Source organism: Burkholderia sp. AU33423 (assembly GCF_002223135.1).
GTDB lineage: Bacteria > Pseudomonadota > Gammaproteobacteria > Burkholderiales > Burkholderiaceae > Burkholderia > Burkholderia lata_D.
Genome location: NZ_NKFH01000009.1, coordinates 343766 through 401436 on the forward strand (window position 1 = coordinate 343766; position 57671 = coordinate 401436).

Genomic DNA, 57671 nt, shown 5'->3' on the forward strand with positions numbered 1-57671 from the left:
GGGCTTTCCCGATAACACCGAGCCCGCCGATATCGCGCGGCGCTGGATCTACGAGCGTCAAAATGTATCGCAACGCGACGACCTGCTGGCACTGGCCGACGAACTCGAGAGCAAGCTCGTGCGCCCGCTTTCGGACCCGGGCAATGTGGTGGCGTCGTCCCGTTCGCTGTACAACATCAGCGCGTTCTATCTCTATCGACTGATGCACCGCTTCCACGGCGGTTCCTCGATCGAGGCCATGACCCACGCGATCAAACAGGAAGCGAGCGGGTTGGTCACCGGATCCATGCACCCTGCACAACTGGAATGGCTTTGCGCCTGGCATGAAAAGCAGATCGCCGCGCTTGGTGAACAGCTGGACAACCTGAGCCGCAAGCTTCAGGCGAAATTCGGCCGGCCCGGGCCCGTCCTCCGCTTCTATCTGAAGGGCGGACGAGCGATGTTCACGGCACTCGGCACGCCGCGACTGGGTACGAACGACTGGGATACCGGGGTGCTGATAGACCCCGAGCTTCCTGCCGAGGCGTGGTACACGGCTTTCGCTGCGGTCAACGATACCGTGATCAAGACACTCGACGAACTTCGCTATGGCTATACCGAACTGCTGTACGGCAACAAGGCGGCGCTCGCCGCGCCTGCGACGGCAACGCTGGCGGCAGTCGTGCCGCGCGACGAAGACGAAGAGCCCAACGAATACACCCTCGCCGGAGCACAGGCGGAAGCGCTGGCCGAGGCCGCCCAGGATACGCGTGCGCCACAGTCCCAACTGACGCTAATGTCCATGGCCGGGCTGCAGGCAGCCGCCAGCGGGACCGCGCGACCGACCGGCATCAACGGGGAGCTGATCGATATCGGGATCTCCACGCGAAGCTCGGTCGAGTTGCGCGAGCACTGGGCTCACGTTACCGTCACAAAGACGAAGGGGGTGTCCGGAGCGTTGGTACCCGTGCCGCAACTGGGCTTCTTCGTCGACGACTTCTCGACGATCTTGCGCGACGCCGTGGAAACACCCGAAACGGTGGACAGAAAGCTCGCAAAACGGCTGGATCGGCTCGGTCTTGTACTGCAAAGCGGTGGCGACGCAATCACCGGCGTTGTCGCCGAGAAACTGGCGCGACTCAAGCAGCAGGTCCCGAAAACCATCGGCGCGTTAAAGCCTGTCGACAGCACCGCCGAGGGCCGTCTTCAGATCTGGACGCTTGACGCCCTTCTGGAATCGCTCGACGTTGACGCCCCGGGTCACCGGTCGTGGGGCGAAGCGCTCGACACATATGTCGCATCGCTCGTGACGAGCGGCCAGCTTTACGATGAACGATCCGATGTCTTGAAATCAATCTGGGCGCGGATCTCGGATGAGTTTGAATCGGCTTCGGATAAAGGAGCCAATGCCCGAAAGTTGCTGGGCGTCTTTACCGGTACTCGCGCGCTCGTGTCGACGATCGCGAAGGATCTCAAGCGTCTCGAAATCGCGTTCGGCTTGCCGGATCTCGGCAAGCCGCTCCCAACCGGGGCGTGGGAACTGGTCTCGAACATCGTGACAGCGCTGGCGCCCACGCCCCGCCACGTCACGGGCGCCAATGCAACCGTCGCGATCGTCGGTGCCTTTGCGGCGCGACTGCATCTGCTGCACGCAGGCCTGTCATCCGAACTTGCAGACGGCACATGGCCGGTTGAACAGATCGAGCTCGAGTTGTGGCTCACACCATCCAGCTTGCCGCAAAGTGTGCAGATTCTGAACCAACTGGCCACACGGTTGGGTTCGCTCGCGGGTCGCATCGAGACGAAAACCGTCGGTGAAGCCGAAAGCGCGGTATTGCTGGTGATACCGAAGCCCGGTGTCGTGAGTCCGGCAACGGTGATCGAAGACTCGCAGCCCGTGCTGGCTACGGTGAGCGTGGTCGATGCCAGCCTGCGCTCGGGGCAGGTCAACGACTCGATCAATGGCTGGCCGGTCACGCCCGCGAGAGTTCTCGCATTGCGGTTCCTTGAGGCTGCCGCTGCCGCCGAGGACTACGGCATCCGCCAATTGCGACGCAACTCGATGAAGCTGATCGTCAATGAGATCCTGGGACGGCAGCTTGAATAGAATGCGTGCTGCTACGCGTGCAAACTTGCCGCTGTCGGGGGCCCGTTTCCGTGGACGGTTACGCCGTTTAATTCCGGTTCGGTCGATTTTTCAGGCCGGGCGATTGCGCGATTTGTCCACGATCAATCGGCGGGTCACCCGTCACGACTACGATGCCGGCCGGCAGCCGGCAACCCGCTGGTGACTATTCATGGGCGGTCAATCTGTTGCCACACCTAAATGTCCAGCCCTCTGTTGCCAGCCACGGCAGGCACAGCAGTTCCGTGGTCGTCGGCAGATGTCGCAAAGAGTTGGCACTCGGCCTCACCAAGTAGTCGGATACCCGCGAGAAAGACGCAAGAGTCCGCACTCCGGGGCTGGACTGGTCGGCGACCCAATCACGGGCAGGATCGGATGAGGCCAACCGGCGGATTCTCTCCGCGCTAAAGCGTAAGCGTGTCATCGCGTCTCCCGCCAGCCGAAGCATAGGCAATCACCCATAAACCGGACGGATTCGAATGTTGCAAATATATGCAATTCGATTCGCATTGTTTTAATTTAAATTCGCCTCTTTCGCATACCTTGTCATTCGTCATTTCATTTTCTATAAATCACTGGTACCAAATCGATCGGCAATAAAACGGTGACGCCCAACACAATCACGCCTGCATGACGCGTCGCCCGTTGACTTGAGTTCCTGGCGTCGACACAGCGCAGGAAGCGGGGATCCCCGCGGCAACACGGGCGGGATACCCGCCGGGTTGCGACATTCATATTCCTCTCACAATCAAAAGAGGAAACACGATGACCTTCAAAATTCTCAGTTGCGATGGTGGCGGTATCCGGGGATTGATCACTGCCCTGCTCATCCAGGATCTTGACCAGCGCAGTCGGATCATCGCGAGCGCCGACGGCTTTGCCGGCACATCCACGGGCGGCCTGATCGCGCTAGGGCTCGCGCGCGGCGTATCCATTTCCGAGATCGTCGATATCTATAGGACGAAGGGTTCGGTCATCTTTCGGGAAAACGGGGCATGGCTGGCCCAAAAGCAAGCACCCGAACAGGACACGATCCTGGCTGGACCCGGCGTGTACCAATGCCAGTATGTCAACACCGGGCTACAGGAGATCGCCAAATCGCTGGTCGGCAACGGCAAGCTGGCCGATCTGTCTCACTTCGTCGCAATCAACTCGGCACGCCTGTGGGATCCGCCGACCAAGAGCTGGGCTCCGTGCACCCTCTCCAACGGAAACGGCAACACCTATCGCAATGTCAGCCTGTCCGATGCCGCACTTGCCACGTCGGCCGCACCGACGTATTTCCCGCCGTACGAAATCGCCGGGCTCGGCTATTTCGCCGATGGCGGCGTGTTTGCGAACAATCCTTCCGTGTCCGCCATTGCCGAGGCGCTGGCCAGCCGTCGCGCAGGCAATCTGGACGATCTGCGCCTGCTGTCGCTTGGCACCGGAACCATCCCCGCAGGCATTCCCCGGGACGCTGTCGGCAACCCGTTGGCCTGGGGCGTTTCGAAATGGCTGTGGCCGTTCGAAAGCGGGGGCGTACCGGCAGCAGCCCTGCTCGGGCTGACGATGGATACGACAGCGACGATCGCCGCACAACAGTGCGGGCAGATACTGAACTCCCACTACCAGCGCGGAAATTTCGAGCTCAGTCAATTCGTCGGCCTGGACGAATGGCAAAAGGCGCCGGAACTGGAGAAGGAAGCCCAGGCGTACATGAGAACCGCCGAGTGGCAACGTGTGTGCCAGTGGGTGGAGCAATTCTGGCGCTGATGGCGCATCGATAGCCAAGCTTCGCCGCGATGCTTCCGGCGGTTTGCAGGTATGCGGGCGGATACTGCGCGATCGGCGTAGATCGGCACTCGTTTAATCCCGGGGCGGGTTCTACGTTCCGTGCGGCCCCGACATGGTCAATCACGCGATGGGGAAAACAGGGGTTCGTGTTGCTGGCGATCGGGATGGGCGATGATCAACGAAGCGCTGGTTGTCGTGATCGCATCGCTTGAAGCTGGATCTGAGGATCCGTATTGTGGGTATACAAAAATGTCCGTTCCTCCGTTGCCAGCCACGACAGGCACAGCAGCTCCGTAATCGTCCGCAGACGTCGCAGAAAGCTGGCACGCCACCTCACCAAGTAGCCGCATACCCGCGAAAAAGGCCACAAGAGTCCGCACTCGTATCCGGATCTCGCGCACGCCGCCGCGACCGAGCGCGTGCGCGGTCATCTTCAGCGTCCGCGTCTTGAGAATGTGATCGTCGTGCGCTGCGTGCCGACGCGATCAGTCGACCGCCGGAATCCATGCGGCAGTCGCCGCGTCGCTCGCGCGGAACGCCGGAAACTTCGCGCCGAGTTCGGCCACGGTATGGATGTCGTTCTTCACGAGATCGTCACGCGTGATCAGCGTCGGCTTCACTGCGATGCGCGCGCCCGGGTCCTGCCCTGCGACCAGCAGCGCCGCGGCCCGCACCGACACCGCGCCGACGACCGCCGGATTGGTCGCGGCCGTCGCGACCCACGCGCTGTTCGGCGCGCGGATGGCCTCGATGTCGGCCGTCGACACGTCCGCGCTGTAGATGCGGATTTTCGACGAGAGCCGGGCCTCGTCCGCCGCGAGCTTTGCGCCGCGCGCGAACTCGTCGTACGGCGCGAACACGACCCGAATGTCGGGATTCGCGCGATATACGGCCGCCGCCTGGTTCGCGACCGATTGCGCGATCGGATTGTCGACGGTGCCCCAGCGCGCCTTTTCCCGCACCTTCGGATGCGCACGCTTGAAATCGCGCCACGCGGCATCGCGCCGGTCGAGCGGCGCGAATCCGGCCACGTACACGTACCCTGCCGCGAACGCGTCGCCGTTGTCCTTCAACGCCTGATTCAGCAGCAGGTTCGCCAGGTCGCGATCGTTCTGCTCGATCTGCGGCACCTTCGGATTGGCGAGATCGACGTCGAACGCGACGACCTTGATGCCTTTGTCGAGCGCGCGCTGAACGACGTCCTTCAGCGATTCCGGCAAGCCGTGATTGACGATGATCGCTGACACGCCGCTGCTGATCGCCTGCTGCAACTGCTCGCGCTGCTCGGCAGCGTCCTGCCGCCCTTCGTAGATGCGCAGATCGACGCCGAGCGCACGCGCCTGCTTCTGCGCGCCGGCTTCGTAGGCCTGGAAGAAATCGCCGGTCGACAGGTAGTTGACGAGCGCGATCTTCACGCCGCCCTTGTCGAACGGCGCGGGCGCCCCCTTGAGCGGACCGGCGTGGGCCGTGGGCACACCGAGCACGAGCGCGGTGCCCAGCACGAGTGCACCGAGTTTCAGTTCAAAGCGCGACTTTCGGCGAAGCAACGAGCGCATGGCGTGTCTGTCTCCGTACAAGGACGATTTCGGCTCAATCTATCAGCGCGCCAAGCGAATTCAAACCGACCGATTCGGCAATGGATATTACTTTGGATAACAAACGGTCCTGCCTGAAGATCATTCGAACCGCGGGTGCCCGAGCCGAGTCTCGGGGGCCTCACGCATCACGCCCGGGCATCCGTACGGCGACCGATGCCGAACGTAAATGCAAGGGCCAGCACGAGCAGTACGCCCTTGATGAAATCCTGCATGTAGTAGGGTGCGTTCAGCATCGTGAGCCCGTTGAGCAGCACGCCGACGAACACCGCCCCGACGACCGTGCCGAATACGTTGGGCCGCTTCGCGCCCCACACCGCGTAACCGATCAGCGCGGCCGCCACCGCATCGAGCAGCAGCGAGTGGCCCGCGCTCACGTCGCCGCGGCCGACCCGCGCGGCGATCAGCACGCCGCCCAGCGACGCGATCGCGCCCGACACGACATACGCGGCGACGCGGTAGCGCGCGGCCGGCGCGCCGGCCAGCCGCGCGGCCGTTTCGTTGCCGCCGATCGCATAGATCACGCGGCCCCAGCGCGTCGCTTCCATCGTGATGCAGGCTAGCACCGTCACGGCCGCGAGCACCAGCACCGGCAACGGTACGACGTCGAACACGCGCAGCCGGCCGAGCGCGAGAAACGCGTCGGGGAATACGCCCGTCGCGTCCGTGCCGTCGGGCAGCACGGAGCCGGTCGCGAGCGAACGGCCGCCGGTCGGGATCAACTGCAGGCCGGCCAGCAGGAACAGCGTGCCGAGCGTCGCGAGCTGGTCGGGCACGCGCAGCCGCGTAATCAGCAAACCGTTGAACAAGCCGGCCGCCACGCCAAGCGCGACGCAGGCGAGCACGGCCGCCCACGCGCTGCCGTGCCAGACGACCAGCACGTAGCTCGCGGCCATCTGCGCGGTCGCGGCCACGCTGCCGACCGACAGGTCGAAGCCCCCGGCCGCGAGCGTGACCGTCACGCCGATGCCGAGCAACGCGACGATCGACACCGCCTGCAGGATGCTGAACAGATTGTCGACGTTCAGGAACGCGGGCTCCCTGAGCGCGAACACGACCACGAGGACGCCCAGCACGAGCAGGATGCCGGTTCGTTCGAGCACATCGCGGATGCGCGCCGGCCCCGGGCGCGACGGCCGTTCGACGGATGCGGCATGGCGTACAGCGGAAGAAGTCACGGGTTTCATGAGCAGGCACGCACGATGGAAGAAGTGGGAGGCAGGCAATCGAGCGTCGCGCGATCGAATCGCACGATACGATCGGCGATCTCGGCCGCTTCCTCGAGATCGCTGACGAACACGATCGTCGTGCGCTCATGCGCATGACGCCGCAGCGTATCGACGATATCGGCGCGCACACCCGCATCGATGCCCTGGAACGGCTCGTCGAGCAGCAACAGCCGCGCCGGCTCGGCGTGCCAGCGCGCGAGCACGACCTTCTGCTGGTTGCCGCCGGACAGGTGGGCGACGCGATCGTCCGGCCCGTCGCAGCGAATGCCGAACCGCGCGATCGCCGCCGCGGCCGCCGTGCGTTCGCGCGTTCGGCGCACCGCGCCGCCCGCGAACCAGCGCGACAGGAACGGAAAGCCGATCGTGCCCGCGATCGAGGCGAACGGCACGCTGTCGGGAAACAACGACGTGCGCCAGCGGTCCTCGCCGGCCAGGAATACGCCAGCACGAATCGCGTCGGCGGGCGTTCGTGGCCACCACGGCCGGCCGTCGAGCGTCATCTCGCCGGCCGCCGCTCGCACCGCGCCGAAGATCGTCCGCGCGAAGCGCGACTTGCCGCCGCCGACCGGGCCTGCGATCGCGACGATCTCGCCGCGCCGCACATCGAGGTCGAACGGCGTACTGGCCGGCGTCAGCCGCATCTGCCGCACGCTGAAGCCTGGGCCTGCCCCGGCTCCGGCCAGCCCGGCACGCTCCGGCGCCGGTGCGCGCGTACGCGGCAACGGCCGGCCGATCATCGTTTCCACAGCCGCGTCGAAATCGATCGGCGCGGCCAGATCGGCGACGATCCGCCCGTCGCGGACGATCGCCGCGCGGTCGGCGATGCGGCGCAAATCGCCGAGCCGATGCGACACCAGCAGGATGGCGACGCCGTCGCGGCGCAACGCGTCCACCAGCACGAACAACCGCTCGGCCTCCGCCGCCGACAGGCTGGCGGTCGGCTCGTCGAGAATCAGCAACGATGGCTGCCCGGCCAGCGCACGCGCCAGGGTCACGCGCTGCTGGTCGGCCAGCGACAGCGATGCGAGCGGCGCCGTCAGGTCGACGTCGAGCCCGACCCGTGCGGCGAGCGATCGCGCCGCGGCGCGCCGCGCGGCCGGCGGCACGCGCCACGGTGAGGCCGGATCGCACAGCCGGTCCAGCAGCAGGTTGTCGGCGATCGACAGCGTCGGCACGACGGCGTCGGCCACGGACTGGTGCACGGTCGCGACGCCGAGCCGCTTGGCCGCGTGCGGCGACGCCGGTCGATAGGGTTCGCCGCGTAGCGTCAGCGCGCCGCTGTCCGCTTGCAGCGCCCCGCTCAGGATCTTGACGAAGGTCGACTTGCCCGCGCCGTTCGCGCCCATCAACGCGACGACTTCGCCGGCGCCGATCGACAGGTCGAGCGCCGACAGCGCGACGGTCGCATCGAAACGCTTCGCGATGCCGCTGGCGCTCAGGACAGGCGGTAACGCCGATCGATGGGGCCGATCGTCGCGCGTCACGTCCATCGTCTCGTTCGTAGCGCTATTCATACCGAAGATTCCGGTCGGCGCGATGCGGTTGCAGGAGAAACAGGTCGTCGTGGGTCATGTCACGCCACTCCGCTGAGGGTCGTCCGGGATTGATCGGCGCGTCAGCCCGCTTCCGGCACGGGAAACCGGAACGATGCGCCATAGGCGCTATCCGGCAGGCGATCGCCGCCGCCGAGTCGCGAGCGGAAGGTACCGACCGGGGACGTCATCCGGTACAGGCCACGCTTTTTCAGTTCCGGCACGATCAGTTCGGCGAAATCGTCCAGCGTACCCGGGCTGATGAGCGGATTGAGCATGTAGCCGCTCGTCGTCGATTGCCGCGCATGCTCCGCGAGCTGGTCGGCGACTTCGTCAGGCGAGCCGACGAGAATCAGGTCGGTGCCGCGCGTGACATTCGCGAACTTGCGCCGCACGTCGCCGGCGGTGAGCGGCTTGCCGCTGCCGTCCGGCCGCACCACGTAGGACGTGAGCCCTTCCGTTTGCGTCGTCAAAGGCTCGTCGTCTGCATAGCGATCGATGTCGATTCCGGTATCGCCCGCATAGCTGACGAGTTGAGCCTGCAGGTGATAGTGCTGCTGCAGCGCGTGGTACTTCTCCTTCGCGTCGGCCGACGAACGCGCCGTCACGATCCGCAGCACCGTAAGCGCCTTCACATCCTCCGCTGCCCGGCCGTTTTCGACCGCCAGCCGCCGGATTTCATCGAGGCCGGCGCGTATCTCGTGCGGATTCGACTTCGCGACGAACACCACTTCCGCGTGCTTTGCCGCGAATTCGCGCCCACGCCCCGACCAGCCGGCCTGGATCAGCACCGGCGAGCGCTGCGGCGACGGCGCGCAGACGTGCGGGCCATGCACGCGATAATGCGTGCCCTCGTGCGCGATCGACCGCACACGGTCGCCGCGCGCGTAGCGCGGCTCGCGCTTGTCGGCCACAACGGCATCGTCCGCCCAGCTCCCTTCCCACAGCTTGTACACGACGTCGAGAAACTCCTCCGCACGGGCGTAGCGTTCGTCGTGGCCGATCATCCGGTCGAGCCCGAAGTTGCGCGCCGCGCTCGTCAGGTAGGAGGTCACGATGTTCCAGCCGATCCGGCCGTTGCTCAGGTGGTCGAGCGTGCTGAAGCGCCGCGCGAGCGCGAATGGATGTTCATACGTCGTGCTCGCGGTCACGCCGAATGCGAGCCGCTCGGTCTGCGCGACGAGCGCCGGGATCAGCATCATCGGATCGTTCGCGGGCGCCTCGACCGCCCACTGGACCGCCGCATCGGCCGACCCGCCATAGACGTCGTACAGGCCAAGCACGTCCGCGAAGAACAGCATGTCGAGATCGGCCTGCTCGGCCGTGCGCGCGAGGTTCGACCAGAACGCGAGCGTATTCGCGCGCAGCCGTTCATCGGCGGGATGAGTCCAGAGGCTCGGCGCGCCGCCGCAGCCGACGCTGGCTTGTTCATAAAGGGAAAACAGCAAGGGGCGAGGACCGGACATCGTCGTGTTCAGTGCAAAAGCAGGAATCAGTTGGGTGCCGCCCATGCGCCGGACGATGCGCCGCGGCGCCGTGCGGGCATGCGATCGTCGGGCTCGCGCGTCAGGTAGCGGTTGAGGTGTTTCTCGAGACGGGCGGCGGGAATCGTCAGCAGCGCGACCAGCACGGCATAGACGATCGCCGCGCCGGCCAGCGGCTCATAAACTCGCAAGGTTTCGAAACGCAGCGTATTGGCCGTCCCCATCACGTCGAACACCGTGACGGTCGAAGCGAGGACGGTCGATTTCAGCAGCAGGATCGCTTCGCCGGTGAGCGCCGGCAGCGCGAGTCGCCACGCACGCGGACCGACGATACGGCGCAGTACACCCGCCCGCGTCATTCCGTATGCATGGCCGGCCTCGATTTCGCCGGCCGGCACCCCGGCAATCGCGCCGCGCAGGATCGTCGCGACGTACGCGCTCTCGTTCACGCTCAGCGCGACGACGGCGTACCAGAACGCGTCCCGCAACAACGGCGACGCCCAGCTGTCGCGCATCCATTCGCGCGGGACGATCTGGCCGAAGCCGTAATACAGGAGATAAAGCTGCACCAGCAGCGGTGTACCGCGAACCAGCATGATCCAGCCGCGCGCGGGCCAGCGGTAGGGTGCGTGACGCGAACCCGCCGCAAGCGCGAGCGGAATGCCGATCACCACGCTGGCAATACCCGACAACAGCAGCAACGCCAGGGTCGTGGGCACCGCGGCGAGCAGCTTCGGCATCACCGTGTCGAGCAGGAAAGGCAGCGAGAAAATCATGTCGTCGCGCGCCTCGTGCCGCGGTTCGCATGCCGCTCCAGCGCCGCGAAGAGGCCGGTCGACGTGATGCTCAGCAGCAGGAACAGTGCGGCCGTGACCAGATAGAAGAATACGTAGTGCCGCGTCGCGCCGGCCGCGAGCTGGCTCGCCTTCAGCAGATCCGTGAACGAGCCGAGCACGCTGATGAACGACGCGTCCTTGGTTGCGTTCAGCCACACGTTGCCGACGCCCGGCAGCGCGAGCCGCGCGGCGGCCGGGAACCGGATGCGCGCGAACGTCTGCCATGGCGTCATCCCGTACGCGTGCGCGGCTTCGACCTGGCCGACCGGCACGTTGGCGAGCGCCGCGCGGAAGATGTCGGTGAGATACGCACCCTGGATGAAACCGAGCGACAGTGCGGCGACGACGAACGGATCGAACGCGAAGTCGCCCGATACGATGCCGCTGCCGCGAAGCGCGTTCTCGATGGCCGGTGCGACCGCGTAGAACGCGAGCAGCAGGCACAACAGCTCGGGCAGCGCGCGCACGAGCGTCGTGTAGAGGCGCGCCAGCCACACGAGCGCCGCGTATCGCGACAGCTTGCCGAGCGCGCCGGCGATGCCGAGCAGCACGCCGGTGCAGAACGACGCCGCCGCGACGCCGAACGTCAGCGCGAACGCGCCCGCGAACACGCGGCCATAACCGCCGTCGCCGAATGCGAGCAACGCGAGCAGCGAATCGTCCGCGGCCATGCGCTCAGCGCCCCTTCTCGATCGTGCCTTTCAGGTTCGGATAGCGGGCGGTGATCGCATCCCACGTGCCGTCCTGCTGCAGTTGCGCGATCGCGGTCGACAACCGACCGCGCAATGCATCGCCTTGACGCACGCCCGCGCCGATGCCGAGACCCAGCACGGGGTTGTCCGCACAGGTGGCCTTGACCTCGAAATCCTTCCCGTCACGCGATGACAGGAAGGCCGTAAACAAGCCCTTCGCTTCCTGCACGTAGTCGACACGGCCCGACACCAGATCCGCGAGCGCATTGTCGAACTTGTCGAACGCCTTGATCTGCACGTTCTGCTTGAAGCGGGCATCGAGGAACGCCGAGAAGTTCGTGCCGGCCTCGACGCCGATCACGCTGCCCTTGAAGGTCGTGGGCACCGCGCAGTCGACCCGGCGCCGGTCGCTTTTCGCGCCGACGAACACCGTCGGCGATTCGTAATAGGCGCGGCTGAAATCGATCGCTTTCTGCCGTTCGCCGGTGATCGTCATCGACGACCAGATCACGTCGATCTTGCGGTTCTGCAGCGCGGGGATCAGCCCGTCCCATGCGATGTCGGTGAGTTCGCAGCGTACACTGAGCTTGCTGCATGCCGCGTCGAGCAGGTCGACCTCCCAGCCCTTCCACTTGCCGGTTGCATCCTTCGAGAAGAACGGCGGGTACGACTCGGCGTCGATGCCGACGCGCAGCGTCGGTTGCGCCGCGTGGGCGGCTGGCAAAAGGCCGATTACGAACAGCGCGGCCGCGGCGCGGCGGACCGTTGAAGGCATCAAACGATTCATTTGGCAGACTTCTCGGATAACGTCGACATCGCCGGTGTCGCACCGGCATCGGGATGCGTGACTTTAGTGCCTGCCGAAGCGTGTACCAAATGGTTATTTTTTCGATGGATATCTGATCGCGCGATATGGCGGAATGGCGCACCGTCGAACGCGCCCCACGGTGCATCGTTCCACTGTCCGGCCGCTCACGCCTGCGCTGTTTCGCGCTGCACCGCCGGCAGCTCCAGATTCGCGCGGAAATCGCCGCCCACGTAGTCGGTATCGAGCAGATCGCGACGGCGCAGCTCGGGCAGCAACCCGTTGAGCAGCAGGTCTTCCTGGTCCGGCTGGCCGAGCCCGTGCAACGACAGCACGTCGACAAGCCCCGAGCGATAGCGCGTTTCGATCGCGTCGGCGAGCTGTTCCGGCGTGCCGGCGACGGACCAGTGGCCAGTCTCCTGCGCACGGATGATCAGCTCGCGCAGTGTCAGCCGCTATCGCGCGCAGATAACGAATCCCGTGTGCGTCGCGCAACCCTCGGCATCCCGTCCGAAACGCGGGTCACTGACGAGAAAGGCCAGTCAGGGCGACCCGACCGGCCTTTGCCTTTCTCATTGCGCCGCGCCGACGCGGGCGCGGGCGCGGGCGCGGGCGCGAACCGATTCAACCGTGGAACACGAGCAGCACCAACGGCATCGTGACGGCCGCAAGCGCGGTCTGCACGGTGATGATCCCGGCGGACAATCGATGATCGCCGCCAAGCAGCTTCGCCATGATGTAAGCGGACGGTGTGCACGGCAGCGAATTGAACAACACGATCGTCGTGAGTGCCGGGCCCCGGATGCCGAGGCTGAAGCCGATCCAGAAGGTCAGCAGGGGCACGAGCAGCAATTTGATCACCGACGACTGGAACACGGGGCCGCGCGCCGCCTTCGCGGCCTTCACGTCGAGACCTGCTCCCACGGCGAGCAGCCCGAGCGGGAGCGATGCGGCGCCGAGAATCGACAGCACGCTCGACAGCACGCCCGGCAACGGCAGGCCGCCGAGATTGAACGCGGCGCCGAGCACGACCGACATGATCACCGGGTTTCTCAGCAATGCGCCGCCGATCTGCCGCGCCGATGGCGCACCGCCGCTGCCGTGACGCATCAGGATGATGATCGACGCGACGTTCAGCAACGGGATCGCGACTGCGATGCTGATCGACGTGAGCGTGAGACCCACGCTTCCGTACAACGCGGCGGCGGCGGCAACACCCACATACGTATTGGGTCGCAGCGCCCCCTGGATCACCGACGAAAACACAGCCCCCGGCTGCCGGCTCCACGCTCGCCATGCATAGAGCAGCGCCGCGCTCGCGACCACCGCGCCGAGGATGGCGACCGCGATCGGCCGCACCGGAAACTGCGTCAGATTGGCTTTCGCGACCTGACTGAACATCAGCGCGGGAAACATGTAGTAGTAGTTCAACGTTTCGCACGGCAGCCAGAATTCGTCCGGCAGCAGGCGGCGCTGCCGCAGCACGAATCCTGCCAGGATCAGCACGAAGATCGGAATGAGTGCGGTCAGGACATTCTGCATGGGCCGCTCCGTCACGCGAAGACCAGCGTCTTCGCGAGCACGACCGCGCCGTAGACGCCGATGAATGCGGTCATCGCGCGCTCGTACAGGGGTGCGCCGGCGTGCGCGAACAGCACGTTGCCGACCGCGAAATAGATCGCGACCGCCACGGGTGCCATCGCGACGCCCTGGACACTGAGCGCCGCCGGTCGCAGCAGCGCCAGCGTCCCGAGCTGGATCGCACCGAACAGCAGGTAATAGCGCGAGATCGCCGCGCGCACTGCGTGCTTGTCGTCGTACCGGCTGGCCGCATAGACGGCGAGCAACGCACCGCCCATGTTGGTGAGGCCGTGCACGACGCCCATCGCCCCGACATACAGCCGGCTGCGCGCGTGAACGAATTTGCGCAGCCTGGTCTGCAGGCGCGACGAATAGCGCATCGCGGCGGCGCTCAGCATTGCAACACCGATCAGCAGGTCGGCGCGCGCCTTCAGGTTCAAGCGCACCAGTATCGCAAGCGATACAAGCACCGCGATCGCGCAGATCACCATCGTGACCCGTTCGGCGGCCGGCACCGCACGTCGCCGCGCGGACCCGGCCTGAACCGCCGATATCGATACGGAAGCGGGCAGCAGCAGTCCGAGCACCGACGTGAAATCGTATCCCATCAGCAGCAGTGTCGGCGTGCCGAACACGAGGATGCCCATGCCGAATACGGACTGCACGATCGCAAGCAGCGCGACGATGCCGACCAACAGGTGCGGATCGTGCATGTCAGGCCTCCACGCCGCTGTCCACGGACCACGCAAGTTGCGCGGCAAGCTGACCGACGCGGACGGTTTGCAGCGAACTCAACGACGCTTGTGCATCGTCGCTGGCGGCCAGCACGACGAGCACGACGTCGTCGACCTGAAGCCTGCCGCCCTCCCACAGTGACTTCAGCGCGGCGGTGCCGGCGCCGTCCGCCGCCAGATCGAGGTCCGGCAGGAATACCGCCGTCGTGCCCGGCAGCAGGTTCCAGCTGCGCGCGAGCGCCGCATCCCTGCCGACCGCAATGACAGGCTGCCGCACCTGGGCCATCGACACGAGCCGAGCCGCGTAGCCCGTGCGCGACAACACGACGACCTTCGAGATCGGCAGCGTGCGCGTCAGCGCAAGCGTCGCGGCTCGCAGATCGTTCGGCGCGTCGGCCAACCCGCCCGCCGCCGGGAGCGACGCATGCCGATGGGCTTCCGCAAGCGTGACGATGCTGCGCAGCCTCGCCACCGCTTCCACCGGAAACTTGCCGACGGCGGTCTCGCCGGACAGCATGACGGCCGATGCGCCGTCGATCACCGCATTCGTGACGTCTCCAATCTCGGCCTTGGTCGGCAGCGGGCTCTCGATCATGCTGTGCAACAACTCGGTCGCAACGATGACTGGCCTGCCGTGCTGCCGCGCCGCCGCAATGATCCGTTTCTGGTACAGCGAGACATGATCGATGCTGGTCTCCACCGACAGATCGCCACGATCGATCATGATGACGTCCGTCGCGCCGGCGATTTCGTCGAGGTGATCGAGGCCGCCCTGATTCTCGACCTTCGCGACGATGCGTGGCGACGGCGCGTCGATCAACGCTCGAATCGCCGCCACGTGTGCCGCCGATTCGACGAAGCTGATCCCGACGAAGTCGACGCCCGCGTGCTTCGCGAACGCGACCATTTCCCGATCGCGGGGCGTGACGAGTTGCTGCCCCAGATCGACCTCCGGCACGTTGATGCCCTTGCGGCTCTTCAACGTTCCTGCCGTCTCCGCGACGACGTGGACGTCCTGTCCACGCACCGCCTCGACCACGAACGACAGCGTGCCGTCGTCCGCATAGATGCGCACCCCGGCGCGCAACTGCAGATGAAACCGATCGTAGTTGACCGGCACCTTGCTGCTGCCGTCATGTGACAGATCGGTCGTCAGCACGAGCCGGCCGCCGACCTCGAACGACGGTTCCGTGCGCAGTTGCACGGTACGAATCTTTCGCCCGGGAATATCGAGCAGGATCGGGAGGTCCGGCAAGGTCCGCCGGATCAGCTCGATGGTCGCCCGATGCCAGTCGAGTGAGCCGTGCGAACCGTTCAGGCGCGCGACGGTCATCCCCGCACGGTGCAGCGCGAGCAGCGTTTCAGTGGTATTCGACGCCGGCCCGATCGTCGCAATGATGGTGGTCTTTGACATTTTTCTGATCCGATGAATTCGGTGCACAGAAATATGACAGAACCGTGAAATTCTCAGAAAGAATTAAAAATGCGAAACCTAGATCCGAAAGTGATTTAGAAAACGCGCACCTTGTCCGATCGACTGACCGCGCATGGCCATTGCCACGGCCCGCGGCCAAACGCACGTTTAACCGACAAATCGCGCTTCGACACCGCTTCGCACCACCAGGTCGAAGCGCTCCGGACGAATATGAAACACGGTCGATTCACACGTGCGACCGTCGGCCAGACGCGACGTGCGCCGCAATACGAGCAGCGGCGCCTGCTTTGCGGTCTTGAGCCGGACGGCGATATCGTCGGGCGCGGCCACGGCCGTCACCGACATGTCGGCGTCGGCAATGCGCCAGCCGAGTACTTGCTCCAGCAGCTCGTAAGTCGGCAGGCTGTCGGCCCGCGCATAAGCGACGTCGCTCGCTTCGGGCAGCAGGCAGGTCTGCGCGAGCGCAATCGGTTCCTCGTCGACCCAGTGCAAACGTTCGAGATAGATGCAGCGCGTCACGTCGGTTGAGAACGCATGTCGCAAGCCGGGCGGCACGTCGCACGTCTCCATGCGCAGCAGTTCCATCCGTGCCTGCGCACCCTGTCCCGCGATCGAATCGTGCAGTCCACGCAGCACATCCAGTCGATGCCGCAGCCGCTGCTTTGCGGCGAACGTGCCCTTGCCCTGCTTGCGCTCGACGATTCGCGCGTCGGTCAGCCGGTCGAGCGCGAGCCGGACGGTCACGCGACTCACCTGAAAACGCTCGCTCAATTGTGCCTCCGAGGGCAGCTTGCCGGTCGGCTCGTACGCGCCTTGCTCGATCTCGTCGCGCAGCGTTGTCGCGATCTGCTCGTAAAGCGACGTCGCGTCATCACGCAGCAGCGTCATCGCATCTTCCTCTCCGTGCTCGGCTCGCGCTATGCGCGAATCCTGATTTCGATATGAAAAGCAATTGGATCGCCCAACTTGTATTAATACGTATTATGACATCTCGATAGACGATCGGGCCTGCTGTCTCAGGGCCCGACGCACGGGGAGCATACCAGTGACTGAAAACGCAATCGGCGCGCCGCCGCTCGACAGCACGCACGCCAGCCGGCCGCCACCGGCCGGATCGCCGGCGACACACGCCGATCCGCACGCGACAGGCCGATCGCGTCGCGCGCACTGGCGTGCCGCGATCGGCTTCGCGGCAGCGTGGCTCGCGTTCTTCGCGATCGCATGGTGGCTGCCTGCCCCCGCGCATCTGTCCGCGGAAGGCAAGGCGACACTCGCGGTGGTGTCGTGGGTTGCGATCGTGTGGATCACCGACGCGGTTCCGGTTGGCGTGAGCGGCATCCTGCTGCCGATGCTGCTCGTGCTGTCGCACGCGAGCCCGTCGTTGCCGAAGGCGGCCAGCGGCTTCGCCGCGCCCGTCGTGTTCCTGTGCCTCGCCGCGTTCCTGTTCTCCGCGATCATGCAGGCGTGTGGACTCGACCGCCGCATCGCCCTGTTGCTCCTCGACCGCCTGAAGGTGCGAACCGCCAACGGCGTGATCTGGGCCATGTTCGCGGTGAATTGCGTGATGGCGCTCGTCGTGCCGGCCGCGAATGCACGGGCCGCTACGCTGCTGCCCGTCACGAACGGGATCGTCCGGCTGTTCGGCGAGTCGCCGCGCGAGCGTGCCGCACGCAAGGCGATCGTGATCCAGACGCTCGTCTACGGCGCGATGATCAGCGGCATGTGCATCCTGACGGCCCACCTGCCGAACATGGTCGTGTCCGGGCTGCTCGAGAAACAGCTCGGCATCCGGATCTCGTATCTGACCTGGCTCAAGCTCCAGTGGCCGTACCTCGGGATGTTCGCGATCACGCAAGCCTGGGTGCAATTCCATTTCCGCTCGCGCGCCGTCGCGATTCCGGGTGGCCCGGGCGCAATCGCGGCCATGCGCCGTGCGCAGCCGAGCGCGACGCGCAACGACTGGGCCGTGCTCATGCTGTTGGCCGCCGTCGCCGTATTGTGGGCGACCGAGCCGCTGCATCACCTGCCGTCGGAAATCGTCGCGCTGATCGCGCTGGCGCTGCTGTTCGCGCCCGGCGTGCTGCGCTTCGGCTGGGCTGAAGTCGAACAGCGCACGATCTGGGGCACGCTGTTCCTGCTGGCCGGCGCGCTGTCGCTGTCGTCGGCGATCAGCGCGTCGGGGCTCGCGAGCTGGGCCGCCGATCACATCTATGTCGCCGCGCGCGGTCACGGCTGGTGGTTGGCGATCGCGATCGTGATGCTCGGTACGCACGTGATCCGCATCGGCATGCTGTCCAACGTCGCGGCCGTCACGATGATCGCGCCGATCGCGCTCGCACTCGCGCCGCGTCTCGGGCTGCATCCAGTCGCCTTCACGATGCTCGTCAGCGACACCGACAGCTTCGCCTATCTGCTGCCCACGCAGATCACCGCGGGCGTCATCGCGTACAGCAGCGGCGCGTTCTCGACGGCCGACTACGCGAAGGTCGGCGCGGTGTCCGTGCTGATCGCGATCGTCTACGGCCTCTGCGTGATTGCACCGTGGTACGCGTACATGGGCATCCCCGTCTGGGACCCGGGCGCGCCCTGGCCGTTCGCGCATTGAAGCGCTCGATTTCCCTCGCCATTTCTTCCGGATTGACCATGAACGAATCCAACGACGCCCTCGATACCGTCGATGCCCGCGCCGCCGCGCTGCGCGACCGCCTGGGCCCGCACGTCGCACCCGAAGGCCTGTATGAGCGCCACAAACGCCTGCCGTTCGCCGGACGCGTGCGCTGCAACGTTGCCCAGCTCGAAGCCGGCGCATGGAGCGAGATCGTGCTCGATTACGAAGTCGGCTCGTCGGGCATCGCCGACGGTGGCTGGCTGAAGGCCACCTTCAAGTTCTATTCGGATTGGGCGCTGTTCCAGACCAGCGATCCGAGCGCCGCGAACTACATCAGTGCCGAATACCATGCCGCACCGCCCGTGCCGGGCCAGAGCCCGGCCACCGTGCAGGCGCTGAACGTGCGCTTCGACCAGAAGGGACACGAGCGGCCGTTCCAGAAGGCCGTGATCGTCGACATCGTCGACGGTTACGTGAATGCCGGCGACCGGATCGTGATCCGGCTCGGCGATCGTCGTCGCGGCCCCGGCACGCGTGTGCAGACCTTCGCCGAGGACAACTTCCGGTTCCGGCTCTACGTCGATCCGCTCGGTACGTCGCGCTTCGTCGCCGTGCCCGGAGACATCTCGATCGACATCCGTGCCGGCGCACCTTCCGACGTACTCCTGAATGGCCCGCGCTTCGTGCGGCCCGGCACGCGCGCGCCATTCCGGCTATCGCTGCAGGACCGCTGGGGCAACGCGTGCCGAGACGCAGGCAGCACCGCACGCGTCGTCGCATACGACGTACGCGGCGAAGCCGTCTACCGACGCGAGCACGCGCTGCCCGATGCCGGGCTCGCGACCTGCGCGGTCGACGACCTGCCGGTCGATGCCGGCACGCTGCGCATCGTGGCCGACATCCCCGCCCACCCGGACGTGCGCGCGGCCGAAGCGTGGCTCACGAGCGACGCTTCGCTGCCTGCGCCCCGTGCGTTGTATGCCGACCTGCACGTCCACGCCCACGATACGGTCGGCACCAACAGCCCGGCGTACAACGCGCGCTACGCACGCGACATCGGCGGCATCGACGTGCTCGGCTATACGGCGAACGATTTCCAGATCACCGACGAGAACTGGCAACTCGGAGTGGAGGCGGTCGAGCAGTTCAACGATCCGGGCCGCTTCGTCGTCTATCCGGTGCAGGAATGGTGCGGCAGTTCGACCGCGGGCGGCGACCACAATGTCGTATTTCTCGGCGACGCGCGGCCGGATTTCCCGTACAACGCGCGCGGCGAGCACAATCGCACGCTGGTCTGGAACGAGGACATGAAGGGCAATGCGGTCGAGCTCGGCCGCTGGCCCGTCGAGGAACTGTGGGATGCGTATGCGGACGATGCCGCGCATCATCTGGTGATGCCGCACGTGGGTGGCCGCCGCTATATCCCCGACTGGCACCATCCCGAGCTCGAACGGCTCGTCGAGATCGCGTCGTCGTGGGGACACTTCGGCTGGCTTTACCAGGACGTGATCGCGCGCGGCTATCGGCTCGGCGTGGCGGCCAGCGGCGACGAGCATCGCGGGCGGCCCGGCGGTGGCGCGCCCGGCGTACAGGTGTTCGGCGTGCGTGGCGGCCTGACCGGCGTGCTGGCCGAATCCCTCGACCGCCGCAGCATCGGCGAGGCGCTTCGCGCCCGTCATACCTGGGCGACGACGGGAGAGCACACTGCACTGCTCGTTCAATGCGGCGAATACCGGCAAGGCGACGCGTTCCGGCATCGCGGGGCAGCCAGGCTCGATTACCGCCTGCTCGGCAATGCAGGCTGGGAATACGTGGCGGCATACGACCATACCGGCGTGATCTGGGAACGCGATCTTCACGCGGAGCTGGGATACGCGCAGCGGCACATCCGGATTCGCTGGGGAGGTGCACGCATTCGCGATCGCTATCGCTGGGCCTCCTGGCGCGGCACGATCCGCGTGCTGAACGGCACGATCCACAATTTCAGATCAACCGGTTTCGAACACCTCGAGGAGGCGGCCTGGCGTTCCGGGACGACCGACATTGGCTTCGCAAGCGATACGTACGGCGATGCCGACAGCGTCGAGATCGAAGTGGGCGGCCTGGCCGATGCCACGATCGTCGTCGAAGGCACCATTGACGGTTTCGTCAAGGTCGGCGATCCGCTGGCCGGCAATCCGTTTGCGCATGCGCCGACGTTCCGTCATGAGATTCGTGGTGCGGATCTGCTGGCAGCAGGCTCCGCGACGCACCAGCTCGGTGGCACCGAGCTGTTTCTCGCCATCGAACGGCTGACTGAGCAGACCTTGCCGACGGACCTCTCGGGAAGCATCGAGATCGACCCGGCCAACGCCTCGTTCGGCCACCGCCCCGTGTATTTCTTCGGGCGGCAACGCGATGATGCGAAGGTCTGGTCTTCGGCGCAGTTCATCACGTTCGAAGATTGAGCGCGTCCGACTCGACCCACCTTGTCACCGGGATCTTTCGACGGCCTTTCCGACGATCGCCTGGTGACGATCGCGGCAGCGAACCGTCGAATATTCTCATCACTTCGAGCGTTTCCTGATCACCCAAAGCAGCGTTGCCTGCGCGGTTTCCCCGCCATCACCACCGCGCCGAACGCGCTCATGGGCCCTCCAATCCCTAGGGAAAATCCCGAGACATCCTTACAGCGATTTACCTGATGATTCATGGAAGCGTCATGTTTCAACGATTCTGACGTCCGCCAAGCTTTCAATCCGTGTCATTCAGCCGATGCCGCCGCGCGGCAAATGCGCTGACCGAAACCTGAAACGGCAGCCGCTGGCGAATCGTCAGGTGTTCAATACTTTCAACAACCCGGTCGAGAGTAATCGTGAGATTCCGTGGCCCGCTGGTGCGGTGGAGACGAGGCGATGCGCGAAACCTGCGCGCCGCGATCGCGTCCTCCGATGACAGTGACGGCGGGCAAAGCCCTCGCCTGCCTCTGTCGATCTACACCATCCTGTCCCGCCGCTCCGTTCGCCGCCACAACGCCGTCGCCGCGCGTGCGTACGTCGCGATCCATACCGACGACGTGGCATCGCTGCTGCCTTAGCGTCCCGCCTCTTTCCCTGACTCCGTTCGACCCATTCACCGTGTCACCCGACCGGTGACGGGATCGGCTCGCGCTTCGTGTTCCGCGCGAGCCGGCTCGCCGTCAAATGGACTCCTGATCGTTGTGCAGCGCGTTCGCTCACTGCGAGCGTCGGCTGCGCACGCCCGCTTCATCCGATGAACCGTCGCGCAACGACCCGCGCCAAGCAGATCGACCCGCGCACCGAAATGGAAGACTCCATCATGCGAATCCGCACGCTTCGCCGCGCCCTGGCAACCGCCGCCCTCCTGTCGGCCGCCGCGGCCGCCGGCACGACCGCCCACGCGGCCGGCGAACTGAACATCTACAACTGGTCCGACTACATCGCGCCGGACACGATCCCGACCTTCCAGAAGCAGACGGGCCTCCACGTCCGCTACGACAACTACGACAGCGACGACACGCTGCAGGCGAAACTGATGTCGGGGAATTCCGGCTACGACATCGTCGTGCCGACGTCGAACTACATGGCCAAGCAGATCCAGGCGAGCGTCTACCAGCCGCTCGACAAGTCGAAGCTGCCGAACCTCGCGAACCTCGATCCGCTGCTGATGAAGATGGTCGCCGACGCCGATCCGGGCAACCAGTACGGCGTGCCGTGGGCGTACGGCACCGACGGCATCGGCTACAACGTGCAGGCCGTGAAGAAGGCGCTCGGCGACAAGGCGCCGGTCGACAGCTGGGCGCTGGTGTTCGACCCGGCCAACATGGCGAAACTGAAGAGCTGCGGCGTGTCGTTCCTCGACCAGGCCGTCGACGTGTTCGCGGCCACGCTGCAGTACATGGGCAAGGATCCGAACAGCACGAACCCGGCCGACTACCCCGCCGCGTACGAGGTGCTGAAGAAGGTGCGTCCGTACATCACGCAGTTCAACTCGTCGGGCTACATCAACGATCTCGCGAACAACGACCTGTGCGTGGCGTTCGGCTATTCGGGCGACGTCGGCATCGCGCACCGCCGCGCCGCCGAAGCGAAGCGCCCGTACGAGATCGGCTTCGCGAACCCGAAGGAAGGCGGCCTGCTGTGGTTCGACATGATGGTGATCCCGAAGGACGCGCCGAACCGCGACGCCGCGCTGAAGTGGATCAACAACGTGCAGGATCCGAAGGTCAACGCCGGCATCACCAACGCGGTGTTCTATCCGACCGCGAACAAGGCCGCGCGCCAGTACGTGAAGCCCGCGATCGCACGTGATACGTCGGTGTATCCGCCCGACGAAGTGCTGAGCAAGATGACGCTGCTCAAGCCGATGCCGCCGGAGATCCGCCGGCTGCAGAACCGGCTGTGGGCGCAGTTGAAGACGGGCCGCTGAACCGCGCGCCGCGGTCACGAATCGTGCCGCCGGCGGCTTGCTCGCGCCGGCGGCACGTCGTCGCATCGAAATCGGTCACATCGCTTGCCGAGGCGCCGACCCTGCCACGCGAGCATCGCAACGACCGTAGTCGAACCGGCCGCGCGAATTATCGAAGCGCCTGCTCCGCAGAGAATGCGTCGTCCACGAAGCGGATCACATCATCGAGCGACGACGTGCACGTGGCCCCCGCCGCAAGCTCGCGAAACGCGCCTTCCGGCCCGAAGCAGATGAGCGGCTTGCGCCAGCGCCGCGCGAGCGCGATCTCCTCGGCCGTGCCGTGGCCGCCCGGCAGCGCAACGATCAGGTCGCTGCTCAGCACGTTCACGTAATTGCGGTTGATCGTATCCGGGGCGGCGTCCGGCTCCCGGCGCGGCAGCGGCGTGAGGATCGGGATGTCGACGAACGGATGCGGATAGCCGTCGAGCGGCACGAAGCCCGCGAGCGGATCGGCCTGCGTCGGCAGGATGCCGATCGACCGGCCGGCCCGCCCCGGCACGCCGGCGAACGCGCGCGCGACCGCCAGCATCACGCCCTGCCCGCCGCCCGTCAGCAGGTTAAAACCGGCCTGCGCGAGCCAGGTGCCGAGCGGCTCCGAAAACGCGAGCCACGGCTCCTTGCCGGAGCCCATCACGCCGATCGTCTTGTTCTTCTGTTGCATCGTGGTTATGAGTGAAGTCGTTGGTCGGTGGGTGGCGCGCGATCGGCGCGCTCATTCGAGCTCGACGCCCTTGAGCTCGGGAATCAGGAACAGCGTCGCGACCATGTCGAGCACGTAGAGGCCGGCGAGCAGCGCGATGGCCGTCTGGAACGAGTAGTGCGCGGCCAGCGCGCCGACCGCGACCGGGCCGAAACCGCCGACCGCGCGGCCGATATTCCACAGCACGTTCTGCGCGGTGGCGCGTGCGGCCGTCGGATAGCCTTCCGACATCAGCGTCCCGTAGCCGCCGACCATCCCGTTGACGAACATGCCCATCAGCGCACCGGCCCACAGCATCGCGGTCGGGTCCGACAGCCGCGCATACGCGAGGACCGTCGCGACCGCGCCGAGCTGGTACAGCAGGAACGTCGGCTTGCGCCCGATGCGGTCGGCCAGCTGCCCGAACACCCAGACGCCGATCATCATCCCGACGACCGTCGCCGCCGTCCACAGCCCCGACTTCGTCAGCGAGAAGCCCATCTGTTTCGACAGGAAAGTCGGCAGCCAGATCATGATCCCGTAGTAGCCGAAGTTCTGGACCGAACACAGGATCACGATGCCGACGCTCGTGCGCGCGGTGCGGCCGTCCGCGACGAGCAGGCGGAACGCGTTGGCCTTCGGCTGCGCTGCGCGCTGCACGAACGCTTCAGGCTCGTGCAGCCTGTTGCGCATCGCCCATGCGAGCAGCGCGGGCAGCACGCCGACCACGAACATCCCGCGCCAGCCGATGTGCTGCAGCAGGAACGGCGTCAGCAGGGCCGCCAGCAATACGCCGGCCTGCCAGCCGAGCGCGACGTAACACGACACGCGTGCGCGTTTGCTCGCCGGCCACGCTTCCGCCGCGAGCGCCATGCCGATCCCGAACTCGCCGCCGAGCCCGATGCCCGCGATGGTGCGGTACACGAGCAGATCCTCGAAGCCCTGTGCGAACGCGCACAGCCCGGTGAAGACCGCGAACAGCAGGATCGTCCAGGTCAGCACGCGCACCCGCCCGTAACGATCGCTCAATGCACCGAACAGGATGCCGCCCGCGACGGCGCCGATCAGCGTCCACGTGACCAGCGCGCCGCCCTGCCCGGGCGTCAGATGCAGCGCCGCCGTGATCGCCGGCAGCATGAAGCCGAGGATCAGCAGGTCGAAGCCGTCCATCGCATAGCCGATCGCCGATCCGGCCAGCGCTTTCCACGCGTACGCGCCGACCTGCTCCACGCGCGGGGCCGACGGGCCGCCGAGCGCCGAAGATTTCATGTTTGCTGCCATGGTGTCCTGCCACGATTGTCCGGCGACATTCTAAGGCCTGTGCCGGTGCCCGACGGGCCGGCAGACCCGCCGGCGACGAGGGTCCGCGCGCGCGTCGACACCCGCTGCGGGACGGCGAGCGGGAATCTGCGGGCAATGAAGGGGGGAAAAACGGCGATCCGGTGTCGGCGGCGAGACCGGCGATGCCGCGGTCAGGCCGGACACCGAATGAAAAGCAGCATGCTTGCGGAGTGTTGCCGTCCGGCCCGCTCGCGCGAACCGGACGGCGCCGGGTGGCCTGGCGGCCCGGCCGGCTTCAGCCTTGATCGTCTCCGGGCCACCAGGTCTTGGCCTCGCGGTCGACGGCGAGCGTATCGAGATCCTTGCCTTCGAGCCATTTCGGGCGCGGGCCGCGGCCCGACCATGAGCGGCCGGTCGTCGGATCGTAGTACTTGGCAGGCGCCTTGCGTTTTCGCTGGACGATGTAGCCAAGCGCGCTCAGCACTTCCTGCTGCGAAATTCCCAAAAGCTCGACCTGTTCCTTGAATGCCGCGAGCGCGGCCTGCTTCTCCTTCTGCTTCGCATCCGACAGCTTGATATTCAGGTCCCGAAGTTGTGCTTCGAGTTCCTGCAGGGCCTGGGTCATGTATTCATCCTCTTTGGGCATGTTTTCGCAAAAAGCTCCGATGGCGGAACCTACCACGAAGTTCCGCCGATGGGGGCTGTCAAATGGGTGAATCGGTTGCCTGAGCCGGCGTGGCTTGCGCGATACGCACTAAACGACGTCGCGCGTCAATCAATGACAGCCAGGACCGGGCCGGCAACGCGCAGCCCGCCATGTACGAAGGCACGGCGAACGGCTGCGGCAAGTAAGCGCCGCACCTGGCACCGGCGCGGCATGGCGCGAATGATAGCAGTGCTGTGCACCGTTTTTGCAGAAGGTGCCGGCCGGCGTCGATGCGGATACGTCCGATTACTGGCCGACGTCGCAGGTGTCCCACGCGATCCGGTCGAACAGCGCGCGCAGCTTCGCGCCGCGCGCCGCGTTCAGCGCGGCCGCATGCGCGACGCGCCCGGCGAGATGCGCGCGGAAATCCGGATGCGCATCGCGATTCTGCGACGCCGGGCCGCTCCGGATGCAGTTGGTCAGGATGGCCTTCAGGAGATCGAACGCATCGCGCGCCAGGTTCGGATGACGATTGACGACCACGCCGGCCAATTGCTGCCGCGCGCCGCGCCGCATCACGCGCGTCTTGCGCAGTTGCAGCGCAAAGCCTTCCTCGAGCGCGATCGCGGCGACCCGGACCTGCAGCCGTTCGACGTCGCGCGCCAGCGTGCCGCCGCCGGAAAAGGCGAGATCGTCGGCATAGCGCGTGTAGGTTGCACCGAGCGAACGCGCGAGCGCGGCGAGCCGCATGTCGAACCGGAACGCGCTCAGGTTCGCCAGCGCCGGCGACGTCGGGGCGCCCTGCGGCAGATGCCGTTCGCGATAACGCTGGCGGCCGACCCAGTCGAACCGGTCGCGCAGGTCCGGCGCGAGCAGCCGTGCGGACGGCACGCGGTTGGTGCACAGCCCGGTGAGCGTACGCGCGACTTCGGCCGGATACCCGAGCGTGACGAACAGCGCGTGCACGCGTGCGGCGCGTATCGATACGAAGAAATCCGCCAGATCGAAACGGACGACGACATCGCGATCCGCATGGGGGGCCGCGAACGACACGATTCCGTGCCCCTTGCGAAAACCGTGTACCGCACCGTGCGGCGCGATGCGATCGAGCAGCCCGTGCAGGATGCGGCGCTGCGCTTCGCGCAGCCGGCCTTTCGGGATTTCGACGAGGCGGCTGCCGCCGCTGCGCTTGTCGTGCGCCACGTACGTGTAGTGATGCAGCGGGGTGGCGCTGCCGCGCGCGTCGACGCGCCAGTGGTCGGACAGCCAGTCGAGCGCCGGCGGGCTCACGCCGAGCCAGTCGGCAAGATCGCCGGGCGTCGCCCATTGCGGCACGTCGCAGCCGGCGAGCGGCGCCGGCAACGGCCGCTGGACCGGGGGACGCCGCACGACGCGGATCGCGACGGGCCGATCGCTGCCGTACCAGGCGAGCACGAAAGCCGGCGCATCGGAGAGGTCAGCCGCAAGCGTATCGATGTCGATGTCGGCCCAGCGCGCACCGAAGCGTGCGAGCGCGGCATCCGCGACTTCGTGAGTCCACGGTGGCGCGCCGCCGAGCACAGCCGCCATCCGTGACAGGACGCCGGGGCGTTCAGGTTCGCCGGCCAGCATCGCTTCCGCAATCGTGCGGGTGGTGTCGAACAGGGAGCCGGACATGGGAATCGATAGGCGGGACGATGAGCCAACGTGACTGGTGCTGCGAGGAGTCGCGTTGCGCAACGCGCAACCGTCCTCCTTGCGACGCATCGGGGTGTCAATTTCATCCACGGGGTAGCCCCGTAGTCCTGGAACATCGGCTGCCTGTTCCGGGCGTGTGCTTGACCCACCGGCCCGCGATGCGACTTTAATGGCCGCGAACGCGGCGTGTCAAACCGGGTGGCGATCCAGCGCCGCGGCGGCGCGCCGGATCGCGACGCGCAACCTACGCGTGCCGGGAAAACAGCTCGCGGTACGCGATCGGCGCGACGCCGACGCCGGCCATGTTGTTCAGCATCGTGGCCCACGTCGCGTTGTCGACGCTGACCGGAAACGATCGCACACGGTTGGCGAGCAGCCAGAAGGTGCGCGTTATGCCGTTGCTCATCGCGACTTCGTACCCGCTTCCCTCGAGCCAGTAGCCGACCGGCGGCAGTTCCACCGGTTCGAGGCGGCCGGCCCGGAACGCGGCGGCGGCCGACGCGTATTTGCTGTCGAGCGGCATGACGCGGCGCGGCACGCAGTCCTGCGAATTCAGTTGCGGAAACGCCGGGCTCGTGCCGAGCCACAGGCCGTAGAACTTCTGAGCGTCGAGATGCACGACGAAGCGCTCCGTTTCGGCGGGCGTTGCCGCCATGTAGCAGTCGGCCTGGCCGGGAACGACAACGCGCCACGTCGCGCGCTGCGCGCTCAGGTCGACCAGCTCGCTCGGCAGCGGCCGCGGCTGGATGGGAGACGGACGTCCCGCTTCGCGCAGGTCGCGTGCGCGATCGAGTCCGATACGAAGACGTGTCAGCATAGGCCCTCTCTTTCTCTCGTGATTTGTTCGAATGCGTCAGGGGGCGGGCAACTACATCGTCACGTGTTTGCAATACGCGGGCCCGGTGTCCTGATGCTCCCGGTGTGTTCGGGAACTCGCGCAGTGTAGCGCTTTTCCATTTACGTCAAGATGACCGCGCCCGACCGGAAGGCCCGGGACCGGGCGCCGTGTCACGATCGATCGCCCTGCCCGGCGCCGCTCGGCACGATTGCGCGGCCGGCCGTGCCGGCGTGCGTCAGTGCGATCCCGATCACGACCAGCACGAGCGCCGGCACCACGTACCACCGCAAGGGCTCCCCCAGCAGTGCCGACGACAACAGGACGCCGAAGATCGGCACGAGGAACAGGTAGATCGATACCGCGCCCGCCTTGTTGTAGGACATCAGGCTGTTCCACAACAGGAAACTGGCGGCGGATACGAACGCCAGATACGCCAGCACGAGTACCGACCCGAGCGAGAAGTCGAATGGCGCGACGCCTGCTTTCGCGCCGCCGACCGCGATCAGGGCAACGCCGCCGAGCAACATCTGCATTGCGGTGAGCGGCAGGACGGGCAGGATCGCGGGGGCCGCCTGCTTGCTCAGCATGTTGCCCAACGCGGCAAAAAACATCGCCGACAACATCAGTGCCGGGCCGCTTCCGATCGTGAATGCGTAGCCGTTGGCCATCACGTGGTAAAAGACGATGCCGGCAAAACCCAGCACGGCGGCGGCAACCTTGGTCGCGGTCATGCGGTCGTCGGCATGCATCACGTGCGCGAGGCCCAGTTGAAAGAACGTGAGCGTGCCGGCGATGATCGAGCCTTCCATGCCGCTGCTGAGCGCAATCCCCGCGTAGAAGAAAACGTATTGCAGGAAGGTCTGCACGACGCCCACGCGCACGATCGCCACGGCCGTTGTCCGGCTCAACGGTGGCCGAGCGACGCGTGCGGCGGCCATCAGCGCGAACAGCAGCAGTGCCGCCAGGACGAAGCGATAGCCCGCAAATTCGATCTGCTGGAATGTGTCGCCGCGGCGTATGCCCAGCATCCCGTATCCGACCTTCACGACCGGAAACGCGCTGCCCCACAGGCAAGTCGCTGTCAGTGCCGTCACGAAGCGACCGGCGGGTGCGGCAAGGAAACCCGTCACGCCGGACCGTGCCGGCCCGAACGCGTGATCGACCGGTTCATTTCGCAACGTAGCCTCCATCGACCAGATGGTCCGCTCCGGCAATGATGGAGGCGGCCTGCAACGCGAGAAAACACACGGCCGCCGCGGCGGGACTCGGCAGCATGCGTTGCCGGTTCTTGACACGTGTGCACGGTGTTCCGACGGTTTCAATGTGTTCGGAAACCCGCGCAGTGTATCGCCTTCGATGAACGCCCGCGCGCTTCGCCTGCCGCGCCCGCCACACCATCAACCATCGAATCAATATTCGTCGCCGATCATTTAAATATCGAAATAATCAAAAAACAAAAACAACAGCCAGCAGAATTCAATGAAATCAAATTCAAACAAAAATTATCGAATACGATTAACGATAAATTAATACGATTGGCGCCATCAAAATCAAATAAATAGTCTGTGTTGTGCGCCGCAACACCGTGATTCAAAGAGCAACGAGATACGGAGGCGCAGCATGAATTACTTCATTCATGCTTGGTCGCAGGGTTTCCCCTTATCAGGCCACCGTTGATTTCCAGACACTTGTGAATCAGCAATCCGGAAAGACAGTCACGTCTTCCCGGGCGTGACCGACGTCGTCAGATCGCATTAATTCATTCAATACCAAAGGAAAGTCATGAAGAAGATTGCAACCGTGCTGTTTTCAGCACTGATGCTCGCCTCCACGTGCGCGTCCGCCCAGGCGCTTTGCAAAGCCGGCAAGATCGACAAGATCGAAACCGACGCCACCGGCAACCTGCTGGTGACCATTAACGACGGCGCCTACTCGTTCAGTGCCAAGGAAGTTTATTCGATTATTTACCAGGCCTATTCAGAAAACCGGAATCTGTTTATCTACGGAAACAATTGTGCGAATGGCTCGCCGGCAACCCGCTTTGCCATTCGTTAATCGACCTTAAAGCGCTCGACGATTACCCGTACGTCGAGCCCGGCGCCGGATTGACATTCTGAATCCGGCGCCGTCGCGGGCGGCGGGGGGCGACACGAAGCAACGTGACACCCGCATGCCCGCTATCTGTTCCGTCCTGGCATCAATGAGTCAGGCTCGCCGTCCATTGGGGGGCAGCATTTATCGCGTTCGGCCAGCCCAATGACGGACCGCATCGCAGCGGCCCTGGTACGCCATCAGCGATCCAGCAATCGCCCCAGCCGCGCCATCGTGACGTTCACGCCGAGATGGCGCATCGACGGTTGCACGATCACGCAATTGTCGTACGGCGTGACGATCACGTCGTCGCCGTCGCGCGCGATCTCGGTGCCGGCTTTCTCGATCACCTCGAGCCCCGTGAACGGTTGCGAGAACCGGAAATCCATCGAGCGTGCGACGACCGGCTCCGTGATCTCCACGAACTTCTGCCGCACCGGCGCGGCTTGCGTGAGGAAGGCCCCGACGTCGTCGCGTGTGACAACACCCGCATGCAGCAGGAAGCGCGCCGCGCTGTCGAGCGCGACATCGCGTGCGCTCGCGGCAAAGTGCTGGCCCGTCTCGATCAGCAGCGCATTCTTCGCGCTCGCCGGATCGCCGAAGCCGCCGTAGTCGCGCAGCCGTGTGCCGTTCGCATGGCCGTGATCGATGATCACGTGCTCCGGCGTGCCGATCGCGGCCGCCAGCGCGATCGCCTTCTCGAGCGGCCCGGTCATCATCAGCGGCGCGGATGCTTCGTGCATCGAGTGAATGTCGAGCAGCAGGTCGACCGTATCGAGCAGCGGGCGCATCATGCGCGCACGCGCGAGTTCGCGGCTGTCGCGCGTGCCGTCGAGCGCGGCCGGCGTCCACACGCGATTCATGTCCTCGTCGAGATAGCGCGTCGCATCGGCGTTCTCCGCGCTGAAGTGCTCGTATGCGCCGACATTGCCGAAGCCGAGCGACAGGCGGCCCGCAACCGGGCGCAGGCCCGCGGCCAGCAACGTGTCCACCGCGATCGCGCCGCTGACTTCGTTGCCGTGCGTGAGCGCGAGGATCATCACGTGCTTGCCGGGCCGGCCGCTGTCGAACGTGTGCAGATAGTCGATGCCCGTGTTGCCCGCGCGCCAGCGCGAGAGGTCGGGGAACGCCACTTCGATCGGATACGCCGGCAACGCGGCGCGGATGGCTTCAAGCGTGGTCATGTCGGAAAGGCTCAACAGGGTTCGGGAAAGGCGCAGCCGGCGTGTGCCGGTTGCGCCGGAATCGGGTCCGGGGCCAGTACGTCACGCCTCGGTTGCACGCGTCGACGGCGTGGCGGAAGCCGCCGCGCCGCGCATCCGCCGGCCGAGCGAGATCACCGACGTGATCCCGAGCACGGCGGTGGCCATCACGTAGAAACTCGGCGCCAGCTTGTTGTGCGTCGCGTCGATCAGCCAGGTCACGATCAGCGGCGCGAAGCCGCCGAACAGCGTCACCGAGAAGTTGTACGACAGCGCGAGGCCGGTGCCGCGCGTGCTCGTCGGGAAGATGTCGGCGAGCAGCGCCGGCAGCGGCGCGAGGCTCACCGCGATCAGCAGGCCGACCAGCGCCTGCACCGCGAGCAGCGTCTCGACCGTCGGATAACGGTTCAACATCACGAACAGCGGCCACGTCGTGACGCCGACCAGGATCAGCGCGATCAGCATCACGCGAATGCGGCCGAACCGATCCGACAGGTGCCCGACGACGGGCGCAGCGACCATCAGCATCGCGCCCGTGACGACCGCGCCGAGATACGACGAGGTGGCCGGGATATGCAGTTGCTTGACCGCGTACGTCGGCATGTACAGCTTGTGCACGTAGTTGAACGCCGTGGCCGTCGCGACGACGCCCGCGCCGAGCAGCAGGTTCGCGCGATCGCGAGCGAACACGTCGCGCAGCGGCGACTTCGCGCGCCCCTTCTCGCCGAGCCGGCGGAAATCGGCCGGTTCGTCGATGTTGCGGCGGATGTAGAGCCCGACCGGGCCGATCAGCAGCCCGACCGAGAACGCGACGCGCCAGCCCCACGCATGCAGCTGGTCGGTCGTCAGCAGCAGGCTCAACAGCGCGGACACGCCGGCCGCGAGCACCGTCGCGAGCCCCTGCGTCGACATCTGCCAGCTCGCGAAGAAGCCGCGGCGCTTCGCATCGGCCTGCTCGACCATGAACGCGGTCGCCGCGCCGAATTCGCCGCCGGTCGAGAACCCCTGCAGCATCCGCGCGACGATGATCAGCAACGGCGACGCGATGCCGATCTGCGCATACGTCGGCGCGAACGCGATCATCGCGGTGCCGACCATCATCAGCCCGATCGACATCGTCAGCGATGCCTTGCGGCCCGCGCGGTCCGCATAGCTGCCGAGCACGATCGAGCCGAGCGGACGCGTGACGAACGAAATGCCGAACGTGCCCACCGACAGCAGCAGCGAGGTTGCCGCGTCGTGCGTGGGAAAGAACAGCTGGCCGATGACGATCGCGAAATAACCGTAGATCAGCAGATCGTAGAACTCCAGCGCGTTGCCGATGCTCGCGGCGCAGATCTCGCGCCACGGGTTGTGCGGGGCCGGCGTCGCGGCGTGCGTGTTGCGGGTCATTCCTGTGCTCCTCCGGTCATGCTGGCCGTCAGGATTTTGAAGGACGGCGCGCGGCGGTGCCGCGGCCGTTCGGGCCAGTCAAGCGCGGAGTGTAGGCAACGCGGGGCGGGCGTTCGTGCCGTTTCGGCACGCAATCGTGCCGATCGGCGCACGGGCCCCGGCGCCGAGCTTGCGGACGCTATGTCTCGCCGTCTTCGCGTGATGGCGCGGCGCGCCAGATCGCGTCCAGTACCGGGTGCGGATCGTTCCGGCGCCGGTACAGCGCGATGTCGAAGCCGATCTGCCAGTCCGCGCCGCCGACGATCGCGAGCTCGCCGCGCCGCACGTCGTCGGCGACGAGCCGCTGCGGCAGCCACGCGAGGCCGAGCCCGCGACGCGCCATCGCGAGGATCGCTTCATACGAGTCGGCCTGGTACACGGGCCGCAGCGTCGGGCGGTTCGGCATTTCGGCGAGATGGCGCGCGAGCACCGCACGCAGCGTCAGCGTGCGCGCGAACGCGAGCCACGGCACCGGTACCTGCCCGGACGGCAGCCGGTAGCGCACGCTGCCGCGCGCATCGAACGCGCTGACCGGCACCAGCACCTCGCGCGCGACGGACAGCCAGTCGAATCGGTCACGATCGATCAGCAGCCGCGTATGCGGGCTCGAATAGACGATCAGCATGTCGGCATCGCCGGCCGTGAGCTGCAGGATCGCTTCCTCCGCGCTGCCGGTCGATACCGTCGCCGTGAAGAAGCCTGCGCGCGCAACCGTTTCGTCGTACCAGTCGGGGAAGAAAGTGGCCGACAGCGTGCGACCGGTCGCGATCCGGAGATTGTTCTCCAGCACCGGCGCCGCTTCCTGGAGCTGCGTGCGGGCGCCGTGCAGGATGTCGAGCGCGTTCGACGCCGCATCGAGGAACACGGTGCCGGCCGCCGTCAGTTCGAGCGGCTTCGTGCGCGCGATCAGCCGCGTGCCGACCCATTCCTCGAGTGACCGGATGCGGCGGCCGAACGCCGGGTGCGTGACGAAGCGGTTCTCCGCTGCGCGCGTGAAGCTGCGCGTGCGCGCGAGTTCGACGAAGTCTTCGAGCCATTTCAGTTGCATGGCTGGGCTCCTGGGTGGGCGATGAGGTGCAGGCCGGTGCGCGCTCGCGAACGGCATTCATGGCGCGGGCGGCGCAATGGACGCATGTGCGCGGGCCGCCAACGGCGCCCGATCCTACAGCCCCTGCGGCGCATCGCGCAGCACGGCGCGCAGCGCGGTATCGAACGGCGTCGCGTGATCGATGCCGGCGGCGCGCACGCGCGATGCGTCCAGATGGCAGTCATATGGGCGCGGTGTCGCGTCGGTCGGCTGGTCGATCCGCTTGAGCGCGGCTTCGATGCCGAGCGCGGCCGCGATCCGCTGCGCGATGTCGTACTTCGTCATCGGCTCCTCGCCCGACCAGTGACGGAGGCCCGTGATCGACGCACCCGCGAGATGGCGCAACGTCAGGTCGCGGATGACGTCCGCGACATCCGGCGTATACGTCGGGTACCGGATCGCCCATGCGTCCATGCCGACGGCATCGGCGCCTGGCTGCGCAGACGCGACGATCGCCGGCACGAGGCTCGTGACGGCCGATTCGCTCCAGTCGACGATCGGGCCGAACAGCAGCGGCAGGCGCAACACGCACGACAGCGGCGACGCGGCGAGCAGGGCCGCCTCGCCTTCCAGCTTCGTGCGGCCGTAGATGTTCAGCGGGTTCGGTGCCGCGTCCTCGCGGTACGGGGCCGCCTTGCCGTCGAAGACGTAGTCGGTGGAGATGCCGAGCGTCCATGCGCCGTGGCGCGCGGCGAGCGCGCCGATGCGGGCCGGGGCGGTGACGTTGATCGCCCGCGCGCCGGCGGGGTCGCGTTCGCAGACGTCCGGGCGGCGCTCGGCCGCGCAGATGATCACGGCGGCCGGTCGGCAGGTGGCGAAGAGGTGTTCGAGGGCCGGCTCGTCGAGGACGTCGAGCTCGGCGAGGTTTTCCGGGGGCAGCGCCAGGCGTTTTGCGCCTGCGCTTTGCGGGTTCCGGATCGTTGCGACGAGGTTCAGCGACGATTCGCGGGCCAGGGATGCGGCAACCGCGCGGCCGAGCAGGCCGGCGGCGCCGATGAGGAGGATGGTCGGGAGGTCAGTCGACGAGGTCGGGTTTGGCATGGGCGGTCATTCGGGTGACTTGGAAATGCACGAGGTCGCGTTCGACGCTCGGGCCCGGGTCGCGGGGGAGAATAGCCGAGTATGCCAGTCGGTACATCGTGATGGCAGATCGGCAACCCCGCGCCGGACCTGCGTCATGTGCGCCGCGGGCGGCACTCGGCACGGCGCACCCGTCCACCGGGATGACGGGACGTGTCAGGAATTTCGTGTGCTGAGGCCGGTTAAAAATCTCAGCTGATGGCGGAGGTGAATCGCTCGCCGAACAGAATGGCGAACTGATTGACTGCTTGCCGCCAGGTGATAGGCGGCATCTTCCAATCCTTTTCGATGTTGCGCAAGGCAAGAAACAGCAGTTTGCTGGCGGCTTCGTCGCTCGGGAAGTGGCCGCGATTCTTTACGATCTTGCGCAACTGCATGTGCATGCTCTCGATGGCGTTGGTCGTATATACGATTCGACGCACCTCGGGCGGATAGGCGAAGAAGGGTATTACCTGCTCCCATTGGCGCTGCCACATGGCCGCGACGGTGGGGAATTTGCGGCCCCACTCGCTTTGCGCAAAGGCATCCAGCGCCGCTGCCGCCGCCTCGGCCGTGGCGGCCTGGTAGATCGGCTTGATCGCGGCGGCCAATGGCTTGCGGTCCTTCCAGCTCGCCAGATTCAGCGAATTGCGGATCAGATGCACGATGCAGGTCTGGATCTGGGCGGCCGGATAGACCGCCTCGATCGCTTCGGGAAAGCCGCGCAAACCGTCGACCACCGCGATCAGGATGTCGTGCAAACCGCGGTTCTTCAGCTCGTTGAAGACCTTCAGCCAGAACTTGGCGCCTTCGGTTTGCTCGATCCACAAACCCAGTACTTCCTTGCGGCCGTCGGCGCGGATGCCCAGCGCCAGATAGACCGCTTTGTTCTTGACCGTGCCTTCGTCGCGTATCTTCAGTCGCAGCGCGTCAAAGTACACGATCGGATACATGGCCTCGAGCGGGCGTTGCTGCCATTGCTCGACGTCGGCCAGCACCTCGTCGGTGACTGTCGAAATTAGGTCGGGCGACACCTGCAGTCCGTACAGTTCCAGCAGATGGCCCTGAATCTCGCGCACGCTCATGCCGCGCGCATACATGCTGATGACGTGGTCGTCGAAGCCAGGCAGCCGGCGTTGATACTTGCCGACCAATTGCGGCTCGAACGTCGCCTGCCGATCGCGCGGAATATCCAGCTTCAGCTCGCCGTTGGGCGTCAGGACCGTCTTGGGGCTGGTGCCGTTGCGGTGGTTGCCGGCCTTGCCTTGCTCGGCCTCGGCTTCGAGATGGTGGCTCAACTCGGCTGCAAGCATGCGCTCGGCCAGCTGCTTCTTGAGCTGGCCGGCCAGGCCCGATTCGCCCAGGATCGACTCGGCGTCCTTGCTCTGTACCTGGGCAAGCAGTTGATCGATTAGCTCATCGGGGAACAGCTTCGGCGCCTTCGGGTTCTTGCTCTTCTTGGTCACTGTTACATCGGTCATAGGACGTTATTTCCGTTATCGTCTCATGACCTCGGCACACTAAAAATCTGACAGGCTCGGATGACGCCCGCTCTGCCGGCGACGTCGACACGCCACGCGGCCGCCCCTGCGCGCGGGCCATCCGCGGCGCCGCCCCCTCACGAACATCGCCCAACAGCAAAGCCCGGTGCGCTTGCACGCACCGGGCCGTCACCTCTGCGGAAAACCGCGCCGCGCCTTACTTCCGGTCGAGCGAATACCGCCCCGGCCCGGTCAGCGCGAGCAACAGCAACCCGCCGATGATGCTCACGTTCTTGTAGAAGTTGATCATCGCCATGTATTGCTCCATCCCCTGCAATGCCCAGTAGCGATGACCGATCAACGCGGTCGCGAGCGTATAGGCGGCGAACACCAGTGCGAGCGGACGCGTGTAGAAGCCGATCGCGATCAGCAGGCCACCGGCCAGCTCGACCGCCACCGCGATCGCGGCTGCCAGTTCAGGCGCCGGGTTCCCCGTCGACGCCATGTACGCGACCGTGCCCGAGAAGCCGTTCAGCTTCTGCCAGCCGAACAGCACGAACAGGATCATCAACAGCACGCGAGCCGCCAGCAGCAGCTCGTCCTTCTTCGACTCCAGTGAAACGTAACGCATGGCAATCACCCTTGAATTGACGGTTTGATGCGTCCGGTGCCGAATACGCGCCGAATCGGCGCGCCAGGTCGGCAACGAACCACTCCTCGCACACTCGGACAGCAAGCCGGCTAGCCCGCCGCCGAAGAATCCGCCTGGTCGCGCCGCTGCCGGCGCGCTCCGGATCGGTTCTGGCGAAGCACGGGTGCAGTCTACTGTCTCCCCGGGAATCATCAATCCGTCAAAACAAGATTCGCTGTCACAATTAAGTGGACAATCGAGCGAAACAAGGCCGCCACGCAGCAGCCATGAATCCGATCAAATGGATCTGCCCTTATGTTGCAAGAACATGAAAACCGCCCATTCATATCCGGCTTCCGTATCCTCACCGGCCACATCGAAGTATCGCAATCGCTATTCGACGATATGTTATGTGTACAAATCTGCCCTCTGTGAATTTATTTTTAAACTCGACTCTCTTTCCAATCGACGAAGCCCCCTGTTCCGGAAAAAGACGTCTGGACTGGAAATGCGTATTGGCAAACGAAAACGTTTCACGGGCAAGCGGGTTGATGTCGTCCGCGGCGGATTCCGTCGCGTGGGCAAGGATTTCGGCCCGAAAGCCGTCGGGAAGAACGCCTTCCGCGCACTATCGATCGATCCGGTGTTTAGCCGAGCAAGCGAAAAAACTGATCAAACATTCACGCTCTCTGCAAGCTTTCAATTCCATTCAAAATCCATTAATAAATAAAATCAAAATGATGCACTTACGGCAAAAAATCCCAAACCTTTAATCCCCGCTCCACCACCGCATTTCCATCTACACATTACCCAAAAATCATTACAAAAAATTACTAATTAATGCGGATTTAAATATACGATAGCGCACGACCTTACGTTTTCCCGACACTCCCGTGACTCCCGGAACGCGCCGCTCCGGACACAGCCCGCGCGCGCATCGCCGCAGACCGTCGACAGCCGCTCGTCACGGGATCGCTTTTCAACCGGAGCCCCCCATGGCAACGAACATGCCTGTGAACAGCAGCGCGAACACGAACAGCCTGCTGCAACAGGCGGCGCAATCGATCATCAACGGCTCGACCGGCAATCCGTCGATGGATGTCGGCTCGCTCGTCACGACGCTGGTGAACGCGAAGACGGCCGGCCGGGCCGCAGCGCTCGCCGCGTCGCAGCAGACCGGCACCACGCAGATTTCCGCATTCGGCGCGCTTTCGTCCGCGCTGGGCGCGCTCGAGGCGGGCCTCGCCACGCTGGCGAATGGCGGGCTGCAGTCGACCTTCACCGCGGTCGCGAGCGGCAAGGGCCTGACCGCGACGCCGAGTGCAGGCGCGGTTGCCGGCACCTACACGGTCGGCGTCACGCAGATCGCGACCGCGCAGGCGCTGGTTTCGTCGGGCTTCGACGGGAAGAAGGCGCTCGGCACCGGCACACTGACGCTGTCGCTCGGCAGCCAGTCGTTCAAAGTCGACGTCAACGGCACGAACAACACGCTGCCAGGCATCGCGGCCGCGATCAACTCGGCAGCGAACAACCCGGGGATCAGCGCGACGGTCATCAACGGCACCGACGGCGCGCACCTCGTGCTCGCGTCGTCGAAGACGGGCTCGGCGAGCACGGTCAGCGTCGCGGTCGGCAACGTGGCCAACGACAACGGGCTGTCGAACCTCGGCGTCACGTCGATGGCCGACACGACGGGCGGCCCGTCGAAGATCGACTCGGCGAACAGCGCGGCCGCGTGGCGGCAAAGCGCCGTCGCGCAGGACGCGAAGTTCACGGTCAGCGGCATCGCGTCGACGAGCGCGAGCAACACGGTGTCGGGTGTGCTGAACGGCGTCACGCTGAACTTGTCGGCGGCTGCGGTCAGCGCAACCGATACGCAGACGCTGACGGTCAGCCCCGACACGAAGTCGCAGGCGGCCACGATCACGAATTTCGTGAACCTGTACAACGCCGTCGTCAAGACGACGGGCGCGCTGTCGAGCTACACGCCAGGGGCGAGCGCGCAGGGTCCGTTGATCGGCGATTCGACGCTGCTCACGATCCGCAACTCGCTCGCGTCGATCATCGCGCGCGGCGTTCCCAACAAGAACGGCGACGGGCACACGAACCTGACGGCGATCGGCGTCTCACTCGAGAAGGACGGCACGCTGAGGGCCGACAGCGCGAAGCTCGACAGTGCGCTGACCAACAACCCGTCGGGGGTCGCGCACCTGTTCAATTCGACGAACGGGATAGGCAAGCAACTGACCGACCGGATCGCGACCTTCACGAAGCGGGGCGGGATGATCGACCTGCGCACGAACGCGCTGGGCGCCGACCTGAAACGCATCACGCAACAACAGACGAATCTGGCCGACTACGCCGCGCAACTGACCAAGCAGTACCAGACGCAGTTCACGGCACTCAACGCGCTGATGGCCAAGATGAACTCGAACCAGCAGTACCTGACGCGGCTGTTCGGCGGTGCCAACAGCAGCGGCACGCTGGCGAGAAAGTGACGAGCGTCCGGGCCGACCGACGATCGTGGTGGCGGCGGCCGGCCAATGGGCCGACCGGCTCGCGCCGTCGCGCATGGTGTCCCGCCTGGAAACCTCACTCACGCCCGGCAGTGCGCGAGCCTGCGCCGGGTTCGGTTCCCCGTCTCGCACCGTCAACCTCGGGCGGCAGCGCACGCACGATTACGCAGCGATCCGCCTCCGGAAATGCTCGGTGCCAGCCACGATCTTGTCGAGCACCGCATCGAGCGCCCAGAATCGCTCGCGCACGTCGTAGTCGATCACGCGGCAACGGATCGACGCGAAGGTGCCGATTCGCTGGTGATAGAGCTTCGCGAGCGCCGGGTACCCGAGCGCCTCCGACACCGCCGAGACGACGAGGAACGTCGACAGCTCGTCGGCCAGCGCCGGATTCGACGCCCCTTGCGTGCGCAACCACCGGTACAGGTCCGGATGGAAGTTGGTGAACACGCCGTTGAAGCCGGCGGAACCCGCCTTCATCGCGTCCCACGCAATCGCGGCGTTCGCGTTGAGGATCTTCAGCGGCGAGCCCTCGGCGAGCGCGACCCGCCGCTTCACCGTCTCCAGGTCGCAGCTCACGTCCTTGAGCATCACGAAGCGGCCCGTATCGATGCACGCGCGCAGTTCGTCATCCGACAGCAACCGCCGGTAAGGCGCCGGACATTCGTACAGCCCGAGCGGCAGATCCGACGGCAAGCGCGCGAGCAGCCGGTACAGATGGTCGAGCAGCGCGGCACTGCCCTTGCGCTGCGGATCGAGGCGATTGGTCACGAGCACGACGCCCTGCGCGCCCGATTCGGCCGCCGCGCACAGCTCCTCGACCTGCGCGTCGAGATCGTCGCTGATGTGCCCGGACGCGACGACGGGCACGCGCCCGGCCACCCGCTCGACCACGAAGCGCGCGAGTTCCGCGCGTTCGGCCAGGCTCAGGAACTGCATCTCGCTCGACTGCGCGACCGCGAACAACGCATCGGCGCCGTGCGCCAGATACCATTCGATGAGCCGCTCGAGCCCGGCGTAGTCGATCGCGCCGGCGTCGTCGAACGGCGTCAGCATCACCGGGACGATGCCCTCGATGGTCACGTTCGATTGCTGCGGGTGTTGCATCTGCTTCTCCTTGCTTCAGTGAATGCGTGGCGCGTACCGCGTGCTCAGGCCGGCAACGGCCCGGGTGCGGCGTTCGCGGCCTGCTCGGGAATCGGCTTGCGCACCAGCAGCAGGTAGGCCATTGCACCGGCGAACGCGATCGCCGCGGCCGCCAGCAGCGCCGGCACGAACGACCACTTCTGCGCAATGATGCCCGTCAGGATCGGCGCGAGCGCGCCGCCGATAAAACCGCCGAAATTCTGGATCGCGCCGAGCGACGCAATGCGGCTCGGCGGCGCGGCTGCCGTCGCGAGCGCCCACGAGCAGGCCGACGCCGCGTTGGCGAGAAAGATCACGACCGAAATGCACGCAAGCGCCACCGTGTTGCTCTGTACGAGCGCGGCAGGAATCGTGAACGCGACCATCCCGAGCATCGCGACCACCACCGCATTGCGCCGGCTCACGACCGGCGAACGGCTGCGGCGCGTGACGAGGTCCGACAGCCAGCCGGCCAGCAGCGAGCCGAGGAATCCGCACAGGAACGGCACCGACGCGGCAAAACCGGTGCGGATCAGGCTCATGTGCCGTTCCATCGTCAGGTAGCCCGGCAGCCAGGTGAGGTACACCCAGTTCAGGTACACGGAACCGAAATAGCCGATCAGCATCCCCCAGGTCGTGCCGTGCGAGAACAGGCCGCGCCATTCGGCGAACGTCAGTTTCGGCGCCGCGACCGCGCTTTGCGCGTCGGCGTCGAGGTAATTGCGCTCGGTGGCAGTCAGTTGCGCGCGCACCGGATCGCGATACAGCGCGAACCAGACGACGGCGACGACGAGACCGGCTGCGCCAGTCGCGATGAACGCCCAGCGCCAGTCGAGCGACGCGACGAGGATCGACAGCAGCAACGGCGCGAGCGCGGTGCCGAGCGGCGACGCGGCGTTGAAGATGCCGGTCGGCGTGCCGCGCGCGCGCAGCGGAAACCAGTTGCTCACCACCCGCGCGGCCGACGGGAACTGCGGCGCCTCGCCGATGCCGAGCACGATGCGCGCGACGATGAACCAGCCGAAGGTCGATACGATGCCGCCCGCCGCTTGCGCGATCGACCACACGATCAGGCCGATCCCGAGCAGCCGGCGCGGCCCGATGCGGTCGACCAGCCCGCCGACCGGGAACTGGCACAGCGCGTAGCTCCACGAGAAGGCCGACAGCAGCAGCCCCATCTGCGAGAGCGACAGGCCGAGATCGGCGCGGATCGCCGAGCTCGCGACGGCCAGCGTGCCGCGATCGAGGTAGTTGACGATGCCGCTCACCATCAACAGCGCGAGCGCGATGCGTTGCCCGCGCCGGATACGCGGCGGTGCGGGCGGAACGGTCGGGGTTTCGTTCATTGCGGTTGTCTCCATGTCAGTGATATCGGCCGATTCCGACCTGTCCGTCTGATGCGGAATTCAGCATTCCAGGCGCGCCACTTCGTCGCGCGTCGGAATCGAGGTCTGCGCGCCGTAGCGCGTCACGCTGATCGCGGCCGCGCGCTGGCCGAAGCCGATCGCGTCGTCCATCGACGCGCCGCCCGCGCGAGCGGCCGCGAACCCGCCGACGAACGTGTCGCCGGCCGCGGTCGTATCGACGGCGACCACCGACATCGCCCGCAGGCGCCCGTTGCCCGCACCGCCGCGCCAGCACACGCCGCGCGCGCCGAGCGTGACCAGCACGTTGCCCACGCCCTTCGCGCACAGCGCATCGGCGGCGCGCACGGCGGACGCATCGTCGCCGACGGCGATGCCGGTCAGCGACTCGGCTTCGGTTTCGTTGACGACGAGGTAGTCGACCCGTGCGAGCAGCGCATCGAACAGCGGCTGCGCGGGCGCGGGGTTGAGCAGCACCGGCGTGTGGTGCGCGCAGGCACAGGCAATGGCGCGCGCGACGGTAGCGACTGGCACTTCGAGCTGGCTCACGAGCATCGCCGCCCCGGCGATCGCTTCGCGCGCCGCGTCGATCCGCTCGGCATCGAGACGCGCATTCGCGCCGGGCACGACGACGATGCTGTTCGCGCCGCCCTCTTCGACCGTGATCGTGGCCACCCCGGTCGCGGTGCCGCCGATCCGGTCCAGGTGCGTCAAGTCGATGCCCTCGGCCGCCAGCGCGTCGTGCAGGCGCGCACCGAACGCGTCGTCGCCGACGCAGCCGATCATCGCGACCGACGCGCCCAGGCGCGCGGCCGCGACCGCCTGGTTCGCCCCCTTGCCGCCATGGGCGGTATGGAAATCGGTGCCGAGCAGCGTCTCGCCCGGCACCGGCAGGCGCGGCGCACGTGTGACGAGGTCGATGTTCACGCTGCCGACGACGGCGATGCGCGGGGGATAGGTGTCACTCATTTTCGAATGTAACCGCTTACATTTGCGACGGACAAAAAGGCCGGAATGGCCGTCGTCGATGAAAATTTCACGATATGGATAGAATATGGGTCTGACATCATACGGAAGTACGTCAAGATAGCGCTTACATTCTCACAGGCTCGAGCGAGAATGCAAGCGGCGCCACCACGAATCGAGGGTAAACATTGACGCATTTGACAACTCGTAGCGCCGCCATCGCCGCTATGCCTGGAGACAGCCGATGAGCTCGCCCCCGTCCCGCGCCGGTGTCCCCCGCGCGCGTCGCGGCAGCGGCCGCTCGGTGCTCGGCGATGTCGCGAAGCTGGCCGGCGTATCGACCGCGACCGTTTCGCGCGTGTACAACGATCCCGGCAAGGTGTCGGCCGACGTGCAGCAACGCGTGCGCGATGCGGCGCGTACGCTGAACTGGATCCCGAATGCGGCGGGTCGTGCACTCGCGTCCACGCGCACCCACATCACGGGCGCGATCATTCCGACGCTCGACGACCAGGTGTTCGCATCGCAAGTCGCGGGGATGCAGACGGTCATGGCCGAGCACGGCATCACGCTGTTCCTCGGCTGCTCGAACTACGATCCCGCGCAGGCGCTGGACCAGGTGCGTGCGATGCTGTCGCGCGGCGTGGAAGCCGTGTCGCTCGTCGGCGAAGCGTATCCGCCGGAACTGTTCGAACTGCTTGCGATGCACCGCGTGCCGTACGTCGTCACTTATGCGTATCGCGACGACAGCCCGCACTGCTGCATCGGCTTCGACAACCGCGCGGCGTTCGCGCGGCTCACCACCCACCTGCTCGATCTCGGCCATCGCGATTTCGCGATCATCATGCAGCCGTCCGCCGACAACGACCGCGTGCAGGCCCGCCTGCGCGGCATTCACGACACGCTGGCCGCGCGCGGGCTCGCGGTGCGTCCCGTCCATCAGCACGAAGGCGCGGCAACGATCGCGTTCGGGCGGGCGAGCCTGCGCGCGATCGCCGACAGCGACGCGGCCACGCGGCCGACGGCCGTGATCTGCGGCAACGACGCGCTCGCACTGGGCGCGTTGCTCGAGGCGCAGGCGCTCGGCATCGACGTGCCCGCGCAATTGTCGATCACCGGGTTCGACGACATCGCGCTTGCCCGCGAAATCCAGCCGCCGCTGACGACGATGTGGGTCGACACCAACGCGATCGGGCGCCAGGCCGCGCGGGCCTTGCTCGACGCGCTCGAAAACGGCGCAACGGGGCCGGGTCATGCGGTGCTGCCGGAGTTGCGCATGCGTGAATCGGCTGCGGCGCCGGCGCAGGTTCGAACGGGACGTAAAAAATAAAGACGCACCGGGCGGCTTCGGCTGCCCGGCTTGCCCGTCACTGCATCACGTCGACCGGCAGCGTCTTGTCGAGATTGTCGTGCCACGCCAGGATGGTCTTCGGCACGTTTTTCTTCCACGCCGGCACGTTCGTGTAATAGCGCATCCGGACATCGTTCTTCGCGTCGAACACGAGCAGCCCGATCCACAGGTCGTTACCGCGGCGCATCACGATCGCGGCATTCGTCGTCGCGATGCCGCGCACCCAGTACGAATTCACGTGCGCGTTCAGCCCGTCGAGATCCTTTTCGTCGGCGCTGTAATTGACGTTGTCGACGAGCGTCTGGTAATCGGCGCCGAGCAGCTTGTGCGCAGTCGCGTTCTGCGTCGCGTCGTCGACGACCTTGAGGCTCAGCAGGTCGGCCGCCGGTTTGGCCTGAAACTGCGACGCGGTCACATACTGGCCGCCGTAGACAACACCCGAGCCCGCACCGCAATCGACATCCGCGCCGTGCTGCGTGACGCCGATGCGCCCGCCCTTCCGTTCGAAATCGAGCCGGCATTTGTCCTTGCGGTAGGTGCCGCTGTCGCCGTGCAGCACGATGTCGCCATCGAGGCCGCCCGTATTCGCGCCGTTGTTACCGCCGAGCTCGAAATGCAGGCGAGGCGCCGTGCCGGTGAACGTCAGCACGCCGCCGAACGACGGATTGTCGCTCGTCATGTACCACGTCTGCTGCCAGCGGTCGGCGGCCAGCGGCTTGCCGTTCAGGCTCGCGAGCCGTTCGCGGTAGCGGTCGCCGAGGCACTGCCCGTCGCCGCCGCACCGGTCGCGCTGCTTGAGCCACTTCAGCTGCGCGACTTTCAGCGCGGCCGTATCGCCGCCTTTCGCGAGGGCCTGCTTCCACGCCGCCGCCAGGTCGCCGTCGAGCTTCGACAGCGCGGCGTCCGCGCAGATTGCCTTCTCGGTTGGCGAAGCGGCTTTCGCGCAGTCGAAGCCCGCGGCATGCGCGGCGAGCGGCAGCAGTGTCAGCAACGCGGCGGCTGCGATGGATCGCAGGTGCGTGTGCTGCACAGCACTGGCGGAAATTGCGGTTTGCCCGCACGCATTCTTTTCGTTCTGGATGGTCATCGGCTTGGCTCGTCGCAGGATCGCGCGCCTGTAGAAGCTACCTGCACGCGGCATTCGAGGTAAAAACGCCCGGCCCGGCATGCGGCGCATGCCGTTGCTCGCCGAAGCCTAACCCGAATGCGCGGCGCCGATCAATCAATGGTCGATGTCAGCGCAACCGTTCCCGTAGCCACGCTGCATTGCACGATGCCGTCGCGCAATGCGGCTTCCACGGCGGCATCGATAAAGCCGATGAACACCATCACGCCGTCTCCTTCGTGCGGGGCCAACCCTTCGTCTTCCATCGACGAGAACCGGATGCGCCGCGCGGCGACCTGGCATACGCGCGTGGCGACCGCACCCTGCGCATCGGCCACGCGCACGATGCCCTTCGCGCGCAGGATCGTGCGCGGCAACGCCTTCAGCCACGCACGCAGCCGCGCCTTGTCGAGCAGGTCCGGCGCGGCGACGGTGACGCTTGCGAATGCCGGCATCGCGTCATGTCCGATCGGCCGGCGCGAACGCGCCAAACCCGCCGGCGTCGCGTCACGGTCGGGCACCGCCGCATCGAACAGCAACGCGAGCGGAACCTCGCCATGGCGCGCGGCGACGACGATGTCGGTCGGCGCACACGCGCGCACGTCGTCGAGCACCGCGTCGCGCCGTTCCGGCGCAACGCAGTCGAGCTTGGTCACGACGATCGCGCCCGCGCCGTCGAGCTGGCGCTGCGCCATCGCGCCGACAAGTGGATCGGCGAGCGTATCGCGCCACGCGAGCGCATCGGCGACAACGAGCACCGACGTCAGCCGGAACGCACCGTTCAGCAGTCCGATCTGCGCGATCTTCGCGGGATCGGCCACGCCGCTCGCTTCGACGAGCAGCAGGTCGGGCCGCACGTCGCGCGTCGCGACGCGTGTCAGTGCATCGACGAGCGCGCCGCCGATCGTGCAGCAGATGCAGCCGTTGTCGAGTTCGATCACGTCGTCGCCGCGCGCCCGCACGAGCCGCGCATCGATGTTCACCGCGCCGAAATCGTTGACGAGCACAGCGATGCGCCGGCCATGCGGCGCCTGCAGGATCGCGTTGACGACCGTCGTCTTGCCCGCGCCGAGATAGCCGCCGATCACCGCGAGGTCGATCGGTGCAAGCGCAGCCGCAGTGGGCACGACGACGTCGGTCTGCGTGCTCATCGCGGCGACCGGAACACGCGCCCGCCGAGCACGGTGCCCCACACGGCGAGTTCCTTCAATCGTGCGGGTGCGCAGACCGACGGATCATCGTCGAGCGCCGCGAAATCCGCGAACTTGCCGATCTCGATACTGCCAACGAGATGGTCCATCCGCAACGTATAGGCCGCGCCGAGCGTGATCGCATGCAGCGCGTCGTCAACCGAAAGCCGCTCGCCTTCGCCGAGCACGCGCCCGGACGCCGTCTCGCGCTGCACCGCGCACCATGCGGTGAACAGCGGATTCAGCGGCGTGATCGGCGCATCCGAATGCAAGGCGAACGGAATGCCGAGCCGCTGTGCCGAGCCGGCCGCATCCATCCGGTTCGCACGATCGGGGCCGATGGTCTGGCTGTAATGCGCGTCACCCCAGTAGTACAGATGATTCGCAAAGAAGTTCACGCACATCCCGAGCGCGCGAACGCGCTTCAACTGCGCGACGTCCGCCATCTGGCAATGCTGCAGCGTATGGCGATGATCGGGGCGCGGATGGCGCGCGAGCAGCGTCGCCATCGCGTCGAGCACGACGTCGGTCGCTTCGTCGCCGTTGGTATGCACGTGCAGTTGCAGCCCCGCGCGATGAAACGGCTCGAACACGTCGACGAGCTGGGCGGGCGGAATCAGCCACAGCCCGTTCGGCTGCCCGCCCGCGTAACCGGGCCAGCGCACGCGCGCGGTGAAGCCCTGGATCGAGCCGTCGACGATGAACTTCACCGGCCCGAAATGCAGCTTGTCGGTATTGCGCTCGATCTCCGCCAGCACGCTGTCGGCCGAGCGCGCCGGATTGCGCTGCGGCGCGAACGCCGGCACGATCCGCACCGGGTAGTCGGGATCGGCGGTGACCTCGCGCAGCGTGCGGTTGCCGTCGGCCGACAGGTCATTGACGAGATCGGTGGCCGTCGTCACGCCCGCGAGTTGCGCGACGCGCCCGAAGTTCCAGACGGCATGCGGTTTCTCGCTCGCGGAAATCGCGAGCTTGCCGCCGATCGTCTGATACACCGGCAGCATCGCCGCGAACTCCTGCAGCTCGCCGGTCGGGCGGCCGTCGGCATCACGCGTCACGCCGTCGATGTCGGTGTCCTCGTCGATGCCCGCGCGCGCGAGCATCGCGCCGTTCACGTTCATCAGGTGCACGCTCGCATGCAGGATCGCGATCGGCCGCTTCGCCGACACGCGGTCGAGTTCGTGCGCGGTCAGCCGCGCGGTGCCGAAGAAGATCGGATCGAAGCCCCACGCGAGCAGCGGCCCGTCGTCGGTCATCGCGCGCTCGGCTTCCGCGAGCCGTTCGAGCACCGCGTCGAGCGAGCGCAGCCCCGGCCACAGCGTGCCGTCGGGGCCGCGCCGATCGTAGTAGCCGACGTACACGGCGTCCCACATCGCGCCTTCCATCAGGTGGCAATGCCCTTCGACGAGCCCCGGCATCAGCACCTTGTCGCGCAGCGTGTCGTCGGTCGTGCACGCGCCGAACCGCGCGTGCCACGTGGCGGCGTCGGCGGCATCGCCGACCGCGAGGATGCGGCCGTCGCGCACGGCGACGTGCGTGGCCGACGGCTGCGCCGGGTTCATCGTCAGGATGCGGCGCGCCGTGAACACCGTCACGGGCGCGGCCGGGGTTGCGGATGCTGGCATGGGATGCGGTTCTCCTTGCGGCGGAACGCCGATGCGTCAGGATACGGCGTATTGCTTCACGGGACGGCCATGCAGCATCACATGCACGGCCGCGACGACGAGCACGTTGACGACGAGGCACACGAGGCCGAGGTTGATGCCGCCGAAGTCGACATGGAGCACGTAGAAGATCATCGCGAGCACCTGGCCGCAGATCATCCCGGCCCCGACGGCGACGGGCCGCACCCGGCGCCCCGCGAGCAGGATCAGCACGCCCGGCAGGAACTGCGTGACGCCGTAGTACGTGGTGTTGATCAGCGTGAGCATCAGGTTCGGCGTGAGCATCGTGGTCGCGATCGACAGCAGCAGGTAGCCGACGATCACGTATTTCGCCGCGCGCTTCTGGCGCGACTCGGGCAGGTTCGGCATCAGGTTGCGCGTGACGATCGGCCCGATCGCGAGGCAGATGCCGGCCAGCACGAGCAGCCCCGACAACGCGGCGCCGGCCGCGACGAGGCCGATCAGCCAGCCGGGCAGCAGGTGCGTGACGGCGGCGAAGAACGCGTCGTTCGGCGACGCGAGCGTCAGGTTCGCGGTGATCGCGTAGTACGACGCGATCACGAGGAACGGATACATCAGCATGTACAGCGGCATCACGACCTGCGTACGCCGGATCGCGTCCGGCCCGCGCGCGGTGAAGAAATTCTGCGCGGCGAACGGCATCAGGTAGAAGCCGAGCGACTGGAACAGCATCGTGCTCATCGAGAAGCGCAGCTGCGATCCGCTCATCGTGTTGCTGACCTGCCGGCTCGCGGCGTCGAACACCGGATGCACGCCGCCCACCTGCCACGCGACGGCCACGCCCGTCACGACGATCGCGAGCAGCATCAGGATGTCCTTCAGGATCGCGATGTACGCCGACGCGCGCACGCCGGAGATCGCGATATAGGTGAACGCGAGCGCCGCGCACACGAGGATCAGGTACAGCGGCTCGACGTGCCAGCCGAGCCCCTTGAGCGCCGCGACGAGCCCGGTGAACTGCAGCTGGCCCCACGGGATCAGGAACAGGATCGATGCGCACGCAACGACCAGCTCGAGCCCGCGGCTGCGGTAATGGCCCTTGAACAGGTCGGGCAGCGTGATCGCGTTGTGGCGCTTGCCGGCCTCCCAGATCTTCGGGCCGACGAAATAGCCGATCGGGTAGGCGAGCAGGATGTAGCCGAGGAACCACACGCCGTAGGTCGGCCCTTTCGCGTAGATGCCGCCGGGGAAGCCGACCATCGTGCCGATGCTGTAGATCTCGCCGGCGGTCAGGAAGAACACGAGCGCCGTGCCGAACTGGCGCGACGCGACGAAGAAGTCATGCACGCTCTGCTTGCCGCGGCCGCGGCCGGATCGAATGGCGAGGTAGAGCGACAGCGCGATCAGCGCGGCGAAGACGACCGTGGACATGCGCACCTCTGCGAAGGAAAGGAATGCGTAGGGTTCGCCGGAAAGCGCGGGCGGCCGGCGGTCCGCGGGAAACGGATGCGTGCGCTAGGCGGCGCCGCTCGCGCGGCGGTCGAACAGCATCCAGCACGCGAACAGGCAGCCGGACGTCAGCACGAACCACGCGAAGATCCACATGAAGATGAACGGCACGCCCAGCACGTAGCGATCCTGCGCGGCCGCCCAGGGCAGCACGCCGATCACGCCGAGATACGGAATACCGATGCCGATCAGGTACCTGAGCATGCGTGTCTCCTCGAAAGCGGGTTCGTGCGAAAGGGGCCTACGCGGCGGCGACCGATGTCGCGTGGTCGACATCCACCGTCGAATCCAGTATTCGAAGACAAAAAGGCGCGGGATAGTGCCAGACGCGGGCAATCGCTTGGGCCAGTGGCCCGCGGACCGGTGCGGGCCGCCGCTGCCCGGTCAACGCGGAGGCGACCGGAGCGGCAACGCGACGTCGCTCCGCCTCGGACGACGCTTGCCGGCACGCCCCGGGCCGGCGTCAGCCGTCGACCGGCGCCAGCTCGTAACTCGTGCTCCGGCCGCCGGACGACGAGCGGCGCAGCACGCCGTGCTCGACGAGTTCGGTGATGTCCCGCAGCGCAGTGTCTTGCGAGCACTTCGCGAGCGCCGCCCACTTGGTGGAAGTCAGCTTCCCCTCGAAGCCGTCGAGCAGGCGATTCATGACCTTGACCTGGCGTGCGTTCATCGCGAAACCGGCGCAGCGTTGCCAGAAGCGTGCTTTCACCAGCACCGCGTCGAGCGTCGTGTGCGCGTGATCGATGGCCCTGCCGAGCGCGGTCAGGAACCACGCGAGCCATTCCGTGACGTCGAGCGAGCCGCGCTGCGTCCGCTCCAGCACGTCGTAATACGCGTTGCGCTCGCGCTGGATTTGCGCCGACAGGCTGTAGAAGCGCTGCGGACTGCGGTCGGCGCGCGCGAGGACCAGATCCCCGAGCGCGCGCGCAATCCGGCCGTTGCCGTCGTCGAACGGATGGAGCGTGACGAACCACAGGTGAGCGAGGCCGGCGCGGATCAGCAAGGGCTCGACCGGCTCGGCATTGAGCCACGCCAGAAAGCGCGCGGTCTCGCCGGCGACGCGCGCGGCGGGCGGCGCCTCGAAATGCACGCGCTGCCGGCCGATCGGACCGGACACGACCTGCATCGGCCCGGTGGCGTCGGTGCGCCAGCCGCCGACCGTGATCCGCGACATCCCCGAGTAGCCGGTCGGGAACAGCGCCGCATGCCACCCGAACAGACGGGCGTCCGTGACCGGCGCCGCCGAGTGGGTCGTCGCATCCAGCACCATGTCGACCACACCCTCGACGTGACGATCGACCGGCGCCAGCGCGCCGATATCGACGCCGAGCCGGCGCGCGATCGACGACCGCACCGACGCCACGTTCAGGCTTTCGCCCTCGATGGCGCTGGTCTTGACGACGTCTTCCGTCAGCGCGGCCAGGCTGGCTTCGTCGCGCAACGCCAGGCCGACATCAGCCAACCGCCCGGCCAGCATGCCTTGCGCACGGCTGACGTCGGCGAGTGGCGTCGCCAGTGCAGGGAGGTCGAAGCGCCACGTAGGCCAGTCGGCCGACTCCCAGATGTAGGTGCAATCTCCGCTCATGATGCGGAGATTATCCCACCGATTCACCGCATGACTCAATATTCTCCGCACATTCTGCGGAGAATAGCACCCTCATTCCCCGCAACCCTGCCCGTTACCGCGCCCGGCCGGCTCCGCCCTTCCCCGCCGGCGCAGCCTCGCCGAGCCGTTCCGCGAGAAACCCGATGAACGTGCGCAGCGTGACGAACCCTTCCCGATGCTGCGGAAACACCGCATTGAGCGTGATCGGCGACGGCGCATACGCGTCGAGCACCGGCACGAGCGCGCCACTGTCGAGCGCGCCGCCGACGATGAAGTCCGGCAGCAGCGCGATGCCGAGCCCCGCGATCGCCGCGTCGCGCACCACCTCGCCGTTGTTCGCGACCAGCGGCCCCTGCACGTCGAACGTGCGCGCCGCGCCGTCGACGCGGAATTCCCAGCCGATGCGCCGCTCGCGCCCGTACAGCACGCACGTATGGCCGGCGAGATCGGCCGGCGTCTGCGGCGTGCCCTGCCGCTTCAGGTAGGCGGGGCTCGCGCACGCAATCATCCGCCATGCGCCGAGCGGGCGCGCGATCAGCGTCGAATCCTCGAGCGACCCGATCCGCAGCACGAGATCGAAGCCCTCGCCGATCAGGTCGACGCGCCGGTCGGTCAGGTCGAGGTTCAGCCGCACGGCCGGGTGCGCGGACAGGAATTCGGCGATCAGCGGCGACACGTGCGTGATCCCGAACGACAGCGGCGCGCTGATTTTCAGCGACCCGTGCAGCTCGGTGCTGCGCACCGACATCGCCTGCTCGGCATCGGCGATCTCCGCGAGGATCCGCTGCGCGCGCGCATAGAACTCCTGCCCCGATTCGGTCACCGCGAGATTGCGTGTGTTCCGGTGCAACAGCCGCACGCCGAGCGACGCCTCCAGCGCCATCGTGCGCCGGCTGACGAACTGCTTGGACAGCATCAGCTGGTCGGCCGCCGCCGTGAAGCTGCCCGCATCGACCGTCGCGACGAAGATCCTGAGATCGTTGAGTTCCATATTGTCCACTCCATAGCGACAGTCATTATCGCCACAGCCATTTATTTGTCAAATCGATTGACCTAAGATTCATCTCAACGAACGGCCGGGCTCACTTCCGAGGTCCGGCGTCTTGAGGAACAAAAATCATGATCGAAACCCGTGCAGCAAACCAACGTGGCCGTGCGGAGCATGGCTGGCTCAGCTCCCGTCATACGTTTTCGTTCGCGAATTACTACGATCCGAAGCAAGTCGGCTTCTCCGACCTGCTGGTGATCAACGACGACCGCGTCGCCCCGGGCCGCGGCTTCGGCACGCACCCGCACCGCGACATGGAAATCCTGTCGTACGTGCTCGACGGCGCGCTGGAACACAAGGACTCGATGGGCACCGGTTCGGTGATCGTGCCGGGCGACGTGCAGCTGATGAGCGCCGGCACCGGCGTGCGTCACAGCGAGTTCAACCACTCGCCGGAACTGCCGGTCCACTTCCTGCAGATCTGGGTCGGGCCGGCCGAAAAGGGTGCCGAGCCGCGTTATCAGCAGACGAACGTCACGGCCGACGACAAGCGCGGCAAGCTCGCCCTCGTCGTCTCGCCGAACGGCGACGCCGGTTCGCTGAAGATCCGGCAGGACACGCGGATCTACGCGGGCCTGTTCGACGGCGATGAACGCGCGACGCTGGAACTGGCGCCGAACCGCTTTGCTTACGTGCACGTGGCACGCGGCAGCGTGACGGTCAACGGCGTGGCGCTCGGCGAAGGCGACGGCGTGCGCATCCGCGACGAACAGGCGCTGACGTTCGCCGACGGGAAGGATGCCGAAGTGCTGGTGTTCGACCTGCGTCCGGTCGAAGTAACGGCCGAGTGGGCATGACGCCCGTTCGGGAAACCGGGCCCCGCTGAACGCGGGGCCCTTTTAATCGGAGATTCGCAACATGGCCAAGGTTCTCGTTCTTTACTACTCGTCCTACGGGCACGTCGAAACGATGGCGCAGCACGTCGCGGAGGGTGCGAAATCGGTGCCCGGCGTCGAGGTCACGCTCAAGCGCGTGCCGGAAACGATTCCCGTCGACCAGGCCCGCGCGATCGGCGTGAAGGTCGACCAGGCCGCGCCGGTCGCGACGGTGGACGAACTCGCCGACTACGATGCGATCATCTTCGGCACGCCGACCCGCTTCGGCAACATGGCCGGCCAGATGCGCACGTTCCTCGACCAGACCGGCGGCCTGTGGATGAAGGGCGCGCTCGTCGGCAAGATCGGCAGCGTGTTCGCGTCGACCGGCACGCAGCACGGCGGCCAGGAAACGACGATCACGTCGTTCCACACGACGCTGCTGCATCAAGGGATGGTGATCGTGGGTGTGCCGTACGCATGCAGCGGCCTCGTCAACATGAACGAAATCACCGGCGGCACGCCGTACGGCGCGACCACGCTCGCGGGCGCGGACGGCAGCCGCCAGCCGAGCGCGAACGAGCTCGACATCGCGCGCTACCAGGGCAAGCACGTCGCGGAAATCGCGAGCAAGCTCGCGTCGTAACGCGGCGGCCCGGCCGTTCGGGCAGCCCCGCACATGCGCGAACGGCGCCGGTCGATCCGGCGCCGTTCGCACTGTGCCCGGGTTCCGGCCGTTACTGGCCCGATGCCGGGGCGGCCGGCGCTGCCTTCGTCGCGGGCGCCTTCTGCGCGGCGTTCTGCGGATAGTTGCTCTGGTCGTTGGTCAACCGGTAGCCGCTGCCCGTGCCGATCGCCTTCAGGTCCGACGCATGCCGCGCCCGGGCGGCCTTGCGGGCCGCCTTCTTCTGCGCCTTGTCGAGCTGCTTCTGCGTCGGCGCGGACGCCGGATCCTGCGCGTATGCCGCCGGCGCGGCGGCCAACAGCAGACCGAACGACGCCGTTACTGCTACTGCCACCGATACCACGCGAGACTGCTTCATGGCCGGATCTCCTTGTCGATTGTTGATAATGGGTCGAACACCGGCGCGCACACGACCGCTTGCGACATCGGCGCCGTTGCAACGTTAGCCGATCAGTATTCGGTTGTCCCTGTGCGTTCCTGAATTCTCCTGATAACGGCCACGATACATGCGCACGGCATGCGCCGCCGTTTCGGCGCCGCGCCGGCGCCATCAGGGAAACCGATAACCCGGCCGCGCCCGCCCCGGCCGGCGCTCAGATCCAGCGCGACAGCACCGGCAGCAGGATCGGCACGACGAAGGCCGTCAGCACGCCGTTCAGCCCCATCCCGAGCCCGGCGAACGCGCCGGCTTCCTCACTGACCTGGAACGCACGCGCGGTGCCGATCCCGTGCGACGCGACGCCGAGCGCGAAGCCGCGCACGGCCGGTTCGTCGACCCGCAGCGCATTGAGGATCCCGCGTGCGCACACCGCCCCGAAAATCCCGGTCGAGATCACGAGCACGGCGGTGAGCGACGGAATCCCGCCGATTTCGGCCGCGACGGCCATCGCGATCGGCGTCGTCGCCGATTTCGGCGCAAGCGACGCGATCGTCTGGTGCGACGCGCCGAACAGCGCCGCGATGCCGACCGCCGACACGATCGCGGTCAGCGAACCCGCGAGCAGGCCGACCAGCAGCGGCACCGCCGCGCGGCGCAGTTTCGACCACTGGCGGTACAGCGGCAGCGCGAGCGCGACGGTCGCGGGGCCGAGCAGGAAGTGGACGAACTGCGCGCCTTCGAAATACGTCGGATACGGCGTGTGGGTGACCGTCAGCAGCACGACGATCAGCGCGACCGCGATCAGCACCGGGTTCGCGAGCGGGTTGAAGCGCGCCCGCGCATAGATGGCCTGCGCGAGCAGATAGGCGATCAGCGTGATGGTCAAGCCCAGCAGCGGGGTCGCGGCGAGATAGACCCAGATCGCGCCGAGTGTCGGGAAGGCCGTCATTGCGTGCCCTCCGCCGCACCGCCCGCGCGCCGCTGGCGGCGCAGCAGCGCGCGCGTGACGAGCGCGGTCACCGCGATCGCGAGCGTGGTGCTCACCGCCAGCGCGAAGACGACCGCGACCGCATCGCCGCGCACGCGATCGGCCGACACCATGATGCCGACGCCGGCCGGCACGAACAGCAGCGACAGATGGCGCAGCAGCTCGAGCGCGGTGGGCTCGATCGCGTCGGCCACCTGCGGGCGCAGCATCACGAAGCCGAACAGCAGCAGCATGCCGATCACCGGGCCCGGCACCGGCAGGCCGAACAGGTAGGACACGCCTTCCCCGAGACACTGGAAGGTCAGCAAGACCGCGAACGCCTGCAGCATGAACCGCTTCTCCCGAACGGGGCCGCGCTGCCGGGCGGCCGCGCGACCGATGGCCGGCGGCTTGCGGCGCCGGCGTGAACGATACGCGCGATCGTACCAACAATGCCGGCGGCACGGGTGCGATCGTGCGCTGGCGCGAACGCCATTCAATCGTTTCAACCGTTTTGCCCGACCCACTGCCGGGCATGCACGAAACGCGCACACGCAAAAACGGCGGGCAACGTGCCCGCCGTCCTGTTGTTCCGATTCGAACGACCGTCGATCGCGTTACTTCAACCGCGTCGCGATTTCATTGGCCATCGCCTTCGTCGCGGCCTTCGTCGGCGCATCGTCGGCCAGCGCGTTCAGCAGGCCGAAGTCATGGATCGTGCCGTCGTAGCGCGTGGTCGTCGCGTCCACGCCGGCGGCGTCGAGCTTGCGGCCGTATGCCTCGCCTTCGTCACGCAGCACGTCGAACTGCGCGACCTGGATCAGCGCGGGCGGCAGCCCCTTCAACTGCGCGAGGCTCGCACGCAGCGGCGACGCGTAGATTTCGTTGCGTTGCGCTTCGTTCTTCGTATAGGCGTCCCAGAACCACTTCATCATCGGCCGCGTCAGGAAGTGGCCCTGCTGGTACGCGTTGTACGAACCCGTGTTGAAGTTGTGGTCCGTCACCGGCCACATCAGCCCCTGGAAGCGGATCGCGGGGCCGCCCTTGTCCTTCGCCATCAGCGCGACGACAGCCGACATGTTCCCGCCGACGCTGTTGCCGACCACCGCGAGGCGGCTGCCGTCGACGCCGATCTCCGCGCCGTGCGCGGCCACCCATTTCGTCGCCGCATACGCCTGATTGATCGCGACCGGGTAACGCGCTTCCGGCGACGGCGTGTAGTTCACGAACACCGCGACGGCGCCCGATTGCACGACGAGATCGCGCACGAGGCGCTCGTGCGTCGGGAAATCGCCGAGCACCCAGCCACCGCCATGGATGAACACGAATACCGGCGGTGTGCCCGTCACGCCTTGCGGACGCACGATCGTGACCGGCACCGACAGGCCGTCCTGCTCGATCGTACGATTGGACACGTCGATGCCGGACAGGTCGACCTTCACGCCGTTCTGCGCGTCGACCAGCACCTGGCGCGCCTTCGCGGGGCTCAGCGTTTCGAGGCCCGGGCCCTTCTGGCCGTTCAGCGCGGCGAGGAACGCGCTCGTCTTCGCATCGGGACCGACGGCATCGGCGCCCGCGGCGAACGCGGCAGGTGCGGTGGACAGTGCGGCTGCCACGGCGGCGGCGATCAGCAGCGGCTTGACGATCTTCATGGTGCAACTCCTTGGTCGAATCTTTGAATGGCGATGGATGGTTGGCAGTACGATTGATCAGACGAGCGTGAGCGTGACGTCGATGTTGCCGCGCGTCGCGTTCGAGTACGGGCAGACGACGTGCGCGCGGTCGATCAGCGTTTGCGCGACATCGCGATCGAGGCCCGGCAGCGAGATCTTCAGTTCGACTTCGATGCCGAAGCCGTTCGGGATCGCGCCGATGCCGACGCTGCCTTCAATCGCGGCGTCCGCGGGGATCGCGATCTTGTCGCGCGCCGCGACGAACTTCATCGCGCCGATGAAGCACGCGCTGTAGCCGGCGGCGAACAGTTGCTCGGGGTTCGCGCCCGCACCGCCCGCGCCGCCGAGCTCGCGCGGCGTGGTCAGCTTCAGGTCGAGGCCGCTTTCGGGCACCGTCGCACGGCCGTCACGGCCGCCGGTGGCTTTTGCATGGGCGCGGTACAGCACTTTTTCGATCGACATGACAGACTCCTTTTTCAGCAAATGAATGAAACAGCCTTCGAACCGGGAACCGCGTGCCGGCGGCTTCTTCGCCGGCTTCGCATCTGTTTATCTACTCATAGATAGATAAACGTTCCCAAAAAATGCAGAGAATCGATTCCTCTGCGCCAGCCATCTATCTACTACATGATAGATAACAAGATTCAATGAAAAGGCGGCGGACCGCCCCACCGCTCGCGCGCCGCCCGTCAGGACCGCGCTTTCCAGACGGCCTCGACATCCTCGAGACGCGCCCGCGTATGAAACAACCGACTGGCCAGCACGC

The 57671-nt window shown here is 66.4% G+C and carries 52 protein-coding genes (2 of these 52 running past the window's edge); 12 read left to right on the forward strand and 40 right to left on the reverse strand.

The annotated features are described in order from the left end of the window. Both CFB50_RS34570 and CFB50_RS34575 read left to right on the forward strand, forming a co-directional pair. Nucleotides 1–2086: the 3' portion of a hypothetical protein gene (locus CFB50_RS34570; RefSeq protein WP_089448926.1), read on the forward strand. It extends 542 nt beyond the left edge of the window; the window shows 2086 of its 2628 coding nt (coding positions 543–2628); its start codon lies off the left edge, out of view; it ends in the stop codon at nt 2084–2086. A 783-nt stretch (nt 2087–2869) separates the two neighbouring features. Further along, entirely contained in the window at nt 2870–3859 is a 990-nt protein-coding gene (locus CFB50_RS34575) for a patatin-like phospholipase family protein (protein WP_089448927.1), read from the forward strand. A gap of 506 nt (nt 3860–4365) precedes the next feature. Here the strand turns inward: CFB50_RS34575 and CFB50_RS34580 are convergent. The 12 genes from CFB50_RS34580 to CFB50_RS34635 all read right to left on the reverse strand — a co-directional run bounded on the left by CFB50_RS34580 (nt 4366) and on the right by CFB50_RS34635 (nt 16691). Next, a complete protein-coding gene (locus CFB50_RS34580; RefSeq protein WP_089448928.1) occupies nt 4366–5436 on the reverse strand; it encodes a substrate-binding domain-containing protein in 1071 nt (356 codons plus the stop codon). Nucleotides 5437–5603: 167 nt separating this feature from the next. Further along, complete coding sequence (locus CFB50_RS34585; protein WP_089448929.1) at nt 5604–6662, reverse strand: ABC transporter permease; 1059 nt, start codon at nt 6660–6662, stop codon at nt 5604–5606. Beyond that, a complete protein-coding gene (locus tag CFB50_RS34590; RefSeq protein WP_089448930.1) occupies nt 6659–8218 on the reverse strand; it encodes a sugar ABC transporter ATP-binding protein in 1560 nt (519 codons plus the stop codon). Before CFB50_RS34590 ends, CFB50_RS34585 begins: the two co-directional genes overlap by 4 nt. Nucleotides 8219–8319: 101 nt before the next feature. After that, on the reverse strand, nt 8320–9702 hold the full coding sequence (locus CFB50_RS34595) for an NtaA/DmoA family FMN-dependent monooxygenase (protein ID WP_089449060.1): 1383 nt from the start codon (nt 9700–9702) through the stop codon (nt 8320–8322). Nucleotides 9703–9728: 26 nt separating this feature from the next. Beyond that, the gene (locus CFB50_RS34600) at nt 9729–10496 is read right to left on the reverse strand and encodes an ABC transporter permease (RefSeq protein WP_089448931.1); all 768 of its coding nucleotides are present in this window, start codon (nt 10494–10496) and stop codon (nt 9729–9731) included. After that, the gene (locus CFB50_RS34605) at nt 10493–11227 is read right to left on the reverse strand and encodes an ABC transporter permease (protein ID WP_089448932.1); all 735 of its coding nucleotides are present in this window, start codon (nt 11225–11227) and stop codon (nt 10493–10495) included. The genes CFB50_RS34600 and CFB50_RS34605 overlap by 4 nt, the downstream gene beginning before the upstream one ends. A gap of 4 nt (nt 11228–11231) precedes the next feature. Then, the gene (locus tag CFB50_RS34610) at nt 11232–12035 is read right to left on the reverse strand and encodes a transporter substrate-binding domain-containing protein (RefSeq protein WP_089448933.1); all 804 of its coding nucleotides are present in this window, start codon (nt 12033–12035) and stop codon (nt 11232–11234) included. A 185-nt stretch (nt 12036–12220) separates the two neighbouring features. Beyond that, a complete protein-coding gene (locus CFB50_RS40350) occupies nt 12221–12388 on the reverse strand; it encodes a hypothetical protein (RefSeq protein ID WP_235986557.1) in 168 nt (55 codons plus the stop codon). Nucleotides 12389–12677: 289 nt separating this feature from the next. Then, nucleotides 12678–13595, reverse strand: coding sequence for an AEC family transporter (locus CFB50_RS34620; protein ID WP_089448934.1), 918 nt, complete (start codon nt 13593–13595; stop codon nt 12678–12680). Between the two features lie 11 nt (nt 13596–13606). Continuing rightward, nucleotides 13607–14347, reverse strand: a complete 741-nt coding sequence (locus CFB50_RS34625) for a TSUP family transporter (protein WP_089448935.1) — start codon at nt 14345–14347, stop codon at nt 13607–13609. Nucleotide 14348: 1 nt separating this feature from the next. Beyond that, nucleotides 14349–15782, reverse strand: coding sequence for a pyruvate kinase (pyk, locus tag CFB50_RS34630; protein ID WP_089448936.1), 1434 nt, complete (start codon nt 15780–15782; stop codon nt 14349–14351). A 168-nt stretch (nt 15783–15950) separates the two neighbouring features. Further along, nucleotides 15951–16691 carry a GntR family transcriptional regulator gene (locus CFB50_RS34635; protein WP_089448937.1) on the reverse strand — a complete coding sequence of 247 codons (741 nt, stop codon included), beginning with the start codon at nt 16689–16691 and terminating at the stop codon, nt 15951–15953. 157 nt (nt 16692–16848) lie between these two features. Between CFB50_RS34635 and CFB50_RS34640 the strand changes: the two genes are divergently transcribed. The 4 genes from CFB50_RS34640 to CFB50_RS34655 all read left to right on the forward strand — a co-directional run bounded on the left by CFB50_RS34640 (nt 16849) and on the right by CFB50_RS34655 (nt 22839). After that, nucleotides 16849–18408 carry an SLC13 family permease gene (locus CFB50_RS34640; RefSeq protein ID WP_235986558.1) on the forward strand — a complete coding sequence of 520 codons (1560 nt, stop codon included), beginning with the start codon at nt 16849–16851 and terminating at the stop codon, nt 18406–18408. Between the two features lie 38 nt (nt 18409–18446). Beyond that, nucleotides 18447–20858, forward strand: coding sequence for a hypothetical protein (locus tag CFB50_RS34645; protein ID WP_089448938.1), 2412 nt, complete (start codon nt 18447–18449; stop codon nt 20856–20858). Nucleotides 20859–21265: 407 nt separating this feature from the next. Further along, on the forward strand, nt 21266–21487 hold the full coding sequence (locus CFB50_RS40355) for a hypothetical protein (protein WP_089448939.1): 222 nt from the start codon (nt 21266–21268) through the stop codon (nt 21485–21487). Between the two features lie 242 nt (nt 21488–21729). Beyond that, nucleotides 21730–22839: a polyamine ABC transporter substrate-binding protein gene (locus CFB50_RS34655; protein WP_089449062.1), complete on the forward strand. Its 1110-nt coding sequence runs from the start codon at nt 21730–21732 to the stop codon at nt 22837–22839. Between the two features lie 148 nt (nt 22840–22987). Here the strand turns inward: CFB50_RS34655 and CFB50_RS34660 are convergent, their stop codons facing one another. The 6 genes from CFB50_RS34660 to CFB50_RS34690 form a co-directional block, all read right to left on the reverse strand. After that, nucleotides 22988–23539: a DNA-binding protein gene (locus CFB50_RS34660; RefSeq protein WP_089448940.1), complete on the reverse strand. Its 552-nt coding sequence runs from the start codon at nt 23537–23539 to the stop codon at nt 22988–22990. 51 nt (nt 23540–23590) lie between these two features. After that, a complete protein-coding gene (locus CFB50_RS34665) occupies nt 23591–24838 on the reverse strand; it encodes an MFS transporter (RefSeq protein WP_089448941.1) in 1248 nt (415 codons plus the stop codon). 295 nt (nt 24839–25133) lie between these two features. Then, nucleotides 25134–25463 carry an H-NS histone family protein gene (locus tag CFB50_RS34670; RefSeq protein WP_027792132.1) on the reverse strand — a complete coding sequence of 110 codons (330 nt, stop codon included), beginning with the start codon at nt 25461–25463 and terminating at the stop codon, nt 25134–25136. A 327-nt stretch (nt 25464–25790) separates the two neighbouring features. Further along, a complete protein-coding gene (locus CFB50_RS34680; protein WP_089448942.1) occupies nt 25791–27140 on the reverse strand; it encodes a reverse transcriptase family protein in 1350 nt (449 codons plus the stop codon). A gap of 265 nt (nt 27141–27405) precedes the next feature. After that, nucleotides 27406–27978: a plasmid fertility inhibition factor family protein gene (locus CFB50_RS34685; RefSeq protein WP_089448943.1), complete on the reverse strand. Its 573-nt coding sequence runs from the start codon at nt 27976–27978 to the stop codon at nt 27406–27408. A 191-nt stretch (nt 27979–28169) separates the two neighbouring features. Beyond that, entirely contained in the window at nt 28170–29177 is a 1008-nt protein-coding gene (locus tag CFB50_RS34690; protein WP_174945259.1) for a DMT family transporter, read from the reverse strand. 604 nt (nt 29178–29781) lie between these two features. On the opposite strand from CFB50_RS34690, the gene CFB50_RS34695 reads away from it, so the two are divergent. Continuing rightward, nucleotides 29782–30054 (forward strand): hypothetical protein, encoded by a 273-nt coding sequence (locus CFB50_RS34695; protein ID WP_089448945.1) that lies wholly within the window; start codon nt 29782–29784, stop codon nt 30052–30054. 236 nt (nt 30055–30290) lie between these two features. Here the strand turns inward: CFB50_RS34695 and CFB50_RS34700 are convergent, their stop codons facing one another. From CFB50_RS34700 to CFB50_RS34725, 6 genes are all read right to left on the reverse strand, one after another. Next, nucleotides 30291–31274 (reverse strand): succinylglutamate desuccinylase/aspartoacylase domain-containing protein, encoded by a 984-nt coding sequence (locus CFB50_RS34700; RefSeq protein ID WP_089448946.1) that lies wholly within the window; start codon nt 31272–31274, stop codon nt 30291–30293. Nucleotides 31275–31355: 81 nt separating this feature from the next. Then, nucleotides 31356–32684 carry an MFS transporter gene (locus CFB50_RS34705; protein WP_089448947.1) on the reverse strand — a complete coding sequence of 443 codons (1329 nt, stop codon included), beginning with the start codon at nt 32682–32684 and terminating at the stop codon, nt 31356–31358. 178 nt (nt 32685–32862) lie between these two features. Beyond that, nucleotides 32863–33771: a LysR family transcriptional regulator gene (locus tag CFB50_RS34710; protein ID WP_089448948.1), complete on the reverse strand. Its 909-nt coding sequence runs from the start codon at nt 33769–33771 to the stop codon at nt 32863–32865. A gap of 114 nt (nt 33772–33885) precedes the next feature. Further along, entirely contained in the window at nt 33886–34851 is a 966-nt protein-coding gene (locus CFB50_RS34715) for a dTDP-4-dehydrorhamnose reductase family protein (protein WP_089448949.1), read from the reverse strand. Between the two features lie 230 nt (nt 34852–35081). Then, nucleotides 35082–36350, reverse strand: a complete 1269-nt coding sequence (locus CFB50_RS34720; RefSeq protein ID WP_089445088.1) for an IS256 family transposase — start codon at nt 36348–36350, stop codon at nt 35082–35084. Between the two features lie 217 nt (nt 36351–36567). Further along, complete coding sequence (locus CFB50_RS34725) at nt 36568–36981, reverse strand: DoxX family protein (RefSeq protein ID WP_069249841.1); 414 nt, start codon at nt 36979–36981, stop codon at nt 36568–36570. Nucleotides 36982–37393: 412 nt separating this feature from the next. Between CFB50_RS34725 and CFB50_RS39260 the strand changes: the two genes are divergently transcribed. Both CFB50_RS39260 and fliD read left to right on the forward strand, forming a co-directional pair. Further along, nucleotides 37394–37711: a hypothetical protein gene (locus CFB50_RS39260; RefSeq protein WP_144020742.1), complete on the forward strand. Its 318-nt coding sequence runs from the start codon at nt 37394–37396 to the stop codon at nt 37709–37711. A gap of 265 nt (nt 37712–37976) precedes the next feature. Then, nucleotides 37977–39479, forward strand: coding sequence for a flagellar filament capping protein FliD (fliD, locus tag CFB50_RS34730; protein WP_089448950.1), 1503 nt, complete (start codon nt 37977–37979; stop codon nt 39477–39479). A gap of 180 nt (nt 39480–39659) precedes the next feature. Here fliD and CFB50_RS34735 read toward each other — a convergent pair whose 3' ends face one another. Genes CFB50_RS34735 through rbsK form a run of 3 tightly spaced genes read right to left on the reverse strand, consistent with a single transcriptional unit; the run spans nt 39660 to nt 42955 of the window. Then, nucleotides 39660–40604 carry a dihydrodipicolinate synthase family protein gene (locus CFB50_RS34735; RefSeq protein WP_089448951.1) on the reverse strand — a complete coding sequence of 315 codons (945 nt, stop codon included), beginning with the start codon at nt 40602–40604 and terminating at the stop codon, nt 39660–39662. Nucleotides 40605–40648: 44 nt separating this feature from the next. Then, nucleotides 40649–41968 (reverse strand): MFS transporter, encoded by a 1320-nt coding sequence (locus CFB50_RS34740; protein WP_089448952.1) that lies wholly within the window; start codon nt 41966–41968, stop codon nt 40649–40651. A 60-nt stretch (nt 41969–42028) separates the two neighbouring features. Continuing rightward, the gene (rbsK, locus tag CFB50_RS34745; RefSeq protein ID WP_089448953.1) at nt 42029–42955 is read right to left on the reverse strand and encodes a ribokinase; all 927 of its coding nucleotides are present in this window, start codon (nt 42953–42955) and stop codon (nt 42029–42031) included. Nucleotides 42956–43196: 241 nt separating this feature from the next. Between rbsK and CFB50_RS34750 the strand changes: the two genes are divergently transcribed. Continuing rightward, nucleotides 43197–44282: a LacI family DNA-binding transcriptional regulator gene (locus tag CFB50_RS34750; protein ID WP_089448954.1), complete on the forward strand. Its 1086-nt coding sequence runs from the start codon at nt 43197–43199 to the stop codon at nt 44280–44282. Nucleotides 44283–44319: 37 nt separating this feature from the next. Here CFB50_RS34750 and CFB50_RS34755 read toward each other — a convergent pair whose 3' ends face one another. The 7 genes from CFB50_RS34755 to CFB50_RS34785 all read right to left on the reverse strand — a co-directional run bounded on the left by CFB50_RS34755 (nt 44320) and on the right by CFB50_RS34785 (nt 52329). After that, a complete protein-coding gene (locus CFB50_RS34755; protein WP_256979404.1) occupies nt 44320–45390 on the reverse strand; it encodes a lysozyme inhibitor LprI family protein in 1071 nt (356 codons plus the stop codon). Between the two features lie 131 nt (nt 45391–45521). Beyond that, complete coding sequence (locus CFB50_RS34760; protein ID WP_089449064.1) at nt 45522–46559, reverse strand: CobW family GTP-binding protein; 1038 nt, start codon at nt 46557–46559, stop codon at nt 45522–45524. Further along, the gene (locus CFB50_RS34765) at nt 46556–48223 is read right to left on the reverse strand and encodes an amidohydrolase (RefSeq protein WP_089448955.1); all 1668 of its coding nucleotides are present in this window, start codon (nt 48221–48223) and stop codon (nt 46556–46558) included. Before CFB50_RS34765 ends, CFB50_RS34760 begins: the two co-directional genes overlap by 4 nt. Before the next feature lie 36 nt (nt 48224–48259). Then, on the reverse strand, nt 48260–49654 hold the full coding sequence (locus CFB50_RS34770) for a sodium:solute symporter family protein (protein ID WP_089433924.1): 1395 nt from the start codon (nt 49652–49654) through the stop codon (nt 48260–48262). An 84-nt stretch (nt 49655–49738) separates the two neighbouring features. Beyond that, a complete protein-coding gene (locus tag CFB50_RS34775) occupies nt 49739–49936 on the reverse strand; it encodes a DUF3311 domain-containing protein (protein WP_085040323.1) in 198 nt (65 codons plus the stop codon). A 259-nt stretch (nt 49937–50195) separates the two neighbouring features. Then, a complete protein-coding gene (locus CFB50_RS34780; protein ID WP_089448956.1) occupies nt 50196–51317 on the reverse strand; it encodes a Fic family protein in 1122 nt (373 codons plus the stop codon). Nucleotides 51318–51411: 94 nt separating this feature from the next. Continuing rightward, nucleotides 51412–52329 carry a LysR family transcriptional regulator gene (locus CFB50_RS34785; protein WP_089448957.1) on the reverse strand — a complete coding sequence of 306 codons (918 nt, stop codon included), beginning with the start codon at nt 52327–52329 and terminating at the stop codon, nt 51412–51414. A 128-nt stretch (nt 52330–52457) separates the two neighbouring features. Here CFB50_RS34785 and CFB50_RS34790 point away from each other — a divergent pair, with 128 nt between their 5' ends. Then, nucleotides 52458–53183: a pirin family protein gene (locus tag CFB50_RS34790; protein WP_069249852.1), complete on the forward strand. Its 726-nt coding sequence runs from the start codon at nt 52458–52460 to the stop codon at nt 53181–53183. Nucleotides 53184–53244: 61 nt separating this feature from the next. After that, the gene (gene wrbA / locus CFB50_RS34795) at nt 53245–53847 is read left to right on the forward strand and encodes an NAD(P)H:quinone oxidoreductase (protein ID WP_089448958.1); all 603 of its coding nucleotides are present in this window, start codon (nt 53245–53247) and stop codon (nt 53845–53847) included. A gap of 91 nt (nt 53848–53938) precedes the next feature. Here the strand turns inward: wrbA and CFB50_RS34800 are convergent, their stop codons facing one another. The 6 genes from CFB50_RS34800 to CFB50_RS34825 form a co-directional block, all read right to left on the reverse strand. Next, a complete protein-coding gene (locus CFB50_RS34800) occupies nt 53939–54244 on the reverse strand; it encodes a hypothetical protein (protein ID WP_089448959.1) in 306 nt (101 codons plus the stop codon). Nucleotides 54245–54479: 235 nt separating this feature from the next. Further along, a complete protein-coding gene (locus CFB50_RS34805) occupies nt 54480–55214 on the reverse strand; it encodes an LrgB family protein (RefSeq protein ID WP_089448960.1) in 735 nt (244 codons plus the stop codon). Then, nucleotides 55211–55582 carry a CidA/LrgA family protein gene (locus CFB50_RS34810; protein ID WP_089448961.1) on the reverse strand — a complete coding sequence of 124 codons (372 nt, stop codon included), beginning with the start codon at nt 55580–55582 and terminating at the stop codon, nt 55211–55213. Before CFB50_RS34810 ends, CFB50_RS34805 begins: the two co-directional genes overlap by 4 nt. A 267-nt stretch (nt 55583–55849) precedes the next feature. Then, nucleotides 55850–56884 carry an alpha/beta hydrolase gene (locus tag CFB50_RS34815; RefSeq protein WP_089448962.1) on the reverse strand — a complete coding sequence of 345 codons (1035 nt, stop codon included), beginning with the start codon at nt 56882–56884 and terminating at the stop codon, nt 55850–55852. A 57-nt stretch (nt 56885–56941) separates the two neighbouring features. After that, nucleotides 56942–57367, reverse strand: coding sequence for an organic hydroperoxide resistance protein (locus CFB50_RS34820; RefSeq protein ID WP_046547194.1), 426 nt, complete (start codon nt 57365–57367; stop codon nt 56942–56944). A 227-nt stretch (nt 57368–57594) separates the two neighbouring features. Beyond that, nucleotides 57595–57671, reverse strand: the end of a protein-coding gene (locus CFB50_RS34825) for a TetR/AcrR family transcriptional regulator (RefSeq protein WP_089448963.1). Its footprint extends 490 nt past the window's final position; only the last 77 of its 567 coding nucleotides appear in the window; the start codon falls outside the window, past its right edge; the stop codon is at nt 57595–57597.

Bases quoted from the DNA above. Each gene is read 5' to 3' on its own strand.
- CFB50_RS34575 (WP_089448927.1), top strand. From the start codon at position 2,870: ATGACCTTCAAAATTCTCAGTTGCGATGGTGGCGGTATCCGGGGATTG.
- CFB50_RS34580 (WP_089448928.1), bottom strand. From the start codon at position 5,436: ATGCGCTCGTTGCTTCGCCGAAAGTCGCGCTTTGAACTGAAACTCGGT.
- CFB50_RS34585 (WP_089448929.1), bottom strand. From the start codon at position 6,662: ATGAAACCCGTGACTTCTTCCGCTGTACGCCATGCCGCATCCGTCGAA.
- CFB50_RS34590 (WP_089448930.1), bottom strand. From the start codon at position 8,218: ATGAATAGCGCTACGAACGAGACGATGGACGTGACGCGCGACGATCGG.
- CFB50_RS34595 (WP_089449060.1), bottom strand. From the start codon at position 9,702: ATGTCCGGTCCTCGCCCCTTGCTGTTTTCCCTTTATGAACAAGCCAGC.
- CFB50_RS34600 (WP_089448931.1), bottom strand. From the start codon at position 10,496: ATGATTTTCTCGCTGCCTTTCCTGCTCGACACGGTGATGCCGAAGCTG.
- CFB50_RS34605 (WP_089448932.1), bottom strand. From the start codon at position 11,227: ATGGCCGCGGACGATTCGCTGCTCGCGTTGCTCGCATTCGGCGACGGC.
- CFB50_RS34610 (WP_089448933.1), bottom strand. From the start codon at position 12,035: ATGAATCGTTTGATGCCTTCAACGGTCCGCCGCGCCGCGGCCGCGCTG.
- CFB50_RS34620 (WP_089448934.1), bottom strand. From the start codon at position 13,595: ATGCAGAATGTCCTGACCGCACTCATTCCGATCTTCGTGCTGATCCTG.
- CFB50_RS34625 (WP_089448935.1), bottom strand. From the start codon at position 14,347: ATGCACGATCCGCACCTGTTGGTCGGCATCGTCGCGCTGCTTGCGATC.
- pyk (WP_089448936.1), bottom strand. From the start codon at position 15,782: ATGTCAAAGACCACCATCATTGCGACGATCGGGCCGGCGTCGAATACC.
- CFB50_RS34635 (WP_089448937.1), bottom strand. From the start codon at position 16,691: ATGACGCTGCTGCGTGATGACGCGACGTCGCTTTACGAGCAGATCGCG.
- CFB50_RS34645 (WP_089448938.1), top strand. From the start codon at position 18,447: ATGAACGAATCCAACGACGCCCTCGATACCGTCGATGCCCGCGCCGCC.
- CFB50_RS34655 (WP_089449062.1), top strand. From the start codon at position 21,730: ATGCGAATCCGCACGCTTCGCCGCGCCCTGGCAACCGCCGCCCTCCTG.
- CFB50_RS34660 (WP_089448940.1), bottom strand. From the start codon at position 23,539: ATGCAACAGAAGAACAAGACGATCGGCGTGATGGGCTCCGGCAAGGAG.
- CFB50_RS34665 (WP_089448941.1), bottom strand. From the start codon at position 24,838: ATGGCAGCAAACATGAAATCTTCGGCGCTCGGCGGCCCGTCGGCCCCG.
- CFB50_RS34670 (WP_027792132.1), bottom strand. From the start codon at position 25,463: ATGACCCAGGCCCTGCAGGAACTCGAAGCACAACTTCGGGACCTGAAT.
- CFB50_RS34680 (WP_089448942.1), bottom strand. From the start codon at position 27,140: ATGTCCGGCTCCCTGTTCGACACCACCCGCACGATTGCGGAAGCGATG.
- CFB50_RS34685 (WP_089448943.1), bottom strand. From the start codon at position 27,978: ATGCTGACACGTCTTCGTATCGGACTCGATCGCGCACGCGACCTGCGC.
- CFB50_RS34695 (WP_089448945.1), top strand. From the start codon at position 29,782: ATGAAGAAGATTGCAACCGTGCTGTTTTCAGCACTGATGCTCGCCTCC.
- CFB50_RS34700 (WP_089448946.1), bottom strand. From the start codon at position 31,274: ATGACCACGCTTGAAGCCATCCGCGCCGCGTTGCCGGCGTATCCGATC.
- CFB50_RS34705 (WP_089448947.1), bottom strand. From the start codon at position 32,684: ATGACCCGCAACACGCACGCCGCGACGCCGGCCCCGCACAACCCGTGG.
- CFB50_RS34710 (WP_089448948.1), bottom strand. From the start codon at position 33,771: ATGCAACTGAAATGGCTCGAAGACTTCGTCGAACTCGCGCGCACGCGC.
- CFB50_RS34715 (WP_089448949.1), bottom strand. From the start codon at position 34,851: ATGCCAAACCCGACCTCGTCGACTGACCTCCCGACCATCCTCCTCATC.
- CFB50_RS34720 (WP_089445088.1), bottom strand. From the start codon at position 36,350: ATGACCGATGTAACAGTGACCAAGAAGAGCAAGAACCCGAAGGCGCCG.
- CFB50_RS34725 (WP_069249841.1), bottom strand. From the start codon at position 36,981: ATGCGTTACGTTTCACTGGAGTCGAAGAAGGACGAGCTGCTGCTGGCG.
- fliD (WP_089448950.1), top strand. From the start codon at position 37,977: ATGGCAACGAACATGCCTGTGAACAGCAGCGCGAACACGAACAGCCTG.
- CFB50_RS34735 (WP_089448951.1), bottom strand. From the start codon at position 40,604: ATGCAACACCCGCAGCAATCGAACGTGACCATCGAGGGCATCGTCCCG.
- CFB50_RS34740 (WP_089448952.1), bottom strand. From the start codon at position 41,968: ATGAACGAAACCCCGACCGTTCCGCCCGCACCGCCGCGTATCCGGCGC.
- rbsK (WP_089448953.1), bottom strand. From the start codon at position 42,955: ATGAGTGACACCTATCCCCCGCGCATCGCCGTCGTCGGCAGCGTGAAC.
- CFB50_RS34750 (WP_089448954.1), top strand. From the start codon at position 43,197: ATGAGCTCGCCCCCGTCCCGCGCCGGTGTCCCCCGCGCGCGTCGCGGC.
- CFB50_RS34755 (WP_256979404.1), bottom strand. From the start codon at position 45,390: ATGACCATCCAGAACGAAAAGAATGCGTGCGGGCAAACCGCAATTTCC.
- CFB50_RS34760 (WP_089449064.1), bottom strand. From the start codon at position 46,559: ATGAGCACGCAGACCGACGTCGTCGTGCCCACTGCGGCTGCGCTTGCA.
- CFB50_RS34765 (WP_089448955.1), bottom strand. From the start codon at position 48,223: ATGCCAGCATCCGCAACCCCGGCCGCGCCCGTGACGGTGTTCACGGCG.
- CFB50_RS34770 (WP_089433924.1), bottom strand. From the start codon at position 49,654: ATGTCCACGGTCGTCTTCGCCGCGCTGATCGCGCTGTCGCTCTACCTC.
- CFB50_RS34775 (WP_085040323.1), bottom strand. From the start codon at position 49,936: ATGCTCAGGTACCTGATCGGCATCGGTATTCCGTATCTCGGCGTGATC.
- CFB50_RS34780 (WP_089448956.1), bottom strand. From the start codon at position 51,317: ATGAGCGGAGATTGCACCTACATCTGGGAGTCGGCCGACTGGCCTACG.
- CFB50_RS34785 (WP_089448957.1), bottom strand. From the start codon at position 52,329: ATGGAACTCAACGATCTCAGGATCTTCGTCGCGACGGTCGATGCGGGC.
- CFB50_RS34790 (WP_069249852.1), top strand. From the start codon at position 52,458: ATGATCGAAACCCGTGCAGCAAACCAACGTGGCCGTGCGGAGCATGGC.
- wrbA (WP_089448958.1), top strand. From the start codon at position 53,245: ATGGCCAAGGTTCTCGTTCTTTACTACTCGTCCTACGGGCACGTCGAA.
- CFB50_RS34800 (WP_089448959.1), bottom strand. From the start codon at position 54,244: ATGAAGCAGTCTCGCGTGGTATCGGTGGCAGTAGCAGTAACGGCGTCG.
- CFB50_RS34805 (WP_089448960.1), bottom strand. From the start codon at position 55,214: ATGACGGCCTTCCCGACACTCGGCGCGATCTGGGTCTATCTCGCCGCG.
- CFB50_RS34810 (WP_089448961.1), bottom strand. From the start codon at position 55,582: ATGCTGCAGGCGTTCGCGGTCTTGCTGACCTTCCAGTGTCTCGGGGAA.
- CFB50_RS34815 (WP_089448962.1), bottom strand. From the start codon at position 56,884: ATGAAGATCGTCAAGCCGCTGCTGATCGCCGCCGCCGTGGCAGCCGCA.
- CFB50_RS34820 (WP_046547194.1), bottom strand. From the start codon at position 57,367: ATGTCGATCGAAAAAGTGCTGTACCGCGCCCATGCAAAAGCCACCGGC.